Origin of the sequence: Solibacillus sp. FSL W8-0474, assembly GCF_038004065.1 — a bacterium.
Classification (GTDB): domain Bacteria; phylum Bacillota; class Bacilli; order Bacillales_A; family Planococcaceae; genus Solibacillus; species Solibacillus faecavium.
The window spans coordinates 2,072,988-2,129,975 of sequence record NZ_JBBOQJ010000001.1 but is presented as its reverse complement, the minus strand read 5'-3'; the positions used below and the strand labels follow the sequence as shown (position 1 = coordinate 2,129,975).

The following is a 56,988-nucleotide window of genomic DNA, read 5'->3' as shown; positions in this document are numbered from 1 at the left end:
TACGTGGAATGCTACTTTATCTTTTGTCGCGATTATTATTATTTCGTTAATACTCGATGAGATTGGCTTATTTGAATGGGCAGCACTACATATGGCGCGGGCTGCAAAGGGCAATGGCATCAAAATGTTCGTTTATGTAAGTATTTTAGGGGCTATTGTCGCGGCATTATTTGCGAATGATGGGGCTGCTTTAATCCTGACGCCAATTGTGCTGGCAATGGTTCGTCATCTGCAATTTAGCGAAAAAATGATCTTTCCATTTATAATGGCGAGTGGATTTATTGCGGATACAACATCTCTTCCATTCGTAGTCAGTAACTTAGTCAACATTGTATCGGCGGATTTCTTCAATATAGGATTTGTGGAGTATGCATCAAGAATGATTATTCCTAACCTTTTTTCATTAATCGCAACGATTACAGTCCTATTATTATACTTTAGAAAAAGTATTCCAGGTACGTATGAATTATCTAAATTAAGAACGCCTAAAGAAGCGATTAAAGACATAAAAATGTTCCGACTTTCGTGGTATGTACTAGGGGTATTGCTAATTGGATATTTTTCAAGTGAATTCACACAAATCCCCGTTTCCATTATTGCAGGGGGCATCGCTATTTTCTTTTTATTAATGGCGGGAAGAAGCCATGCAGTACGGACGAAATCAGTTGTTAAAGGTGCTCCATGGAATGTGGTGTTTTTCTCGATCGGGATGTACGTAGTTGTCTATGGTTTAGGAAATGCATGGTTGACGCATTCTTTGTCTAGTGTTATTCAGGCAACAGCTGATCAGGGATTATTTGTTGCAACGATTGGAATGGGCTTTATTGCCGCGTTTCTTTCTTCCATTATGAATAACATGCCAACCGTTATGATCGATGCATTAGCGATTGCTGAAACGAATACTTCTGGTGTTATCCGGGAAGCGTTAATCTACGCGAATGTTATTGGATCTGATTTAGGACCGAAAATCACACCAATCGGTTCTCTTGCAACATTAGTATGGCTCCATGTTCTTTCTCAAAAGGGCGTCAAAATTTCATGGGGAACGTATTTTAAAACAGGTATTATTTTAACTATCCCAATTCTATTTATTACGCTACTTGGGCTATATATCACATTATTAATTTTTTAAAAGGAGTGGGATTTAGGTTGAAACAAACAATTTATTTCTTATGTACAGGTAATTCTTGCAGAAGCCAAATGGCGGAAGGTTGGGCAAAAAAATATCTCGGTAAAAAGTGGGATGTTAAAAGTGCAGGAATCGAAGCTCACGGTTTAAATCCGAATGCAGTGAAGGCAATGAAAGAAGTTGGCATTGATATTTCCAGTCAAACATCCGATATCATTGATCCTGAAATTTTAAATAATGCTGATTTGATCGTGACATTGTGTGGGGACGCGGTAGATAAGTGTCCTGTGACACCACCGCATGTTAAAAGAGAACATTGGGGATTTGATGATCCAGCCGGTAAAGAATGGTCCGAATTTCAGCGGGTCCGTGACGAAATTGGCGAGCGCATTAAGCAATTTAGTGAAACTGGAAAATAAGAAGATAAAACATTTGGCGCAATTCTATAGCAGGAATTTGCGCTTTTTTCTATAAAAAATATAGGTGGGAGGGGGACTCAACATTGAATATAAGAAAACTCGAAAAACAAGATAAAATCCCGATGGAGTTGCTGTTATTGGCGGATCCTTCAGAAACTATAGTGGAAGAATATATTACAAGAGGTGATTGTTTTATTGCCGAAAATGAAAAACAAGTTGTAGGTGTATATGTGCTATTACCTACAAGACCTAAAACTGTGGAATTAGTCAATGTCGCAGTAGCCGAAGTCCATCAGGGAGAGGGCGTTGGGAAATTATTAGTAACTGATGCCATCCGGAATGCTAAGGCAAAAGGGTATAAAACAATCGAGATCGGTACGGGGAATTCCAGTATTGGTCAATTAGCTTTATATCAAAAATGTGGTTTCCGAATAATCGCTATTGATTTTGACTTTTTCATTAAGCATTATGAGGAAGAGATTTTTGAGAATGGAATACAATGCAGAGATATGATTCGCTTATCAAAAGATTTATAAATTCTAGCTTCATTTTACACTCCTACTATATAATGGTATATAATTTGTGGTAGGGAGTGGTAGAAATGGATGGATTAGACACAAGTAAAGAAGCAATCAAAATGGATTTAGCCCTGATTAAATCTTGTTTGAGGTTAATTAATCAAACGATGATTTTAAATATACAAAGAGGCGAAAACTTTACCGCTTCAGAAAATGAAGAGATACATATGCTTATTTCCAAAATAGAAAAGGATCTAAACAAAATTAAAAAAAATATCGATTATGATCCTAATCGTATTGCGAAACGTTAAGCACATGCAGTATTTCAAAAAAGTATTAGCATTTATTCTTTTATCTTTTGCTATGTACCTGTCATGTTCACAGTTTTTAGTGAGGGAACAAACTGTATCCAAATTTTTTGCGCTAGTATTTTTTGTGTTTACATTATGTATAGCATTTGAAATGATTAAAAGCCTTTCTAAGTCTAAGTAAACTGAAATCTCTATTTGGCCCGATTGGATTGATTACTAAAAATGCTTAATGCCAATGTCATTCCTGCAACTATGCCTACTACGTTTGGGGAAGTCATAGCTACTTTAAACACCCAAGCTGCAATAAAACTAAACGCAAAGCTTTCCGGTATAAGTTCATATACTGCCAACGTTGTTAGCGTTGGATAGATTAATAGAAGTACTAAACAAGGGGTCGCTACACACCATAGTAAAGCATGATTAATTTTTACTGACCATTTTTGCACAAGCAGAATAGAGATGTAACCTCCAAGTAATAGTGCACTGACCACATCAAACCAAAGAACAGGTACAATATTGTACTCCATTTGGGCGGTTTTTTGCAGTTGGACTTTTAAATCAAAACTTAATTTTGCTAGTATAGTTAATCCTATAACCCAAATTATTTTTTTAAAATAGTTAGAACTGTTGCTCATTCAGACACCCCTTATAAATATTATATTGATTTTAACAGATAATACCAATAAAGTAATGGGAATAACTATAAAATTGTCAAAAGTATTTGCACGATAAACCCAGAAAAATTATCTTTCCTCTATTTTTTAGAGGGGAGATATTTTTTTATTACAAATTATATTAAAATCACTTTATAGATTGCTAAATAATGTAATTAAATATAATTTATCGAAAAAATTGAACCTAATATGAATTGACAATCGTCTAATAGCAGAATTTGAAGTAGGTTGAAAGGGAGGGGGAGTCAATTGGACAGGGAGGAAAAAGACTTTCTATTGGAAAAAATAATGATTGAATATGGCAATGAGCTAGTGCGGTTGGCATTTTCTTATGTAAAGGATGTAGAAACTGCGAAGGATCTTGTACAAAATACGTTTATCAAATGCTATAAAAACATTGATTCGTTTCGATTCGACGCACAAATCAAAACATGGCTCTATCGTATAACAATTAACGAATGTAAAGATTATTTGAAAAGCTGGAATTACAAAATGGTGCAGGTAAAAAGCTTTATCAATGAAACAGCGAAGTCTATATTACCATCCACTGAGAAAAAGGTGATCGATAAATACAATAATGAAGAAATAAAAGATACGATTTATTCTCTTCCAAAGGTGTATCGGGAAGTAGTGTATCTTTATTATTATGATTCTTTATCGACAGAGGAAATTGCCAATGTATTGGATATTTCGGTTAATACCGTAAAGACCAGGTTAAGAAGAGCGAAGCAACGATTAGAATCAATGTTAAAGGAGGCAGAACTTCATGGAAGATAAACGATTACGAGAAAAAATTCATAATTCGTCTCATCAACACCTGTCATTTACGAAGGAAGACCGTAATGCAGTATTTGAAGAAATCCGTAAACAGGATGAGAATCATCATACCCAAAAGAATGTTTCTTTTAATAAATTCATTCCCATAACAGTATCTTTATTGGTAGTAGGTTTATGTATGATTCTGTTTCTTCCATCGATGCTTTCCGGGGATTTAATTGAAAGATCTAACAGTAGCAATTTGAGTCAAGAATCGAACAAAGGTGTTGCAACAAATGCCTTGGAAGCTGAGTTTTCTACTTCGTTGATTACGGTAAAGTCTGAAGTTATGGATAATCGAATATACCTTAATCTTTTACTTACTTATAATAAAGATAAAAAGTTGATGAAAGTTGTCTCGCTTCCTAATGATACTTATGCCCCGATATCGGAGAATGAGGATGGAACATTTTTTTATGATAAATTGTTGTTTGCCTATTCTTTTGGCGATGCTGAAAATGTAAAAAAGACGGTTTCAAAGTTTTTAGATATACCTATTGACTATTATGCAGTGCTTGATTTAAAAACCGTTTCAGAGTTAATTGAATCGATGAATGGGATTGAGTATGAAATACAAAAAGATATTCGATTAAGAGGAGTAACACAGGCAGCTTTTGATTTCGAAAAGGGTACGCATTATTTTAACGGGGAACAGGTTATATCATTAATGATGGCTGCGACAGATGGGTTCTATCTAGATCATGAAAACCTAATAAATCTAATGAACGTTGTAATGAATAAGGCAGAAGACGAAATTCCAAAAGCAAAATTAAAAGAGTTATTTTCTCAAATAGAGACCAATACGCCCTTGGATCACTTAGTAGATAATCCTAGAGAGATAAATTCTATAAACTCATTACCTTTAAATGAAGGAATGATTTCGGACGTCATACCATTAGGAAAGACAGTAGGTAAACACATTTATAGATTTGAGGAAGACTTTTTGCAAGCTGTTAAACAAGAGTTAACTACATTTAACTGAATAGGGATTGCGTAGGATAAGCTGTAATAGTGGGCTTATCCTTTTTTTGGCTCTTCCTACTTCAAAAATTCATTATTTTACCGCTTCTTTATCATTATACTTAGTGATATTAAATGGTATAATTTGTAATAAAGATCTATGAAAATAAACTTGAATTATTCTCTTAGTTTGTTGCCGATAATAAACCCTAGTTTGAATTACATTTATGTGGAGGTATGAAGATGTCAGGTAGTGGGAAGTTTCCTTCTATTAAAGTAAATAAAGTAATATCAATGATTGATTCATCTATAGACATAAGAATTATTGATTTAAATCCTCATCAGGAAATTGAAATTAGAGCGAAAAGAATTTCCTATGGTATAAAGCAATACTATTTAGGCTCATATGCAAAGTTCAGGGCAAATGCAGAAGGAATGGTTAATTTAGCAGAACAAGAACCTTTATCCGGTACATATTCAGGCGTAGACGGAATGGGATTATTTTGGTCTCTTGAAGTTATGGGCGAAATTTATGATATTGGTCCAAACGAAATTAATCATCCCTTAAGTCCTCAAACAGTTACTTTAACTCTTTTAATTGATAATAAAGTAGTTGATGAGATTACTATTACAAGACAATGGCAAGCGGAGCATATAACGCGTAAGCCAGTAAGAGAAGATGGTTTAGTTGGCACATTTTTTTATGAGGAAAATACGAATCCAAAACTAGGAATTATTGTATTAGGAGGGTCAGAAGGTGGAATATATGAATATCCTGCAACCTTACTCGCAGCTCATGGATATTCTGTATTAGCTTTAGCGTATTTTGGGGTAGAAAATCTGCCGGTAAATTGCGTAAATATCCCACTTGAATATATAGAAATAGCTATAAATTGGATGAAAAATCAAGATAAAGTTGCAAATGGTTGGTTAGGAATTCATGGGACATCCAAAGGGGCTGAACTGGCCCTTTTATCTGCAAGTTTATTTTCTGAAATTCGGTCGGTCGTTGCATTAAATGGATTCGCTGTAGCGTTTAGCGGTATTGTCCCATGGTCTGATAAAGATGAATTGCCACCTGCATGGTTATATAATAATGAACCACTTCCTTATTTAAGCCCTAAAAATCCTATTGATGTCGCACTTAAATGTATGAAAATGTGGAACGAAAGAAAAGGAAATCCTTTTGGGGAGTGGTATGCAGCATTAGCATCCAATCCTGTTGAGGTTAAAAAAGCAGAGATTCCGGTTGAAAAGATAAATGGTTCGATATTACTCATTACTGGCAAAGAAGATGATGTAGATACTACAGGATTATCAAAAATCGCAATAGATAGGTTAAAAAAGTTCAATTGCACAAATGAGTATGAGCACATCGTTTATCCAGGTGCCGGACATTCAATAGGGATTCCCAATATCATACAAAGTTATAATCAAGGAAATAAATATGATACAAATAATGCTAGTAAGGATTCTTGGTTAAAGACAATTGATTTCTATAAACAAAGCTATAAAAATGCCAATCTGTACAAATGATAAGTATAAAACCAGAGAGGAGATAATTTTGTGAAAATCTATGATATTGCAAACCCGTTTTTAAGTTCATATGAACCTACCGAGAATTATTACGAAAATTATTTCAGTGAAAATTTAGATATTTACAGTTATTATTTTGAACATCATTGTCTTAATAAAGAGATGAAACTTGAAAAAGCTTTAGTTCATCATCCGGGAATGATTCAAGAAATGAAATGGATTGCCCGGAAAATTGCTTCCTTAACTCCGGAAGTTACGATAAAATATGAAGACTTATATCCAATAAAATTTACAAAAGATGTTTATATTTTTGTCGGTTTAGGTGGGTCAAATGCCTATACGTATCGTTCGATGGACCCTCAGATTGCATTTTGCGTTGAAAAATTGGAAGCTGATGAAGATGCACTTAAGGTGATTATCGCTCATGAGTTAGGACATGCAACGCACCACTTATTCACTACCTATAGTGGAATCGATGCTGCCAATATATCATGGACAAGTCCTTTAACATGGCTCTTGCAAGAGGGAGTTGCCACTTATTTATCAACGGAGGTTGTAAAAGTTGAACAGGATATTTACTTTGCTTATAAAAGAGATGTAGAATGGCTATCATTCTGTGAGGAAAATAAAACAAAGATTATAGGAGCTTTTCAAAAAGACCTAATGCATAAATCATCAAAAGAAATATTTAAGGAGTGGTTTTCAATTAATGGCGGTCAGACATTTGGTTATACTCGCCTTGGTTATTATATCGGTTATGTGTTAGTTCATCATTTAGCTGCAGAGGAAGGTATCGAAAATGCCATGCTGTTTTGGGGTCATGTTAATTTTGAAGAGCGAATGAAAGAATTACTACATACTATCTTGTAAATTTAGTTTAAAATGATTTCATCGAGAATATTACTCATTTCTGAGTACAGAATCAGCCTCTTCCTAATCTTAAGGATTAGGAGGAGGCTGAGCATTTAGTATTCACTTGATGGTTTTTGGCACGGTCACTGTCACGGTTGTCCCAACTCCTGGTTTACTTGTAAAATGAATGGTTCCATTATGCAGTGTTAATACACTCTTTACTATTGATAACCCTAATCCTATACCTTCAATCGTGCGTGTACGTGATGAATCAGCCCGATAAAAGCGGTCAAAAATTTGCTGTTGGTCGTGTTCACTAATCCCAATGCCATTATCTTCAAATGTAATAGTTACAGTATCTGGCTGTTCTATAAGTTCAATATCAATGGACCCGAACTCATTTGTATATTTTATCGCATTTGATAGTAAATTATCCCACACCGCATATAACAATCCAGCATCTGCATAGATCTGTACTTCAGGTAGAGAATAGCTAAGCATTAAATTTTTTTGTTGAATTTGCCATTCATAATGCTGCAGAAGCTGTTTGATTTGTTTGCTTACTGAAAATAATTTAGCCTTTAAAGGCAGGTCTTGCTGATCGAGCGTTGTGAGCTGTAAAAGTTGATTCGTCATAGTCGACAGTCGAGTAATTTCATGATGGATTGTATTAATATATTTTTGATTTATTGGATGCTCTTTTTCAATTAATGTGACATAGCCTTTAATATTTGAGAGAGGTGATTGGAAATCGTGTGAAATATTAGCGATGAATTCTTTACGTTTCTCATCAACTTGTGAAAGCTGTTTTGACATTTGCATAAAGCTTTGTGACAATCGTCCGAGTTCATCAAGTCTTCTAATATCGAGCTTAATATCGTATTGTCCCTTTGCAATAGAAGTGGTAGCTTCAGTTAACTTTGTAATCGGTTTAACAATTAACTTCGTACATAATAAAACAAGTAATATGCTAAGGATAATCATTAATAATAATATTGTGGCAAATAAAAAGTGCATTTCATTAAATAACAACTTTATATTCGTTCTTACAAATAATGCGTAAGTCTCACCCTGATACTGAAGTGGCACACCGATTGAGTTTTTTAATTCATTTGCAAAAAAACCAGTCACAAATGTTTGATGGGGAAATTGTAAAATCCCATGATAAATAGTACCGTCTAGAACCTTCTGAATTGTTGCATCTTCAATAGATGTGTCACGAAATGGATCCTGAAATGTAGTAGATTGCAATTCACGGTTAAAAACCATAATATGGTACCCGAGTAATGCCGAGTGCTGTAAATACTCGTGTAACTCAAGTTCTGGATGAGTTTCAATATAATTTGCCAATTCTACAGCAAGTAGTGTTGTCTTCTCATCATTTTGAGGCTTTAAGGACTGTTGATAATACAGATTGGATAAAAAGAAGGCCACTATGCTGCTGAATACCATAATGACAACCGTTGTTATGACAAATTTTGCATATAATGATCTCATTGAATTTCCTCTATGGAGTAGCCAATACCACGAACGGTTTTAATTTGGATTCGCGGTGTTAATTTTAAGAGTCGTGCACGTAATCGCTTAATATGTACATCAACCGTCCGTTCATCACCACTATAATCAATACCCCATACTTCCTCAATTATTTGTTCGCGTGTTAGCACTTGTGTAGCATGTTTGACTAAAAAGGCCAATAACTCAAATTCCTTTAAAGGTAGCAATAATGTACGTTCATTAATAATGACTTCATAGCTTTTATATAAAATTGTAAGTGGACCTAAATGGGAAGTCGCTGAAGGTGTAGTTGCTTCGTAACGACGAAGGAGCGCTTCTACACGAAACTGTAATTCTTTTGGATCTACAGGCTTTACGACATAATCATCCGTTCCAGCTACATACCCTTTTTCCTTATCTTCAAGTTGTCCCTTGGCCGTTAATAAAATGACAGGGAGATTATAATAGTTGCGAATAGCTTTAGTAAGCTCATATCCGTCTAAATAGGGCATCATCACATCAACAATTGCAATTGTAATCGTATGCATCTTCAACTGCTGAAGAGCCTCCATACCATTCTTTGCATTCAGGACTTGATAACCTATCTTAGAAAAGTAAATTGTAATGACATCGCGTACATGCGGATCATCATCAACAACTAAAATGGTAGTCATCGCTTAAACTCCTAACTTCTATTTAAAATAGCCCAGCATAAGCTGCGCTATTTTAAATAATTATTTTTGAAATCTATTTTATGCTAGCTGTTCAACCAGAATTTTACCATCTCTCATGTGTACAGTTTTATCAACATAACGAAGCATTTCTTCATCATGTGTTACAAGTAAGGTTGTTAAGTTTAATGTTTTTGTTAAACTTTGAAGAAGCATCATAACTTCACTGGAACGTTTTGAATCAAGACTAGCTGTCGGTTCATCTGCAAATAATATTTTTGGTTCATGAATGATGGCACGAGCAATTGCAATTCTTTGTTTTTCACCACCAGAAAGTGAAGAAGGATACGCTGTTTTTCGATGTGTCATGCCTACAAGTTCTAATACACGAGCGACATCCTTTTTATTTTTTTTCTTATTTGCAACATCTAACATTAATAATAACTGCTCTTCTGCTGTGAGAAACGGTACTAAGTGTGCAAACTGAAATACGAAGCCAAATTGTTCGGCCCGCATTTGGCGAAGCTGTTCCTGAGAAAGGCTTGTTAGGTCTTGCTCATTAAAATAAATATGTCCATTTGACGCAGATTGTAACCCAGCGGCAATTGTTAATAAAGTACTTTTTCCTGAACCAGAAGCCCCGACAAGTGCTGTGATTTCACCTTTATGAAGTGACAGGTCAATGCCTTTTAAAATCATTTCATTTGTTTCTCCGATAGGGAATGATTTTTCTAGTTGCTGTATAGTAAAAAAACTCATATTATATCTCTCCTTGCTGTATTGCTTGTAAAGGTTGAACTTTTTTAATTTGAAGCCCTGATAATGTTGCTCCGAAAAAGCCAATGATTAAAAATATTGCAGCAAATAATAAGGTCGTATTCAGTGTTAAATGGAAGGGCATACCTTGTGGAGCAAAGTTTTGAAATAATTGGCTTAACAAAAGGGAAATGCTTAAAGCAATTGCTGAAATAAGGAGCATTTGCGTCCACATCATGATAAATAATGTGCTTGTTTTTACTCCAATTGCTTTCAAAATTCCAAATAAACCAATTTTTTGTACGTTCATCATATAAAAGAAAATTGCAAATAGCATGCCACTAATCACAACTAAAAACCAAATAATCATGTTAAGTGAAAGCTGTTCAGCAGAATAACTAGGAATCGTATTTAAAAAATCTTTGTTCGAATACATAGTTAAGCCATCCATTGTTTCTACCTCTTCATTTGCTAAAAACAGTAGTTGAAGATCAGTTGTCCGGTACATTTCTGTGAAATCCTCTTGATGAATAAAGGCTACAGCTGCGTGATTAAATTTGGTTTGTTCGGAGAAACCAACAATTTCCCACTGACCACTAAATTGATTACTTGTTAAAATATCACCAATTTTAAACCCTTCTTCTTTTAAAGAACTATCTACAATCATTTCACCTGCAGCGACCTTAGGGAAGATATCGGATTCGGTTGTTGTTACAAAAGCCACACTCTGCTGGTTACCTTCAGCATTGTGGAACATACCCATTTGTATTGAAAGGGCCGTAGCATTTGGATACTTTTTAAGAAGCTCCTTTTGCTGTGTACTTGATATTCTTGATAGGGCGTAGTTATCTTCTGCCTCGGTTGTCATATAAAACTGTCCATCTGGTAGCTCTTTAATTAGTGCTGCATTATCTTGAGATAATCCGTTTGCTAACCCTGCAATCATAAATGTCAGTAAGCTAATTAAAAGGACAATTAGTCCGAAGATGAAGAATTTGCTTTTATTTTTCTTTATTTCTTTCCATGCTAAATTCATAAAATTGCCTCCTAATATTGTTGATAGCGTTAGTATATAGGCTAATTATGAACACACGATGAACGGTATATTAAATACTGTCATCAGCATAGTTTGCACTTTATAATTATTTGATTTAGTTAATAACTCTATTTCGAATAATTAGCACCTGCATGTGGAATAATGCCAATTAAATAATAATGTTGTTCAGCCTGCCCAATATTATTAGAGCATTTTGTGTGAGGAGATAAAGTAAATGAAGGATAAAACGAAAAGGTGGTACTCATTAGCACCGAATTCTTTAGTTATGGGTATGATACTGGCTCTAGTCGGGGGATATTTGGATGCTTATACGTATATCACCAGAGACGGTGTATTTGCGACAGCACAAACCGGAAATACAGTCTTGTTTGCAGTGCGAGCAGCGAGTCCGGAATATAACGGAGCACTTCAAAATATCCCACCATTCGTGGCTTTTATAGCGGGTGTATTAGTTGCCGAACATATGAAAGACCGACTGGATATGCATAGACGATCTGTTCTGGCGTTGGAATGTGTGATTTTATTTATCGTCGGTTGGTTACCGGGAAGTGTTCCTAATATGATCATTACAATAAGCGTGGCATTTGTGTCTTCATTACAGATTGCTACCTTTAATAAACTTGGGAAATGGAGCTATAACTCAACAATTACGACAGGTAATTTACGAACAGCATCTTCAGCTTCCTATGAGGCGTTTGCCAATCAGAATAAAGAAGCTATGAAAAAATTTATAAGTTTTTCAGCTATCATCCTTTCTTTTATCGGTGGAGCCTTAATTGGAACCTACTTCAGTACGACATTAGAATACAAAGCAATATGGATTGCCTCGGGAATTATCCTCGTTATAACAATCCTTTATCATAAAACGAGAGAACAGGAAGGCACAAATGAACCAATTGAGGTAAAAGAAAGCCCGTAATTTACAGCGCTCACTTGATCAACAGGTGAGCGTTTTTTTTGCGTTAAGAAGTGATTACACTGGTTTTAGTATTAAAAACATTATGCTACAATTGTAAAATATTACATAGCAATTTGGAGGTCACAATGTTTTTTATTTTCATGGCTGTATATGGTACACCAGTTTTAGCGATTATTTTTTGCTTGAACTTGGCCCTAATAATTGATAAATCCCGTAACGATAAGGATTTTCACGTAAATGTCTACTTAATGACAGGAGCATTTACAATAATGATATCTTGTATAACAATTGCACTGTTAACTGTTTTAGATGGCGTTTGATCAAAAGATGCTTAGGAAACCATAATATTTAAAATAAGGGAAGATTTTACCGTTATTTGAATGATGTAGCTCATTTTAGGATAAATAAGGGAACATTTTACCGCTATTGTAAATAAAATCATGAAATTTCATGTTTTTTAGGTCAATAACGGAATTTTCTTCCCTTATTTTTACTGTTTTTTATGTTTTTTTTAAAATAACGGAAATTCATTCCTCTATTTATCTCATTACGCAATTCAATTGTCTTCCCCCAACAAACTAACCACTCCAATTCAAAGTAATCCAATACTTTATAATCTATAATTACTTTCACAGTAAAAACATCCCATCAAGCCGCTTGTGCTATCTCTAGACGGCAGAGAGCGGAACTAATATATTTTATAGCTTCATTTCTAAAGCAAAGCAGACTTTATTAAAAAATCTTATTTTCCTAATTTTGCCATTCCCAGTTTTGGACCAAGAAAGGAAAATAAATGGTATAATGTGGAATGTAGTAGGACTTCTCTTCAATTCATAAGTGGAAGAACAAATTTATAAGAAAAGAGGAAATGTAACTTGTATAAAGATCAAAACTTAATCATTCGACCGATAGAAGAAATGGATTTACCTCGTATTTGGGAATTGGAATACAATGAAGAAAAGCCAGAATGGAAAAAATGGAATGCTCCTTATTATCCTCACGAAACAAAATCATTCGATGAATTTTTACCCATCGGTAGCGGTTGGGTGAATCAATCAAACGTTTGGGTAATTGAGGTTGATGGTATATTGTGTGGAACTGTTTCTTACTACTGGGAACATGAACCATCAAAATGGTTAGAGATGGGTATCCTTTTTTACGAAGGTGGAGACTGGGGAAAAGGGCTTGGTACCCGTACTTTAAAACTGTGGATTGATCATTTATTTAATTCGATGCCTTTAGTTCGCGTTGGCTTCACTACATGGTCTGGAAATGAACGGATGATTCGTGTAGGTGAAAAATTAGGTATGCAATTAGAAGCTCGTATTCGTAAAGTTCGTTATTATGATGGGGAATATTATGATTCTATTAGAATGGGCATCTTGCGAGAAGAATGGGAAGCACAGAAACTTAATCATGAAAATAAAATAACGTCCCCAAATTAAACATTAGTAGTTGTAATTACATAGAGAGCAACATCGCTTGCTTGTTTTCATTTAAGGATAGGGATTTTTTAGAATTGAATGAAAAGAGGTTACGGATATGCGGAATAGAGGTTCAGTAGTAATAATAGAAAAAGATAAGGTTGGGTTAATTAAAAGAATTAGAGATGGCTCTGTTTATTATGTTTTTCCCGGTGGAGGAATAGAAAAGGGCGAAACACCAGAAGAAGCAGCTAAAAGAGAAGCATTTGAAGAATTGGGCGTAGAAGTAAAGGTCAATGAGTGTCTAGCAAAAATCGAATATAATGGAACGCAATACTTTTTCTTATCTGAAATCATTAATGGAACATTTGGAACGGGACAAGGGGAGGAATATACAGACAAAGAGAGAACCAGAGGAATATATTTACCTATTTGGATAGATATAAACATGTTATCGTCTTTTAATGTAAAACCGAGAGAAGTTGCTTTTAAAGTTCAATCTTTTTTCAAATCATGATGTCAAAGTTGAAATATAATATCCATCGTAATATTTCACAAGCTTAATTTTAGAAACATCTATTCGTGTTAAGGAGGAAACTTATTTATGGATTTGTTGCACCCTATATTCGGAGAGTTAGAGATAAATGAATTTGAGGAATACGAAGCAATTGGACTGATAAAGTTTTCAGGATTAGAAAAAAAGGTGAAAATAACTTTTGATGATGAAATCAACGAGCAACATTGTCAAGCATATCAGTTTTTCCTATCGAATTTAGATAGAATAACCCCAGATATAATACAGTCTATTATTGAATATCAGAATGAATGTCATGACGACACTGACTATACAGCGAGTTTTAAATATTTCGAAAATACTAAAGATGTCATAGAAAATACCGCGCTTTTTGAAATTGCTCTACAAACAGAACTTCATGGAGTAGTTACGGATTCAAATCTCTATCATAAAGTAATGAAAGAAGAACTAGGTGGCACGGAAGAAAAAAGATACGTAGTACTATTGTTTGAAGCGAATTGGGTAAATGATGATTATCGTATCTTAAGTGTCGCTTTGGCGAATGAAAAAGTGATTTACGTCACAGATGAAAATATTACAATTTAATTACTAAATGACTATTGTTTGGAGCTGAATGAGCCAATACTAAAGTTATTTAATATTAATTAGGAGGCAGTTTATGAAACTTGTTCATATATTTGGACCACAGGCGGTTGGTAAAATGACAGTTGGGCAGGAGCTGGCTAAAATTACAGATTTGAAGCTGTTTCATAACCATATGACGATTGATTTAGTTACTCATTTTTTTGATTATAGTACAAAAGAAGGGAAAAGATTAGTAAATTTATTTCGTCAGGAGATTTTTGAAGAGTTTTCAAAAAGTGATCTATATGGAATGATCTTTACTTACGTCTGGCTGTTTGATCAGGAGTCGGATTGGGAATATGTTAAGCAACTTTCCCAGCTTTTCGAGTCCAGAGGAGGCACTATTTACTATGTAGAATTGGAAGCTGACTTAGACGAGAGACTTGATCGCAATAAAACCCCAAATAGGCTGGAGCACAAACCTAAAAAAAGAGACCTTGAATGGTCTGAGAATGACTTGAAAAGCACCATGGAGAAACATAGACTAAATTCTTTAGAAGGTGAAATTCCATTCCAAAATTATATCAAGATTAACAATACAAATTTAAGTGCAGAAGAAGTTGCCGAGATAGTAAAGTTGAAATTCGATTTATAGAAGAAGGACAGTCTCGAACGAATTCCGTTGAGTCTTATTACATACGATTCTTTTAATACATACAATGATATTTGGTGGGACGGTTTCATTGTAACGCTTGAGTTGCATGTCGCACACTGAATCTAATGGTCAATAATCATGCACTTTCCTTGAAATAAGGAAAGTGTTTTTCATTGCCCGATATCTCTCTCCTTTTCAGTTTTTTATAAATAAATAATTTAGAATAATGAGAATTATTTTAGTTTTATACGATGTATTAAGTGTAGGGCCCTTACAAAGACAAAGGAGTTAATTGTATGAAGATTACGAGTGAGAACTTTATCAAGTATTTTAAGAAGGGAAGAGAAGATGCACTTGAATTTGTAATTGACCATTATATCGGGATTGTGAAAGCGATTATATATAATGCGTTAATATCCTTCCAGGACCCGCAGCTTATTGAAGAATGTATAAGCGATACGTTTCTAGGAGCATTTGAAAATGCAAAGCAGTTTAAAGGTGACCAAGAGGATTTTAGTAAGTGGATTTGTACGATTGCCAAATTTAAAGCGATTGATATACAAAGGAGATCATTAAATTCACCAAAGGTTGTCGAATTAACCGTGAATGGTTCGGAAGTGAAATCGGCAGAGGATGAATTTTTCTCTAAGTACATGCTGGATGAATTATTAATACTTATGGAAAAATTGGATCAGGTAGATCATGACATTTTCATTATGAAATATTTTTTAAATATGAAAAATGAAGAAATTGCTCATCAGCTTGGCTTAACAAAGGCAGCCGTTGATAATCGCTTATATCGTGGTAAAAAAAGACTTCAACAATTACGTTTAGGGGGCGTTTTCTCTTGAAAAAATTTTATCGTAAATTAAACGATTTAAAAATCGAAATGGACATTGAACCTATGGATGTAGATGAATTGGAAAAGGCTAGAATTAAAAGAAATGTTTTGAAAGGCAAAAAGAAAAATTACTTATTCAGAAATATAGCCGTTGCTGCATCCCTCTTGTTAGCTTCTAGTTTCACTTTAAGTATTGCATTTCCAACCTATGCTGCCAAGTTACCAATTATCGGTAGTGTTTTTGAATTGTTTAATGAAGATGATCGTTATGTTTTTGAAGAGTTTAGCAATTATTCGACTGATATAGGTGTTTCAAAAGAAAGTAAGGGTATAAATATAACCTTAACAGATGCAGTTTATGACGGTGAAAATGTAACGATAGCATATACAATTGAAAGTGAAAAGGATCTAGGAGAAAGACCAATTTTAGAAGGAGATTTCATAGTAGAAGAATTTAACGGAGCGTATGAACATAATGGTTACTCTGAAAACTATTTAACTAAAAAAATTGGTGAGAATGAGTATGCCGTTCTTTATGTATATGAGTTAATCAAAGGTCCTAAGCCAAGTAAAATAAATGTTTCTTGGAAAGGGAACGCAGTTAGAAATTTGAATAATGGGAAACAACTACATTCTGGAGAATGGTCTTATCAATTCGCTTTACAAGCCTTAGAAAGCGAAACGGAAAATTTAATCGGAGCCGGTTACAACACAGAAGACACTGGGGTGGCAATTACACTTCTAAAAATGACTGAAACGCCTATCTCGAGTACATTTTATTTATCGGAATTGGTAGATGAACGTCTGGTTTCGAAGGAAGATGATGAATTCCGAGGTGTACTTATTGAATATAATGTAACAGATGATTTAGGAAATAAACAAAACTTCATTCACTATCGAGATTCTGGTCATAGTACTGATTTTCCCGGTAATGTAAGCTTTCCTAGATTAACTCTGGGTGATTTTGATAATAGAGCAAAGTCCATCACAATTACACCAACCGTTCATGTTTTAACAGTTGGTAAATCAGACAGCGATGGAAATAGACCACTGATACCTGTAATGGCACCATACGAAATTGACCCAATTGTATTTCCTATAAATAAGTAGCTTTTGCCTGAAATTTAAGGTTCCAGAATGAAAATTCTTATCCAATATGCGGGTGCGATTCTGTAACAAGAAATCGCGCTCGTTTTTATTAATGATCGATAAAGTGGAATAAAAGAAGGAATTATTCGTCAGTGAATCGAAACAACTAAAGATTATTGATTAACATTTTGGAGGGTTACTATGAAAAAAGAGATAATACGAGCACTGGTTATTTGTATATTTCAAAAAGACGATTCCATTCTTGTTGCAGAGGGCTATGATCTAGTAAAAGGTGAGTATTTTTACCGTCCTATAGGAGGCGGAATTGAATACGGAGAAAAAAGCGCAGAAGCATTAATAAGAGAGGTACGAGAAGAAATTGACACCGAAATTTTTAATCTTAACTATTTGGGGACAGTTGAGAATATATTTACTTTTAACGGAGAAGTAGGTCATGAAATTGTCCAAGTATATGATGCCTACTTTGTTGATTCAACTTTTTATACCGAAGCGTTATTTGAAGGAAAGGAAGATGATGGGAACATCTTCAAAATTATGCGATTGCCTATAAGTAGGTTTCAAAACGGTGAACTACGACTTGTTCCTGAAGGCCTTTTAGATTTAATTAAAGAACAACAAAATTGTTAAGCCCCCTATTGGCGCGATACTTGAAGAGGATTTACGTATTTTTATAGCAATAGGGCTAGATCAACTATTCATAAGGGTTGCCTATTTTCTGCAAAAACTGGGTATGTATATAGAAACTGTTTATAATTGCTCGATAAAATCAACAATGCAATAGCATCAAATTTTGAAAGGTATTGCAAAGCTATTAAAGGCATATGATATTCCGCAACGTAATTCTATTTAAGAATCCGTTTTCGCTGATAGACGATTTGCGAAGACACCTAGATTGTGGAAATTGAACAAGGAATGGGGGAACTAGGCATGTTGGTACTAAATATGTTGCAAGTAAATGATTTTGTAGATGGTCGACTGTTGAATAAGTTAGGGTATCACTTAGATATTTATAAAAATGCCTATATTAGTAAGTGTGGTTCTACATTCGTATATCTGTATCGAAAACCGTATTTCGGAGAAGTGGTAATAGCGAAAGAAGGAAATGCAGAAATGCACCAAGAGAATTTAAATGCCCTATACGCGGCTGGTTATTTGGTCGAGGGGTGAAGCTGAAAAACAAGGGCACGTAATAGCTAATGCCTTTCCGACTATATTTATGCGCTTTCCTTTTACAAGGAAGGTGCTATTTTTATTTAAGAGAGAAAAGCATATCCTTGAAAATCGACTCGTAAAGTGTATAATTACACTAAAAATATAAAAAGTTTTAAAAAGGGTTATTACCGACAGAAAAATTATAGGATTCGTAGGTGTATTTTATTGAAAATAAGTGTGAATAAACAAATATTGTATACGTTCATGTCATTGGTATGTGCGATTGGAGTATTCTATCTCAGCATTAAATTTCAGGAGATGGCGTATTGGGGTAATGGATTAACTTGGTATTGGGTGGGTGTTACATTTACATATTTAATTGGAGTATTAGGGTGTGTGTTCTTTGCGCTTTCTTTTAAAAAAAGAGAAGGAGATCAAAAATATTTTTCTTCTTTACTTATTTCACTTAGAATATCATCGATTTTGGCGTTAGGAATTGGATTCTTATGGACTACTTTTATAATTATAGCCGGAATGTCAGGTATGTAATTAAATAATTTACAAAGTGAGGGCATTTATGCAGAAAAAAACAAAGCGAATATTTATCCTACTATTCATCAGCATAGTATTAAATTTATATTTGGGGATTACTAGTTTTATCACAAGTACATATACAGCGAACTTGGATGACCAAGTGATTTTAGGAGAAATGACTAAAATGGTACTTCAAACTGAGCAGTATCAGGAAATTGCTTCTAGGGAAACTATTTATGCAATCAAACAAGGAGTAAGCCGATTTAATGTATCTGAACCTTCTTCTATTTACCATTATGAAATATCTGTCCAGACTGAAAAGCAAACTTATATTTTTAACTGTAAGGATAAGTTATGTACGAAAGTTTCGAATGATGGTTGGTCTTACTCAAGATATAGTGATAATGAGCCAGTATTGCCGTTGGATAGTTTTTAATTTAGCTAATAAATTTTTACATTTAGATAAATAATTCTTTTAAAAAATAAACTATCTAGCAAAATCTCCCAATTTTATTAGTGTATGTTTTGGGAAAATCTGATAAAATTTGAATAATTATTAGTAGAGGGAGGCGGTATATTATGAAAATCATGAACAAATTTAATGGGGTTAATCTATTTTAAGGGATGGGCGTATAATTCCCCTATAAACTACGTGGTTCCAAAAATCCGGAGGTCAAAGTGATTATTAGAGACTATAGAGTTAACGATGAAACTGGATGGGTGAGATGCCGAACACTTGCATTTTTACAGACAGCCTATTTTGATAATGTTCTAAACAAGAAAGAATACTATAAAAATCCTGCCATTGAGCTAGTCGCAGAGTTAGATGGTCAAATCGTTGGACTTATCGATGTGGAGTATGAAAAAGAAGAACGAACAGTTTGCTCAAGAGGAGAAGGATTAGGTGGAATGATTTGGCACATTGCTGTTCATCCGGATTACTCTCGACAAGGAATAGGGCAACAACTACTTCATGCTGCTGAAACTAAAGCTAAAAGAATGAATTTAAATCGTTTTGAAGCATGGACAAGAGATGATTTGTGGGTTCAAAACTGGTATGGAAAAATGGAATTTAAAATCGTGGATTCTTATTACCACGTTTACTTTGAGGGAAACGAAATGAATCATAAAATTCAAAGTAACACGCCCAATCTATATTTAGTTAATGCTTTTACCCATTATGTTGGGAGAGATATTGACCAATTTAAAAATAATAAACGTGTTCACCAATGTGTTTGTTTTGAAAAGTCATTTTAATTAATAACTAAGTTTATCAATATATTATTCCACAATCGGACGCATTTCTGAAGAAAGAAATGCGTCTTCGTATTGTATCGTGTGATTTGTTTAGCACGAGAAGATGAACATGCACAATTAAAAGTTCTTTCACCTTTCGGAATCTGTCAAGAACGTTTATTTTCCTGGGGTCCACAAATTCAATGTGCCATCTCTAACAATACACAAGCAATTATTTTTAAAACACTAAATCAATTACAACCTTACCATTGGACAGAAACATATTACGATGAAATAACTGAATATTTGAAAAGTTATAGTTTATTATGAAATAATATCATGTTTAAAAAGATTAATTATCCTTTTATAGAATAACTATATAATCAAAGGAGAGATGGTATGTATCAATATTTTAATGGCTTAGTAATTAGAGAAGGTACTGAAGGAGTTCCTGCTGACGATGTTGAATTCTTGTTTAAAGATGCTGGATGGGCAAAAAATATTCCTTCATGGCAAAAAGAAAAATACTCGCTCATCTTTAAAAATTCAACTTGGGCATTTACTGTATGGGATAATGATCGGATGATTGGAATGGTTAGAGTAATATCCGATCAAATAATGGCAGCTAATATTATGGATTTAGTCGTTTTGTCAGAATACCGTGGTAAAGGCATTGGCAAAAATGATTGGAAGTGAAGGATTTATCCACGCATGGTACTTGCGTATATAATGGTTATATACAAGCAAGGAAAGATGGACACCGTTAAGTTATAAGGGCGGTGCATTTTATAAATAATGAGCTGCTTATAGTAATTTTGAAAAATCTGACCTATAGGAGAGTAGCCAGAATGGGAAAAAAGAAAAAAACTTTACCGAAAAATTTTGATGAACTAATTAAAGTGGGCGATATTTCAGCATTAAAAGAAGTATTTGTGCATTGCGAATTGGATGCCCGTGGCGGTTACAGTAAATCAACTGCTTTGAGCTTTTTCAATATACCCGATGAATTGGTTCGCTGGCTTGTAGAACAGGGGGCGGATATCAATGCTAGTGACAGTTACGGTAGAACAGCTCTACATAACCATGCAAAAAGTTGGCGCGGTAATACAGAATTGCTTCTTGAGTTAGGTGCACATATAGAAGCAAATGATTATCAAAACGAAACACCTATATTTGCTGCAGCTAGTTCATTTAATCCAAATGCAGTTTCCACATTAGTTGCAAAAGGAGCAAATATCAATGCAGAAAATAAGATGAGACAGACGCCTTTAGAAAAAGCTTTGTCGGTATGTAGAAACATAGATATCGTCAATATGGCGAAAGTTGCTGACATCTTGCTTAAAGCTGGAGCAATTAAAACGCAGAAAATGAAAGACTCTATTAAGCGAATTGGAAATGACTTTGAATTTTACAGAGAAGGCTTTAATCCGGAATTTTTGAATCAAACAGATGAGGCACTTTTACATCTTTATGAACTATTTGATGTTCTACCGGTAGAGAAACGGATAACTCACGATGGCTCCTCTCCAATAACCGTTACAGCAAAAGGATGGCAGGCGCAGCATAATGAACTCTGGGATTTATTAATTCCTTCCGAGGGGCATGCGAAAACTGTACAGGGTGAGGTGATACGTATTACCGGTAAAGTATCTTATGAAATATTGGATAATGGTGGGGTCAACTGGGATAATCAATTTCGTAAAATGCTTAACCATTTAGATCATTACTTTAGCTTAGGCACGCCATTACCCCCGGCTAAACTTTTGGAGGCTAAAGCGTTAGTAAAAGACCTTCCTAAAGGAAATGGGAGTAATGAAGTTGAAAGACTATGCGAACTGGCGGTGCAATGGGTACTCAGTAATCCGAATCCTATTAAGTTGGAACAGCCCGACTACAAGCGTTAACCATAGTTTCATCGTCAACTAATGAAAAATTTAATTATTCATAACGAAAGGAGACAGAAATTTGAAGATTTATTTCTTTTAGTACCTATTGTATTTTCGGTATTATGGTTTCTTAACATAGTTCAGCTCTTGGAAAAATTAAAGGCCGGGAGAAATATACATAATCAAAAGGTTTTAGGATGTGTATGGAGCGCGGCATTTACACTTTCTTTAATTATGATTTAATTTTAATATCTGGAATTCAATAAGTACGAATACTCTTTAGTGCGTTGGTCCGAGAAGGATTCAGCGCTTTTTTTGTGGAAGTATTATACGTACAGAAGATTAATAAGGGGGATTTCAATGGAAACTGAATTAAAGTTTAGACTGGCTACTGAAAAGGATTTAGAAAGAATCGTGGGCTTGCTTGCGGATGATTTATTAGGCAGTAAACGAGAGCGCTATGAAGATCCACTTCCTCTTAGTTACAGAAAAGCATTTGATGCGATTTCAATAGATCCGAATAATGAATTAGTTGTGGCTTGTGATGGCGATGAGGTGATTGGCGTCCTACAAATTACTTTTACTCCGTATATAACTCATCAAGGTGGATGGAGAGCGACAATTGAAGGAGTCAGAACAGCAGCTTCTGTACGAGGGCAAGGTGTTGGGTCTAAGCTAATTAATTGGGCAATCCAACGTGCAGAACAACGAGAATGTCACTTGGTCCAGCTGACGACAGATAAAAGAAGACCGGATGCGTTAAGGTTTTATGAACAGTTGGGCTTTAATGCAACACATGAAGGATTAAAATTAAGTCTGAAGTAAAACAACGGAGGAAAGTAAATTTATTGAAAAAGTGACTTTCATTCATATTGGCGTTATGAAGGGGGGATTATAGTGGGGATTGATTTTCATAATGAAAAAAATAGATATTCTTATTCAACTCGAAAGGCAGATAGTTCATGGATTCATGCTTTGGGGGAGTTAGTAAATTTTAATAATATTCCTAAAGCATTGGATATAGGTTGCGGTGGGGGGATTTACTCGAAAGCGTTATCTGACATGGGCGTAATGTCTGTTACAGGGGTCGACTATTCAGAGGAAATACTGAAAGCTGCTAGAGAAAATTGTGCCGAGTATCCAAACATTTCATTCAGACTAGGGAATGCACTACAAACTGATTTAGAAAGTAACGAATACAATTTAATTTTGGAAAGAGCGTTAATCCATCATATACAGGATTTACAAATGTGCTTCAAAGAGGCCTATAGACTGTTGCTTGAAAAAGGAAATTATATCGTCCAGGACCGGACACCGGAAGATTGTTTATTAAAGGGAGATCCGAGTCATATAAGGGGATATTTTTTTGAACGGTTTCCGCAATTAATTGAGAGCGAGATAAAACGGAGATACAGCAGTGAATTTGTCATAAAAACACTTACGGATGTTGGATTTACAGAGGTTCAGGAAATTAAGTTATGGGAAACTAGAAAGGAATATACAAATAAAGCGCAATTACTAAAAGACTTAAGTGAGAGAACAGGAAGAAGTATATTACATGAACTAACAGATGAGGAATTAAAATTATTAATTGAGTATATAGATGAGGCAATCTCGTCTGATCAAAACATCGTGGAAAAAGACAGATGGACAATTTGGATAGCAGTTAAATAATTTACATTTCCATTAAGGCTGGGCAAGTAACTGATGAAATAGACGGAGAAATTCCCCTTATTCAGAAAATAAATTAAGAAAAGGCCAAAATAACGGTAGAAATTCCGCTTATTCGTTCAAAAAATAGAAAAATGAAAGTTTTTAATTCAAATAAACGGAAAACCTCCCCTTATTTTCGCTCTATAACGGCTCCAGACAACAAATAACAGGAGAATCTCCGCTTATTTTCTTTACTAAAATATTTCAACAAGCGACTACGGGAAGGGATGCACTGACCCAGATATGCATGTACATTAAGAGGCGCTGTTCATACCGGCTGGGGTGGTAGCTGATGAAATAGAGGGAGAAATTTCCCTTATTCAGAAAATAAAATAAAAAACGGTCAAAATAACGGTAGGAATTTCCCTTATTCAATCAAAATACAAAAAAATGAGCGCTTTTAATTCAAATAAAGGTAAAACGTTCCCTTATTTCCGCACGATAACGGCTCCAATCAACAAATAACGGAAAAATCTCCGCTTATTTTGCTTCACTAAAACATTTCAACAAGCGACTACGGGGGAGTAGCCGTTGTTGAAATGTAAAAATCCGCGTAAAACTTATGAATGCCCCGTTATACTGCTTCTTACGATCTCCTTACATTGATTAAACCGTTTATTTCGATCTACTTCATCGACAATTTTCAGTGTAATGCCATACATTTCATATATCGATTTTAGGAGATGATTACGCTTCTGTCGCTCTACATCCGTAACCGGTCTGCGTGTGCCGTCCAGCTCATGGAAGTTGTGGGGTTCAATAAAGATATATTCATCGATTTTCTCTACTTTCAATTTTAGCATCGTATCAACCAATTTGTGATACTCACCGGTCTCCATGAAATGGAAAAATTGTGTATAAACTAAATCGGTATCCACCATCAACACTTTATTAGACTTTTTGCTGGCCTCATTCATCAGATGGACATGACCTGCTGCAATGTCAGCATAGTCCGATGGCTCAGATATATCGGCGTACCCATTGATTTCGTCATAATATAAACGACCATACTCTTCCAAATGATTAGTTTCGAAGTGCTTTGCCAACATTTTAGTAAGATGCGACTTACCGACTGATTCAATGCCGCAAATAGCAATACGTTTTACATAATGTTCACGAACAGCGGGCGGTAAGAAATTCCAAGAATTAAAAATACCGTTTTTTCTAATTTCCGTTGCAGAAATGTTGAATGCTGATCTTTCAGTATCAATAATGTGATGCCTTGCTTGAGGTAAGTATTTTGCAAAATACTCCTCGTATTCGTGCTCACTGCTGAACACTACATCCACTTTGCCGCCAATTTTAGATAGCAGCTCTTTGTGCGAATCAAAAATGGAATCATCATTCATGTAATCATCCGAGCGCTTTTCATATTGCGAAATCACACGTATATTCTTAAAATTCTTCAATTCTTTCGTAATCCAGCGTTCACGGACACGACTCGATACCCATTCAAAGCCTGTATTCTCACATAAGCTTTTATCATAGACATCATCATAACCAACGACAACGAACAAAATATCTACGAGAGACTGCGCTTCAAAAATACAGTTTAAATGTCCTTTGTGGAATGGTAGAAACTTACCGCCATATAAACCGATTTTTTTATTTTTATATTCGCTGATTGGTACACCGAAGTTCAATTTTATACAGCTCCTTGCGCCTTGCTAATTTTAATCCAGTTAATATACCCGTAAATTGAGTTAACTAAAAATGCACACCACATGACAAATACTGTCCAATCATTACCGCCCTGTTGTACTAAAATAATCGCCCACAAAGCAATCGTAATGACATTGACGACAATCCATAAAATCCATTGTTCAGCGTAGCGCATAATCATTAAAATTTGAGCTACTACCGATAAGACAACGGCCAAACCATCAAGACCCGCCAAGTTTGCGCCAATTCTTGATAAAAATAGCGAGTAGGAAATATAGGCAACAATTATTCCCGCTCCTGTATAAAGCCATTGTTTCGTTGTTAACCGTTTCGCATAAATTTCTTCCCCGTATGCAGCTTCATCAGGGGATTTCTTATTTTTAAACCATAAGTAAAATCCGATAAATTGAATAGGTAAATAGAATAACAGATTCAGCATGGATTCTCCATATAATCCATAGCCGTAAGCAATGTAACCGTATGTCGAACATTGAACAACACCGACTACATATGTTCCAATTTTCCCTTTCGCTGCTAATACAACACAAATAATGCCGGCTATAGATGAAATCGTTCCTAGAAGCGTATCATCCCATAAAATACTAAGAATGAGGATGATGACTGTTGAAACGACTAACCAAGCCTTTTCGAATAACGTCCAATTTTTGAACATAACTACTGTACCTTCTTTCTCCATGATGAATGGCTAAAACGAATATTTATAAGGGCACCCTATTGATGGGTAATATTGGCTTTACCCGCTAATATTTTAACATTAATTGGAATTAAATGAACTAATTATTCTATTATATAAACGAGAAATTTTTATATTTTAAGAGAATTATTTGTACACGATATATGAATTATATGTAATTGTGGAATGGGATTAATGCTCATTGGTATGGGAAGATGCTGTTTGAAAGAGAATGGTCTCAAGTTAATATAAATTCGAGGTTAGCTGCATATGTTATGAATGAATAATAGCAGGGGATGTGGTTCCATTTATTGAAAAGGCGCTTCTTATTATCATTATTTTAAGACTTATTTCAGGAAGTATTGAATTGACGGCTGCTGCTTTAATGTTTAAATTCAATGATTTGGAAAAGGCCTTTTATATCAATACAATGTTAGCCTTAGTAGGTCCGGTTGTTCTAATCGTTACGACTGGACTAGCTCTACTAGGTCTGGCAGAGAAAATTTCATTGACTAGGATAATATGCCTTTTTGCCGGCATTTCCCTTATTCTGTTCAGTTTGAAATCTCAATAATTTTAAGGACCGTTCCAGCCGCAAAAGCTGTCAGGTCCTTATTTTTTTATGTTGCTTTTTTGGATTTCTCGATTTCCTCGACATTGATGCATTTGAAGACAACAAATAACAGTATGAATCCTAATACACCTGCCACAATATAGCTGACATTGAGATAGTCTTTCATGACGAGTGACATAATAGGGGGGCCGGCTGCAACACCGATAAATCTCGCTGAGCTATAAAAAGAAGAAACTGTGCCTCTTAATTCTTTGTTGATGTTATCTGTAATAATTGTGTCAAGTGCAGGCAAGAGGGCACCAATGGCGATTCCGACTATACTTGTTACTATAAGCAAAAGAATGAGTTTTTTGCTTGTATAACCTACGAAAACAATGCTTGTAGACATGGCAATTAACGAAATAACAATTATTTTTTTCATTCTTTTCAAGTCGCCTTTAATTTTACGACCAGAAACATAAGAAGAAATACACAATAGTAAAAGTGGAATGGCTAAAACAAAACCTTTCTTAACACCTTTTATATCATGAACTTTTTCGAGGTTGTCGGATAAGAAAAATAACATACTGAATAATATCAGCATAACGAGTACACCATTTAAAAATATGGTATACAACCATTTTCCTTTCTCTTTGAAAACTTCCTTTGTATTACTTAAAAATTCCTTGAACTTTAAAGGTTCATCTTTTTCTTTAGGGACTTTTACAAAGAAAAAGATAAGTAAAATAGAAATTAAACTAAGCGCTGAAATTGAGAAGAAGGGCAGAAACCATAAAACAGCTGCAAATATTGAACCTAAAATGGGGCTCAACACTTTACCGAAAGTATTAGACGTTTCAATTATTCCTAACGTCGAACTTATTTTTTCATCATCATCCTGATATAGGTCACCTACAAGGGGCATAACGATCGGCATTGCTCCTGCCGCACCGATTCCTTGAATAACCCTACCAATAATGATCATCATGTACGGGTCATCCATTTTCCAGGAAGCAAACCCGGCAATAAGACCACCGATTAAAGCGAGGATTAAACTAGGCAATATTACCATTTTCCTTCCAAATCGGTCTGATAAATAACCTGCTACAGGTATAAGGAAAATTGCTGCAATAGAATAGCTTGTAATAATCATGCTTGACTGAAATGATGTGATCCCGACCTTGTCTTCGAGTATCGGGAGCACCGGTATAAGCATGGAATTTCCCAGTGTCATGATAAGAGGAATTGAAGTTAAACTGACAATACACCAGACACTTACTTGAGCCTTACTTTTGTCCATTACCACACCTCGACTAATTTGTTTATTTATAAGGTATGGTTTCATTTCGGGTATTTTATGCGCCTTAATTATTTGACAAGTTTTTCATATAACAATTTAAGTGTTGTCCGCATGCATTAAAATAACATTTGGAAAGCCATTTTGCCGAAGTATAGTCCGAATCCGATCATTAATATGGCTGAAACGAAGGAAACGATTTTCAAAAGCCTCGTGGATAATAATTTTCGTGCGACACTTGAGAAAAAGGACATAAGAAAATCCACTAAAATAATACCAACTAAAATGGCGATACTAAGTATTATGATTTGATAGATTGTAGTTGAACCCGCATTTTTTGCAAGGATGGAGCCATATATCCCAAGCCAAAAAAGAATCGTTAGCGGATTTAGCAGCGACATGAAGAAACCGGACATAATTGATTGTCTAAGACGTGTTCTTTTTTTGGTATTTGAATCCATCTCAATTTTATGTAGCGATAGAAGATTTTCTATACCTGTATACAAAAGGACAAAACAGCCGAAAGACCAAAGTATCGTTTTCAATAATTCCGATTCAATAAATTGTCCAATCCCAAAATAAACAACAAACATATAGATGATATCGGTTACTATGGCACCGAGACTAAAAAACCAGGCATGAAAAAACCCATTCTTCAAACCCGTATTTAATAAAACGGTCTTAACAGGTCCGATTGTTGCAGCCATAGATACGCCTAAAAAGACATACGTCAAGATAGAATTCATGAATAGCCCCCCAAGAAAATGATTTCCTTGCATTTTATTCCGAGCCAATGACTTCTAGGACTAGTTAAAGGGAAAATCAAATAGAAAATGTCATGAATAAATAAAATAGCTTAGATTAATTGAGTTTTGATTTTAGAAGGATGGACAATGAGTAGTTATGGTTATGGTGGAGGAGATTGAAGTGTGTAATGAGATAAATAGCGGAAGGAATTTCCCTTATTTCGAAAATAAAATAAAAAGTAATCAAAATAAGGGAAGTAATTTCCGCTATTGACCTAAAAAACATGTAATTTCATGATTTTATTTGAAATAACGGTAAAACATTCCTTTATTTAACCTAGAAATGAGCTACATCATTCAAATAACGGTAAAGCCTTCCCTTATTTTAGAGAGGGCATTCACACTTTATAAGAAATAGTTATGGATTTTCATAAATAACCCATAATTTTATTTATATACCATATTACATATAATAAAATTAGTCTTAATACTTAGGGGGATATATATATGATTATAGGATTACATCATGCTCAAATTACGATACCAAAAGGTGCCGAAGAAGAAGGAAAAAATTTTTATTGCCATGTTTTACAGTTAGAAGAAATTCAAAAGCCAGATTCGCTTCAAGGAAGAGGGGGCTTTTGGTTACAAGTTGGTAGTACACAAGTTCATGTAGGAACAGAAGATGGTTTTGACAGATTATCAACGAAAGCCCATTTAGCATATGAGGTAGAAGATGTATCCTATTGGAAAGAAGTATTGATTGAAAATGATATAAAAATATTAGATTCAGTGCCTATTCCCAATTTTGAACGTTTTGAGTTTAGAGATCCTTTTGGAAACAGAGTCGAGATGATAAGTAACACTAAAAAATAGCTTAAGTAATACACCTATTTAAACGGATTTCTCCACTCCATTAGCACACCGTAATGACAGGATTCTTCGTCCTCCAAATAATTGGTTATGACCTGGACAGGGATTCGTCCACAGCGCAGTAAAAAGGAAATGACAGAATCCTGTATATCGCCGTTTACTACGGACTGAACGTATAGTTCCGGTGTCATGTCATTTTCATAACGATGGTAGCCGGGCATGCGACTTCCTCCTAATAATCTTTCCAGCTTGAGATGGACGACTATGTCATACATCGATAACATGAGCCATTTTCCTAAGCCTAACTTACGATAAACAGGACTTACACAAATATCAACTACATAAAGTGTATTGCCGTTTTGATTGTGATTTCTAATATAACCGTTGTCTGTTATTTCCTCCCATGTATGGTGCGGTGCATTCATATCAAAGTCGACAAGCAAGGCTGTCATAGAGCCAGCAAGTTTACCTTCCACTTCAATACACAATGCACCTTCTGGAAATAGCGCAGTATGATTTTTTAATTGCTCCGTATTCCACCATAATTCTTCGGGGAATGGAGGGGGGAAACATTCTTTTTGAATGCGGATTAATTCAGCGAAATCCTCTTCCCGATAATTTCGAATCGTCGCAGGGAACGGTTTACTTTCATTGGATACATATAACTCTTTATAATACATTGCTCCGCCTCATTTCCGGTTTGGATTAAGATGTTTGCGCAAGTATTTCTAAGTTGTAGCACTCCGCTTTTATAAGTTTCTTCTTATTAATTACTGCATAAATTTATTTACCTAAAAAAATTATCGCAAAAAAATACTTCATTAAAATAAAATATAAAAGAATAATTCAACCCGAAAAATCACAGAATATCTCTTAAAATACATAAAAATAAAAGTTTTTAATCGGTTCAAATTACAGAATATTCGATTATTTTATTTTTCCTAATTTTATTTCATTTTTCTAATTGTAACAAGTGATTCTTTGTGCTATCGTTGCTTAATGAATGGGTATGTGAAAGGAATTACAAATAAGTATGAACTTTCGTTAGAAAAAATATTGGTGTTGGCAAAGGAGAGTTATTATGTCAGAAATGAATAATCAGCAGGTAGAAAAAGTGTCTGTTACACAAGAACAATTAGACGTATTAGACCAACTATTAAAGCCAGAGGTGCAGGCTTCATTGACTACTTTGGTAGATAATTTACCGAAATTAGCTGAAATGACAACTTTATTAACAAAAGCGTATGATTTCGCATCAAGTGTTGCAACAGATGAAACGCTAAAAAATGATACAGTAGCTGCAGTTACTGAAATGGCAAGCCCAGTAGTAGGAACAGCAAAATCTATTGCTCAAACTGCAATTGAAGCGAAAGACCGTGCTGAAGTAAGCAATGAAACAGTAGGCGTATTTGGCTTATTAAAAATGTTGAAAGACCCTCAAGTACAAGGGGCATTACGTTTTGCAAATGCATTTTTACAAGTAGCAGCTGAACGTAAAGAAACGAAATAATTGCATAATCTATTTATTGGAGGATATTGATCATGGTAACTAAAGAAATCGTTATTTTAGGTGCTGGGTTTGCCGGTGTATTAGCTGCTCAAACAGCTCGCAAATTTTTAACTACGAATGAAGCGCGTATTACAGTCGTAAACCAATTCCCAACACATCAAATTATTACAGAATTACACCGTCTTGCAGGTGGAACAATTAAAGAAGGCGCTGTATCTTTATCACTTGAAAAAATCTTCAAAGGCTTAGATATTAACCTTGAAATCGCTAAAGTGAACAGCTTTAATGTAAATAATAAAGAAGTAGCACTTTCAAACGGCAAAACTTTACAATATGATACGTTAGTAGTTGCTTTAGGAAGCCAAACTGGATTCTTCGGTATCCCAGGCTTAGAGGAAAACTCTTTCGTATTAAAATCTGTTGATGAAGCAAACGCTATTCGCGAGCATATTGAAGCTCGTATTAAAGAATACGCTAAAACTAAAGATGAAGCAGACGCGACAATCGTTATCGGCGGTGGCGGTTTAACAGGTGTTGAGCTTGTAGGTGAAATCGTTGACCACTTCCCGAAAGTAGCGGAAAAATACGGTGTACAATTCGAAGACCTAAAAATCAAGCTAGTTGAAGCAGGTCCAAAAATTTTACCAGTATTCCCGGATAACTTAATCGACCGTGCGACAACTTCATTACAAAAACGTGGTGTTGAATTTATCACGTCAACTCCTGTTACAGGTGTAGAAGGAAATGTAATTCAGTTAAAAGACCGTGAGCCAATCGTAGCTAATACATTAGTATGGACTGGTGGGGTTGCACCACTTCCAATCGTAGGTGAATCTGGTTTAGCAGCAGATCGCGGTAAAGCGACAATCAACGATTTCCTACAATCAACTTCTCACCCAGAAGTATTTGTAATCGGTGATGCTTCAGCACATATTCCTAACCCGGGCGACCGTCCAACTTATGCACCAACAGCACAAGTTGCATGGCAGCAAGGTGAAGTAGCAGGCTATAACATCTTCGCTCAAATTAAAGGCGCAGATTTAAAAGAATTCAAATTCACAAACTCAGGTACTTTAGGTTCTTTAGGACGTAAAGACGGTATCGCTACAATTGGTGCTAACAATACGCAACTAGTAGGATTACCAGCTTCACTGATGAAAGAAGCTTCAAATGTTCGTTATATGACACATATTAAAGCGCTATTCGGTTTAGCGTATTAATTATATGGCATACTAGAAAGTTTATTACTTTCTGGTATGTCTTTTTTTTAGGAATAAATTTCACTTTTTTAGTAAAAACCTATTATAATGGAATAAAATGATTGATGAGGTGATATATAGTTGAAATATTTTGAAGCATCCAACTCTTTATTTCTTTTAAATGAGCAACAGCGGAACCAATTTTCAAGACTTGAATACTATGATTACTTTTATCACTTAATTCATCCAGACTTCCATTCCTTATCATTCGCTAATTTTAGTTTAAGTGATTTATGGGTTTACTATTATTTCGAGGAAGTTCCTATTATAAATTCCGAGCATGCGCTCCACTATTTATTAAGAAATTTTATGCTAAATGAAGTCCTGATCAGTTCGAAATTTAAACGTTTAAAGAAAACGACAATCGGTTCCTATACCAATGCTTTAATGGCAGCTGTTCTCACAGTAAATCTGTTTATGGATATTTTAAGCGAGCTTCTCAGTTCCATACCGAAAGAAGAAAGCGATTTTTACATGAAATTTGAAAACAGCTCGAAGCAACTATTTAATGATCGCTTTGCAACTTATGAGCATTACCCGAAAAAACTTGTCCTCATTGAGACTATGATTATTAAAAGCATGCGGGGATACCTAGAACAGCATGAAGCGACCTATACTGATCGGAAATTAAACGTAATACGTTTTATGGATCAATTTACAATTACAAAAAGAGAGCTATTTGAGCTGCCGGTAGTTTAAAAGAATAGGAGGTCCGCAAATCTATGGTAGAACGTGTGAAAACAATACATGAGCTAGAAATTTATCGATCACAGCCATTCCCATCGCAGGAAGCACAATATGAGGGTTTTGAATCGATTTTTACATACATTATTCAAAAAGGCGATGCTGAAACAATCAATGACTTTATACTCTTGGAGAGTAAGCCATTTATATTGTCTCACGACTACAACATGAAGCTGTTGCAATACTTAATGAATCAAGAACCTTATTTCAAGGACAACTTAAAAGAGTGTCTAGCTGTACTCTATTTAGTAATTGGGCATTGCTATTATTTTAGTCTGGATTTTGAAAAGGCAAAAAACTACTATAAAATTGCGAGTAGCTATGCACTTCAATTCGAAAATTATTCCGTCCTGTCAATCGCAATGAACAACTATACTGCAGCACAGAAGGATGTTTTGCCGAGTGATGTATTATGGCAATTGAGTAAACTCCCAGCAGTCTTTTTTAAGATGGGGTCAGAATATGATGAGCGATACTTCATAACTCGATTTATTGCGCATATTGAAATATCACTACAACTTAATAAAGTTCAGTATGCTGAAAGTTTATATAATAACTATTTTACTGGATGTGAAGTGGAAAAGGATTCCCGCATTGATTTACATATCCGTGTACTACGGGGGAAGATACATTATCAAAAAGGTGAATATGAAACAGCGATAGAGTTGCTGCATGAAGTGCTCATCGTCTGCATGAATTTAAAAAGAAATAAAGATTTAGTTCAGGAATGTTATACGTTCATTACCGACTCATATAAAATGTTGAATGAGGATAGCATCTCTCGGGAAATGGAACAATTTCATGCGCTGTTTTACCGGAAAATTGAAACAGACAAGCGCTATATGGAAAAGTATATTAAAGCTGCCTATGACAATGAGTATGAACAGGATGAGCATTTCCTATCTCCTTTATCACGATTTAAACTTGCAGGAAAGTGTTTATTGAGTAATGTAGAAAATGATGGGCATACACTAGTTCTAGTGGATTGCAAAATATTAACATGTGAAGAAGAAAGCATTAGTGAAATCCTTCATTTAATCAATGACGAAATGATGAAGGCAATGAAGCAAGAGATTATTACGAGCACACGAATCGACGCGTCGACAATCGGCTATATCATCCAATTATCGGAACAGGAGACCGATGAGCTGTGCGCAAAGGTGTTTGCAAAAATCCGCGAGCAATACCCAAGGAACGGCAGTGTGTTGGAGGCCATCTATTTTGCCTCGGTTAATAATAAGGAAAATAATCTGGCAAACTATCAAAAATGTCTCGATTTAGCGTATGCCTATATTTATTATGAACTTTACAAATAGTTTTATTTGATTCATCACCATAAGTTGGGGATGACAAAATTACCGCCTCGCGATAGCACAAGCGGCTTGATTAGGTGTTTTTTACTTCACTATATAACGAGGGCAAAATTTTGGGATTGGTGGGCCTCGCAAACGACAATAAAGGCAGTGTTAGCGCTGTCTTGCCGCAGCCCACCAATCAATCAAATGAAATTTTATTAGAAAAACAACCCCATGTTCTGGTGATTAGCTTTTTATTTTACAAAATATTCAAAAAATAACTTCCGTAATTGTGATTCTACTATTAAAATAATAGATAGAACACCAAAGGAGGTAACACAATGCTTGTAAAACAAAAGTATGTTAAAAAGAAAGACGTAAGTTATGCGAAAGAAACGGACCTGATTTCAGATGTACTCGGTCAATTGAATGACAATGGCTATCGATGCATTCCTGTGTTGGACGAAGCCGGCGAAAAATTTATCGGCAATATTTATAAGGTAGAATTACTCGAACATAAATTAAAAGAGGGCGATATGAAAGTACCGGTAAAAATTCTAACAGAAGAGCCCGATGCCTTCATTCATGAAAACAGTTCTTTTTTTGAAGTGTTCCATTCTATTAAACAGCTCCCATATCTAGCAGTAGTTGATACAAAAGGGAACTTTTCAGGCATTTTACCCCATTCAAAAGTGTTCGAGCTTTTGGAAGAAGCATGGGGCTACCGAACAGGCAGCTGTGCGATTACCGTTGCACTGCCGGATACGGACGGTATATTAATTAAAGTGCTGACGGCAGTTAAAAAGGTATGGCCATTACATTGTGTGTTCTCGTTAGATGACGATACTACCTATTTGCGCCGTGTTGTCATGACTTTGACTAAAGGTGCTAAACAGTCTACAGTAGATGAGCTGGAAGCGGCTATTACAAAACAAGGTGCGCGTATTATCGACCTTGAAATATTTGATAAAGAGAATTTTTAATGGGAAAGCGATTCGTTCAAATAGAGCGAGTCGCTTTTTTTATTGTACTAATACAGATGCAACCAAAAATTTTAGAGGATTTTGTCAGTTTATAGCGAATTTTAAGTAAATGGGGATTTATTTGAAAGGGGAGTTACTATGCTAATTCAAGTAAAAGGGGAAAAGATTAAATTTACAAAAATGGAATTAATTGTACTAGAACAGAGGGTTGAGAATTTATTCGAAAGTTTCGATAAAAAAACGTTGCATGAACTTACATTGCAAAAGAAATACGACCATCTGCAGGAGGAAGTAAGCCGCCATGCACAGCATGTAATGAATTTACCAGCTGGAAAGGCGTTAAAACGATTAAAAGATGAGGGGAACCTCTTTTACAAGCAGTTTCTAAACAACTACGGAGATCTTACATATACACGCTTTATCGTCAGTGGGGAAGAGGAATTACTAAAGCAAAAAGGGATATATACGATTATCGTCAATGATGAGCTGAAATTTTGTGGGGTTTGCGCACGAACATTTAAAGAACGCTTTAATCAGCATATCGGGAACATTTATGCGAAAGGCTGCTTCAGAGACGGCACAGCGACACATTGTCATGTGAATGCGAATATTACGTTAATGCTACCAGATAATGCTGTCCATTTTGCTATTTATCCTATGGACAACGAAAAGGAAATGAATAGCCTAAAAAACGCTATAATTAACCGATTTGAACCGGAATGGAATTTACGTTCGAACAGAGATTTGTACGAATTAACGTCCGCATTTTAGTTTTTTTCAACTTTCACACCAATGTAAGAAGGTAATTTTTCACATCATTAAAAAAATCAATCACTTTTCTCGTTTCATTTGCCTATATTAGTGGGAATAGTAAATGAAAAAGAACAGGACAGGTGATGATTGTGGAAGCAGCATTAAAATATTACAAGCAAGTCCATAGTGAATATTTATGGCTTCATTTAGTGGTAGCTATCGTATTATTATTTACATCCGTTTTTTGGTTTGTCCTTCCATATTTCGTAATTAGTTACGGAAAATATACGACGACACCTTTTCAGCAAGTGATGATCTTGATTGGTTTATATACTTTACCTTCGTTGGTAGTGACATTACATTGCTGGTTTATCAATTTTAAAGCGGCACTTCGTTGGAAAAAGGTCTATCCAAAAGAATGCGTCTGGCGCTGGTCGATTAAATTTCAGACGATTACGATCTTCATTGTAGTACTATTTACATCGGTTATTTATTCTAGCTTACTGATTATAGATATGATTCGGTAGAAGGTAAATTACTTCGTTTCTTCGTTTCACATATACCTCACACGGCTGTCAAAAAAAATTCACATTAAAAAAGTGAGTAATGTATTGAAAAATTTGGTACGATTGAGGCATCAATATGAAGGAGATTGAATGCAGCATGAATACAGATTTAAATATCTTCTTAGCGTTTGGTGCTGGATTTCTAAGTTTTATCTCACCATGCACCTTACCGCTTTACCCGGCGTTTTTGTCATACATTACCGGCATGACACTCGATGAGCTCAAAACCGAAAAGGGAATGATGCAAAGACGCGCCATTTTACATACTTTATTTTTCCTGCTCGGATTTTCCATCATATTCATTGCAATAGGGTTTGGAACGTCTCTTGCAAGAGACTTCTTCTTCCAGTATCAGGATTTATTACGTCAAGTCGGAGCGATTTTAATTGTTGCGTTCGGTTTAATGATTGTCGGCTTATTACAGGTCAATTTTTTAATGAAGGACCGTAAATTCCAATTTAAAAATCGTCCTTCAGGATATTTAGGTTCGTTGTTAATCGGGTTGGCATTTGCAGCTGGATGGACACCATGTACAGGACCAATATTAATGGCGATCATCACACTTGGTGGGACGAACCCAGACTCTGCTATTTGGTATATGATTGCCTATTACCTAGGTTTTGCCATTCCGTTCTTTACATTATCGTTCTTCATCACAAGAATGAACTGGATACGTACTCATAGCCAAAAAATTATTAAAGTTGGCGGTTATATTATGATTGCTGTCGGAATTCTATTGTTCTTCGATGGTATGACATATATTATTACAATTTTCTCGCCAATTTTCGGCGGATTTACAGGGTTCTAATAGTTCCATGCTTTTTAATACCATGCTATACTATTGAAAGTGATGTGATCGTTAAATGCCGACTGTATTAGTTGTAGATGATGCGCTTTTCATGCGTGTTACAATCGGAAATATATTTAAGGATTTCGGCTTTGAAGTGGTGGGAGAGGCTGCCAACGGAAAAGAAGCAGTTCTATTATATGATCAGCTATTGCCTGACCTCGTAACGATGGATATTACAATGCCGGTTATGACAGGCATTGAAGCGGTGCAACGGATAAAGGCTAAACATTCAGATGCCAATATCATTATGATTACGGCACTTGGTCAGCAAACTAAAATTAAAACCGCCATTGAAAGTGGTGCCAAAGATTTTATTACAAAGCCTTTTCAGCCTGAGCAATTAAAAGAGGTCGCATCAAATGTTCTCAACTTAACGTAATACTTATTTGTCAACATAAGAGGAGGAATATGATGTTTGACAGTATACCTTCTCACTATTTATTAATTGGTTCGACGATTATGGCCGTCATCATGGGTTCGTTTGTCATGGTAATACGACTGCGCGCACAAAAAAAGCCGGTATCCACTAAAAAAATACTCATCCCTCCATTTGCCATGTCAACAGGAGCATTGATGTTTATTTTTGAGGAATTTCGAGTAGCACCTCTTCAAATAGCAGAAGCGGCTGCACTGGGCTTACTGTTTTCGGTAGTGTTAATACTAACGTCGAAATTTGAAATCCGGGATAACGCAGTCTATATGAAGCAATCAAAGGCGTTTCCATTTATATTAGTGGGATTATTGGTTTTACGGATTATTTTAAAATTAATATTTGCAGAAAGCTTTGATGTAGGCGAGCTTGCGGGAATGTTCTTCATTTTAGCGTTCTCCATGATTTTACCGTGGCGTATCGGTATGCTCATCAAGTATAAAAAGCTTGAAAAATCTCAAATCATCGCATAAATAAAGGCTGTCCATGAAAGTTATTTACTTTCATGAGCAGCCTTTTTACGCATTATGCCTCAAATAAATGGTCATAGTGCGTTGTATCAATTTCCATTTCCTTCAGTTTTTTACGCAGAAATTTATGGTCGCGTTTAGGGGAGGCGATAATATAACCACGGATAATTAAATCCAAATCAATTTTCGTAGCATGTTCCTCTATAGCAATTTCCCCGATTTTCCCAGCAATTTTTTCCTTAGCTACTTGACGAAACAGCTCAGGTACAGGACTTACAAGTTCAGAGAGCAATTCCTTTTCTTCATTTCCCCATAAATGGATCGTTTTATCTAAATAAATGGCTTGCCAGTCCAAATCTGATTTCCCATCCTGTTTTGGGAGTGCCTTTAAAAATTTGCGGAACATAAAGAAGCCGCCGATCCCCATAAGCGAAACTAACACAACAACCCAAAATAATATAAACCATAAAAACCAGCCTTCTAAGCCCACAATATTCACCTCAATTTTTACTCAATATGTCTATTATATAAGGTTTTGTAAATTTTTTCATCGTCATTGTCCCTTTTTTCAATAAATCGTGACATATATAGGGCAAGGAGGTGATAAACATGAACGAATTCGGATTCCTTTCTGCAACATTGACGGTATTCTACCAAACGGGCCTAGATGAATTTAATGAGCCGGTTATTAAAAGCTCAACTTTCCGCAATGTGGGGGTGAATGCAACAGCACAGCAGCTTCATACTGTGGCAACAACAATCGTCGGATTAACAGATTATGATTATATCGAATCTGTGAAGACGCAAAAAGAAAGTGTAACGGCCTAACGAACCAAAAATAATGGACAGGAGGTGAGCGTATGGCACAAGTATTACAATTAACATTTGCAAATGCTGCTGGAAGTACAATGACGATTAATATCAATGATCCAAAACCAAATTTAACGGAAGCTGAAGTAAATGCAGCAATGCAAACAATTATTGATCAGGCAGCCTTCTCAAAAGAAGGGTTTTTATTCAACGTGAAAAAGTCTGCAAGAATTGTTGAGCGTCATGTGACAGCGATTGACTTGATTAACTAAAAGGAAGGCCGGTGAAGTGCAATGCTTTACCGGCTTTTTATATAGTCGAAGGAGGGATTAGGATGGACCAGTGGATAGCAATCATTCAGGAAGTAACGTTTCCAATCTTTATTTCATTTTATTTGTTATATCGAATTGAAACGAAGCTTGAAGCGATTCATACAGCACTCGTCTCACTTAGTAACCCGGTAGAACGCCATTAGTTGTGAAGCGAGGTTTCACAATTTTGACACATAACCTTTTGCACGATAACTATTGAGAATGTGGACAACATTCGATAAGATGAAGGTAATGTTTGGGAAGTGGAGAGAGATAAATGAAAAAGAAAAACATAGTACTCGCATTTGTACTCGTAATCGCTACAGTACTTTCTGCTTGCAGTAATTATCAATTTAAGCCAACAACAAGTTTCGAAATTTCCGATTTTACAATGACCGATCACCGCAATGAAGAAGTGACACTTGATAGTTTAAAAGGGGAACCATGGCTTGCAATGTTTATCTTTACAAGCTGTACGACGATTTGTTCTCCAATGACGCAAAATATGAAACTAGTACAGGATGAAATCGAAAAGAAGGGGCTTGATCAATATAAAATTGTCGCCTTCTCCGTAGACCCTGACTACGATACACCAGAGCGCTTAAAGGAATACTTAAGCCGACACAATCCATCAAATGAATCGAAATGGCATATGCTTACAGGATATGATCAGAAATTTATTGAACAGCTCGCAATCAATTCATTCAAAACCCCAGTTAGAGCAAGCGTAACCGATAATCAAGTCATCCACGCCGATACATTTTTCCTAGTCGATGAAAAAGGAGTAGCCGTTAAAAACTATTCCGGTACAGGTCAGGGAGCAGGCGGTGTTCAATACGAAACAATTGCCAGTGATATGGAAGCATTAATTAATGAACGATTAAAATAATAACAGGTTTAAGTTTGAGCTCACTAAAAGGGGAAATGCTTTTAGTGAGTTTTTTTGTGGTTTTGAAGCGGGTGTGAGGTTGGGCCGGGGTTATTAGCAGATTTTTTATTTTATTAGAAAAACAGGGAGATATATTCGAAATAGCCGAGCCCATTTCAGTGGTAATCTGAGATATTAGCAGATTTTTCATTTTATTAGCAAATCGGAGCAACTTATTAGCAAATCAGGTTACTTTATTAGCAAATTTCGCAGGATATTAGAAGAACTTAAGAATATATTAGAAAACCCCAGTTTTATTAGAACATTTTAAAATTTATTAGAACATTTCGGTATGATATTAGAAAAAATTTTCGGTCGCGGATGAATGAAAAGTATCAAGCAGTTGAATTATTTATTTAACTCCTCGGTAAGATTGCGGATTGCTTCCATAACTTTTTCAACATTTCCTTTATCATTCATTTTGTTTCTAGCGTGAAGTAATACAGGTCGTACTGACTCTACTGAACGTCCGAATTCATACATCCATTCATATCTCGGAACCATCCAAGTATGAAAATGGTGGGTAGTGTCTTCGTTATAAAAATAATAGACATATTCGATTCCTAAAACGTCTCTTTGTGCTTTTCTTATTCTTGATAAAATATTTATGTAATCTAATCTTTCCACCTCGGTTAATTCATCTAAACATTTAATATGTCTTTTAGAAGCTAAAATTATTAATCCTCTAATTGGATAAGCTACATCTTGATGTGCATGAAAATACGGTGTTTCAACAACTACACCGCCTTCAGGTTCAACTAACCCGCTTGTTATTGCACAACTAAGACATTCAACTTCTACGGTTTCCCCATTTGATAAGGTGATTTTTCTCAAGTGTTTTTCCCCCGAACTAATTTTAATTACCAGCTTGATCCATTATAAAAGTAAATCCAATTTTTCCACAAATAAATTACGAAAATTTTAAAAATATAATCCCAATATAAGGTAAAATAAATGTATTCAGGAGGGGTTTTGTATGCAAATTAGGCAAGCACAGTTGTAGGATGCTGCGGGAATCGCCAAAGTACATGTCGATAGCTGGCGGACGACGTATAAAGGAATTATTCCGGATGAATATTTGGATGGGTTATCCTACGAACAAAGAGAAGAACTGTGGAAGAAAAATATGGCAGCTCCCAATAATTACATTGTTGTTGCCGAAAATAGTGATGGGCACATTGTCGGCTTTGCTACTGCAGGGAAAAGGGAAGAAAATAAAAATGAGAATGCAGCTGATTTAACTTCTATTTACCTGTTTGCTGATATGCAAGGTTACGGCATTGGGAAAATGCTCATGAAAGAGCTGTTTATCTATTTCACTCAAAACGGTTATGAAAAAATATTTGTGGAAGTGCTAAAGGATAATAAAACCCGCCATTTTTATGAACATTACGGCGCTCACCTAGTAAAGGAAGTCCAAATCAAAATAGGTGGCAAAGTAATTGATGAGCTAGTTTATGAGTGGGGAAGTGCTGAGAGGGTACTAGAAAAACTATCGATCTCCTAACCCCAGATTTATCAGGAAATGAAGTGATAAAATATGTGGCAAATCAGACAAGTACAGGATATTGATCTATCTACAATAATGGATGAATTAAGACTTCAATTAGAAGAGGTAAAGCCTCGTATTGAAAAAAAGGCATTTCATCAGTTATTTATTCTTGAAAAAGATAACGAAATCATAGGGCTCTCGCTAAGTTGGTTAAACAGCTTTCATCCTGAAGGCAAATATGTAAGAGTCTATACAACTTCAGCCTGTACAGAGGCAAAGTGGCCGACAGCTCTATATGAGCAATTAATCAAAGATACATATCCGCAGAAGCAGCTTATCTTTTCATGTTGGGATGAGAAAAAAGATGCTATTTCTTTTATGGAAAAGCAAGGTTTTAAGCTATTTAGGAAAACGTATATGCCTGATTTAGAAGTACGGGCTTTATTACAGCAAATGTCGACTGTTCAAACCTTTAAACAATATGAATCTCTAAATAATGTCCTGCAAACCGAGGAGAAGAAACGAGCCTTTCTTACACAACTAAAGGAAAACTATGAGAACACACATTTACATAATCCTGTACAAACATATACGTGGCAACAGTGGGGAGAAATATTGCTCGATGATGAACCTGATCTAGAGTATAGCTATGTTGTATTTGAAGGAGCTCAAGTAGAGGCGTATATTTTGTTGCATAAATTAGGCAATTATTATGAAGTCGGATGGATTGGGTTTCAAGGAAACACCGATGATGAATGGAAACTGACAGCTCTTTTCAAAACACAAATGGAACTGTTACAGCGTGAAGGAATGAAGAAGGTCTCTATTGAAATAGATACAACAGATAACAGAGCCTTTTCATTATTCAGCTTTCTGGATTTTAAACAATTTCCTAGCTGGAACAGTTATTCACGCCAAATCGATAGGGGGAATGTAAATGATCAAAGCAGTGATATTTGATTTGGACGGTACACTATTAAACAGAGATGCATCGGTTAAGCAATTCATAGCGAATCAATATGACCGTTTCTATCACCAACTACATTCTATTAATCGGCTGGATTTTTTAAACCGATTTATTGAACTGGAACAAAGAGGTTATGTATGGAAGGATAAAGTGTATCAGCAGCTCGTACAAGAATTCAGTATTGAAATCTCATGGGAAGTACTGCTTCAAGATTATATAGCCTATTTCCATTCCCACTGTATCCCTTTTGCCCTTTTGCATGAAATGCTTAATGAACTGAAACAGAGAAACCTCCGATTAGCAATCATTACAAATGGTTTCGGACAATTCCAAATGGATAATATCAATGCACTCGGTATTGCACACTATTTTGATACCATTTTAGTGTCAGAGTGGGAGCAAATGAAAAAGCCGCAGCCTGAAATATTTTATAGGGCACTGAAGCAACTTAATGTTCAGCCTGAAGAAAGTATATATGTAGGGGACCATCCAGTAAACGATATAGAAGGGGCGCAGCGTGTGGGCATGAAAACTATTTGGAAAAGAGATCCGTATTTTGGTTCAGTAACAACACCTTATATAATTGATGATTTAGATGAAATTATACGTATTGTAGATACGATCAATGAATCCCAATCTAGTCTGCTATGATAAGGAGGTATTTTATATGCATTTGGACGAGGTTGTACAAGTACTGCTTGCAAGTTTAAAGGGAAACCCTTTAGTGATGGCTGTGTTTTTAAAAGGATCGATAGCGCGTAATGAACATGATTTTTTCTCAGACATCGACTTATATTGCCTAGTAGAGGAAGACGATGTAACGAGTTTTTTGCCAGATCGCCTGGAGCATTTAAAAGCTTATAAAGAACTTATTTTTTGGGATGATATTTTTATAGTAGCGCCACAAATATTAGGGGTGTATGGGGACTTCATCCACATCGACTTGTATACGGTTACTCCAAAAACGCTTAATGAAAAGGATCATATTAAAATACTTTATGACCCCCAGCATTATTTGAGTGATTACGAGCCATCTCTTCAAGTTTCACCTGCTCAGTTTATCGAAGCAGTGGATGATGCGATTTGGTTTTTATATCAGTATAACCTAAGCGCTAAGCGCGGAAATGATTTATGGTGTTGTCACCTGCTTCACCTGTCGTTCGACAACATCGGTACCATTTTGTTGCATCACTACTGTCCTGAAAAAGCTATATTAGGCTTGAAAACATTGGAGTCTGCCATACCGGGGGACAAGGTAGAAAAGATGCACAACATTATGAACCATATTGGCATCAATACTCATAAAGAAGCGGCACGCTATATGTGCCATCTACTTGAACAGGAAAAGGAATGGATCTTTTCTGAACTAGAGGAGCCGGAACGAATTTTGAGGTTTTGGGAAAGAGTTTTGCAAATTATATAGCGAAATAATGAACATTTTTTTCGTTAAAGTCCAATCATATAAGCCTCTTTCCTAGATACATACCATATATGTTTGTTAGTATGAAACAGAGATGAATTTAAAAGGGTGAATTTGATGTATAAAAAAATGTTAATCGTATTTAGTGCAGCTACTATTTTATCTGCATGTGGAAATAGCGCCGATGCTGAAAAGGAAGTAATTGAAGCGCAATTTGAGCTGCATGGGAATTATGCAAATTTACCAGAATACCAGTATATCCTTGAAGAAATTGAAGCCGACCAATATAATTTCAATACAGTAAGTGACAATGATGATAAGCGTGTCATTACGATTCAAGCGGATAGTGAAAATTACCGATCTATTTATGTTCATAAAACATCTCGCTTAATCATCCAGCATGAAGGGGATCAAGGCGAAATATTTAATGAAGAAATTGATTGAAGTCATATATAACTAATTCAAAGTCCTCCTACTAGTAGCGGGGATTTTTTACTCTATGCTAAGGGGGAAGTACTATATTTATAGTTAATACAGTCATTTTATGGATCGTTATATCCACACTTATTAATACATATTTAATGACATTTCCTATTCCCGTTTTACGTAAAACAGCTTATCCCGCCAACTATCTGATTCAACAAAATAATCGGATAGATTTCCAAAACAATACGGAATGTGCGGCTTTTTCAACAGCGTATATTCTGCGCCATTTTGGTATGGAGGCAGATGGGGAAGCGTTATACACACTTTTTCCTAGTAAAACGATGGCCGGCAATGTATATCCTAAGGGAATTCGTACGGTGTTAAGAAAAAAGGGCTTTAAAACAAATTATTATAAAGGGAATATCGACACATTAAAATACGAAGTTAGTAAAGGTACTCCTGTAATAGCTTTTATTAAAGTACATAAAGATTTCAATAACTTGCATTTTGTCCCGGTTGTAGGCTACGACAAGGAGTATATTTACCTTTCAGAGTCTTTAAAGCATCTTGTGAATAGTGAAGGTGAACACAAGAGCTATAATCGAAAAGTTCCAATCGAAGAATTTAAAAAACAATGGAATATAAAGAGAATGCATATGATTTTTTATAGCAATACTTATTTAGCTGCTCAAAGGAGGGATGAAAGTGTTTAAATTTATCGATGATATGGCTGGAGCTATATTTGATATTTTTAAATATATTTGTTATTTTTTTGCCGGCGCAATAATCGTTGGTGCACCACTATACTTGATTGCTAAATTATTTGAGTGGGTTTTTGATTGAATTGAAAATGTATAACCCCGTCCTAAACTAGACCGAGGTTATACATTTTGAGCTTATCAGACTGATTATAGATTAATACGTGTCCTTAAACCGCTCCGGCTTTTTCACATAGCCTTCAATTATAAATCCGCACTCTGTACAAATAATGTATTCAATAATGGACCCAAACCCTAATTTATTGATGGGGGACATGACACTATGACCACTGTGCTGGCCCTTTCCTAATTCCGTCGAACTGCATTTTGGACATTCATTTACCTTTGTAGAATGACTCAATTTCTTCACTCCTCGTTTTGCTATACTGATTCCGTTACTACTTCCGAACTTTTTGTCTCTGGTTGATTATTTTCCTGAGATTGTTTTGTATGTTTTTGTATAACGTTATTAATATTAAAGAAAAGTCCCATTACGATAATGGAAAATATCCAGCCCGCTACTTTTTTATAGATGAGCATGTCCCCATATCCATCAATACCATATTTATTTAGCAAAAATGCCGTTAACCCTGCCATAACAAGACCCCGAATAATAAACACCGCTTGGATGATTTGGAACCATTGGAAAATACCCTTTTGAAAAAATAAAGTTTTGCTGTCTTTTCGGTCATAGCCCTGCAAATATGCAAAATCTATCGCAATATATAATGAAAAAGGCTGCTTTATGATGAATAGAATACAGTATATAAAAGTATAAAAAAGACTTAAATAAATGCCATTTATAATCATTTGCTGCGCTGAACCTGATAATAAATCCACAGTTGTACCAATTAGCATCGAGCTTAAAATAAATAATCCCGTTATATTAAATTGTCTATCCACAATAAAGCGGTAAAGGGTATAAAGAATTCCAGGAACGGTGGAAAGCAGCATCGCAACATAATCCCCTAAAGGTTCCCTACCAAAATTCCAAATAATATAGGGTAAAGCCGCATAAAACAGCAGCTCAAGTAGAATAGAATTTTTATTCGACTGTGGTTTTTTTGCCATAGAATCCTCCATATATATCAAATGTAATTACAATTATAAGGCCCATCACCATAACATGGGGTTGCTTTTCTAATAAAATTTCACTTGATTGATTGGTGGGCTACGGCAAGACAGCGCTAAAACCACGTGATACGTGTCTTTATCACTGCCTTTATTGCCGTTTGCGAGGCCCACCAATCCCAAAATTTTGCCCTCTTTATAAAGTGAAGTAAAAAACACCCAATCAAGCCGCTTGCGCTATCGCGAGGCGGCGGAGAGCGGTAATGCTATGTTTTATCTCTTCATTTTTGCAGAAATTCACTTTATGCCAAGTAGAGTGACGCGGAGCGGAGGGTGAGCCGTCAAAACACTTGCTTCAACGCGTTTTCCCCGTAGCGTAGCAGAACGGACTTAATTAGAAAATATTATTTTTCGATTTTGTCATCCCCAACTTATACTGATGAACCAATTATAAACCTAATTGTAATAAAATGGATTATTTTATTTCCTGAGAAATTGAATGAAAATTAAGAAAATAGGTAGGTGAGTTATTTGCAATCCTGCAATTAAACTAACTTTGATAAATTAGCGACTAAAGGCAATAAAAAGTACAGTGCAACAACCGTGTAAAATAAGGCTCTTTCTCTTCTGGCTATAAATGAAATACATATAACAATAACCGAACCAGCTGTTAATGCAGAAAAGAAAGGACTGCTTAACAGAAAGCTAAATATAATAGAAATAAAGAAAACGAAATAGGAAAAGCTTTTTAATTTTGAAAAGAACCCTAGAGCGCCGGTTTCTGTAATTTTCCATTGACCTAAATAATTATGCTGATTTTTATTAGGTTTTATCGATAAATTCTCCTGGTCAAACCGCACGTAGATCGGCTGCATGTATGGTACACATCCTTCTACTGCCTCGTAGCCCCAATAAAAAGGCTGACCGTCAATTTGAAAAGGCACAATGGGAGGATATTTCGAATCGACTATAGTTTGTTTATCCAGATCATTATATTTAGGGGAAAGATACAGCTCTGCATCATAGGAAAAAACAACTCGCTGCTGTTCTAATTGCCCGAAATATGCGGTCCATTTTAATGTTCGGACATTACTGAATAAAAATTGGGTTTTTTTCTTCTTTTGAATATAGGCCATGCTGCAATCGACTGGAATCCAGCCCGTTTGTTCATCAAAAAATTCGTTCCACACATGTGCATTCATCTTGCTGTTTGCCCAACTGCCTACAAGGGATCTGCACGGGATACCAATAGAACGGCAAAGGGAAGAAAACATAAAAGCATACTCGCCACAATCACCTTGCTTCGCCTCTAAAAAAGACTTGATGCCTCTCCCCTTAGGCGGGTACATATATTTAAAATGATTGACTACATAATGGAAAATGGCCTTTGCTTTTTCCATTGTCGTTACAGCGCCAGCCGTTATTTCATGTGCTAAATTTCTCATCTGTTCATCCACAACAACAAGTGTGCCGCTGCGCAAATAAAATGCCTTTTCTTTATCCGTAAGCATTTTTTGTTCACTTTGTTTATACGTATCGACGGAATAGTTCATTTGAAATTGTTCATTTTCCTTTAAAGTAAAATAAAAGAGTTCATTGTTTCCGTCATCAATTACTTTTTCTTCAGGGGAATGAGTACAAGTCACGCCAGGGTGATCCATCGGTAAAGTAGTCCATATCCTTGTTATGCCTTTATTTGAGTTATGATACGAATATGCTATGTTGACAATATTTTTCATTATAGACACCTTTTCTTTTCCTAGTTTTTAAAATATTCTGGATATTTTTATATACGGATGCCCACCTTAAAAGTTTCATTTTTATTAACGGAATAACAAGTTAGTAGAGGTATATGGAATGAGGCTTATGGAAGCAAGAAGGTCCGAAATGACTATTAGTATTCTAAATAATCTATGTTACAATAATTTTCAAATAAAATAATTTCCTTCGGGGTCGGGTGAAATTCCCAATCGACGGTGATGAGTTTATCTCTAAGCCCGTGAGCCGCTTTTTGCGTGCAGGATTTGGTGCAAGTCCAAAGCCGACAGTATAGTCTGGATGGGAGAAGGAATAGCAACGCATTTTTAAAAATTTGATTTGAAATGTGATTTTTTGCTATACACTTTTCCCGTCGCGCCAAGTGATGGGATTTTTTTATTGAAAATTTTATATGAATTTCCTTCGGGGTCGGGTGAAATTCCCAATCGACGGTGATGAGTTTATCTCTAAGCCCGTGAGCCGCTTTTTGTGTGCAGGATTTGGTGCAAGTCCAAAGCCGACAGTATAGTCTGGATGGGAGAAGGAAGCAATGTCATGCGTTTTTTGAAATTTGTGTTCAAAAGGCTTATTTGATGCTGCTAAATTTCCCTCTCATCGAACTCCGAATTCAATCGGGGTTCTTTTTTTACTTTTAAAAGAGGTGAGTAGGATGTTTACAGGAATTATTGAAGAGTTAGGAACTGTGGAGCAGATTATTCAGTCCACACAAACGATGGAATTAGCCATTCGTGCAAGTAAAATTTTAGAAGATGTAAAGCTTGGAGACAGCATTGCGGTGAATGGAGTTTGTTTAACGGTGAAAAAATTTACGTCCAATTCATTTTTTGCAGATGTGATGCCTGAAACTGTTAAAGCAACAAGCCTGCAACAATTGACTGTAGGTATGCATGTCAATTTGGAACGGGCAATGCTGGCGAACGGCCGTTTTGGCGGACATATTGTATCTGGTCATGTTGATGGTATCGCAATCATACAGCGGAAAAGACCTGTTGCAAACGCGGTTTATGTAGATTTAGCGATGGACCGTACTTTAGTTGCACAGTGTATCGAAAAAGGTTCTATAACAGTTGATGGCATAAGCTTAACGATTTTTAATATGACAGATACACTCGTTACCATTTCCTTAATCCCTCATACGTACGAACAGACTGTGTTGGGCTATAAAAAGGCCGGGGATGTTGTGAATATTGAAACAGATTTGATCGGGAAATATGTGAAAAAGCATTTACAAAATCAAACGGCAAGTACGATTACAAAGGATTTACTGCAACGTACAGGGTTTTAAAGGAGTGGGAAAGATGAATACGATAGACGAAGCAATTCAAGCATTAAAAAATGGTGAAATTATTATTGTAGCCGACGATGAAGATCGAGAAAACGAGGGTGACTTTCTCGTTTTGGGCGAATTTGCAACACCGGAAAATATTAACTTTATGGCCCTTCATGGCAGAGGATTAATATGTACACCTATATCTCCAGCCATCGCTGAAAAACTATGTCTTCATCCAATGGTCCAAAGTAATACAGATACATATCAAACGGCTTTTACGATTAGTATCGATCATATTCAAACAACGACAGGAATTAGTGCATTTGAACGTTCAGCAACGATCTTGGCATTACTTGATCCAGCAGCGAAGCCAGAACATTTCCATCGTCCTGGACATGTTTTTCCACTCATTGCAAAACAAGGAGGCGTCATAGAGCGCCGTGGTCATACAGAGGCAGGGGTAGATCTTGCCAAATTATGCGGGTCGATGGAAGCGGCGGTCATCTGTGAAATTATGAATGAAGATGGTTCAATGGCGCGGATGCCACAGCTTGAAAAACTCGCACTAAAACATCAGCTGAAATTTATTACGATAGAAGATTTAGTTCAATATATAAAAATAAACACAATGTTGGTATAAGAAGGAGCATATGAAATGGGTAAAACATTTGAAGCGCAATTAGTAGGTACAGATTTAAAAATCGGAATCGTTGTCGGCCGGTTCAATGAATTTATTAATGATAAATTATTAAGCGGTGCAATTGATGGATTAAAAAGACACGGTGTAAATGAAGATAATATTGATACTGCATGGGTACCGGGTGCATTTGAAGTACCGTTTGTAGCGAAAAAAATGGCTGAAACCAATAGTTATGATGCAGTTATCGGATTAGGAACTGTCATTCGCGGATCTACAACACATTATGATTATGTATGCAATGAAGCAGCTAAAGGAATTGCAAAAGCGGGCTTGGATACAGGGGTACCGGTTATTTTCGGCATTGTCACAACTGAAAATATTGAGCAGGCGATTGAGCGCGCAGGGACAAAAGCGGGGAATAAAGGCTATGACAGTGCGATGTCTGCTATAGAAATGGCGAATTTAAATAAGATGTTTTAATTTCATAAATAAAGGGCTTTTCGGAAAAGATTCATTCAAATTTTCGAAAAGCCCTTTTTCCTTTTATGCATTTCTTACATAGCTTCATCAATCCATTGTGATTATTTTTTTGCCAGTTGGGTAAATAACTGTGAACACTTATGGAAGAGGAGGTATTATAATGGCCGCTAAAAAGGAACTAGCTTTACATGAGCAACTTGAAGTCCATGAAGTACTGATTTTTAAAACGAATTGTGTGACAAAAGGGAAAATGTTTGTTGATTTTGTGCAGGATGCAAAATTAAAGGAAATTCTTGAAGAAGACTTAGAACTTTCGGTTAAGGCGATTAAGGATTTAAAAAAAGTGCTTGCTGACGCAAGTAAATAATACGTGAGGTGAAAAAAATGGCGACAAAAAAATCAGAAACTCAAACTGAAGAGCTAAATGTATCAATCATTGATGATATGGCAATTGCGACAGATTTACTACTTACATCGAAAGCTGCTGTCAGAAGTTTAGCAGTAGCTATTACAGAAACTGCGACACCTTCTGTAAAAAAACTATTACGCCGTGAGCTTGATAATGCGATTGACACACATGATAAAATTGCGCAGTATATGATTAAAAATGAAATGTATCATGCCTATGATTTACAAGAGCAGATGGAGCATGATCTGGAAAAAGCGGATATTGCTTTAAAATTAGCGAAATAATAGTTCAAAGCGGCTGAAGTTTAATCAGCCGTTTTCTTCAACGTAATATTACCGTATCGATTAACATTCCTGCCGTATACGCAAATTTGATTTGTAAACGTTATTTAGAATGATTCTGTATGCTTTATCAATCTTTTATTGGAAGCTTAGACAACAATAAATTGATTAGGAAACCACTGATAGTAAATATAATCGTCCCGATCAACACCTTTACTAATGACACCTCGATATCCACAATATGATCAGTCTCCTGTGTTATTTCAAGTACTGTCCACCAGTTATCGATTGAGGATTCATATATGGCAAAGTATAACCATATTAAAAAACAGAAGGATACAAATATAAAAATCCCCATTTTTTTATTCATAACACACCTCCTATACAACTTTTCGCAAAATCAGAATGTTATACCCATTTAATCTTTCTGATATTTTTTATTCTGAATAGCAAAGAAAATCCAAATCATTACTAAGAAACTAGCAATTCCATTTATCGAAGAAAAATTTATTTTAAATATCCACCTAATTATGTCTTGGCTAATTATAGATATTAGTGTCAAAACGCTGACTAATAGCAAGGAGTGTAATATTAATTTTGGGAAACGTATTTGAGAAAGTCGTGGGAAATTCATTATATTATCACCTAGTATTGAAGAATTCTAATAATTCAATTATACACTTTATTAGTAAGGGCGCCTCTATTATTGTGAGTTATTTTATTCCGAGCAGGTGACATATTGCATGAATTTTAGTGTGGTCTTTAATAAAGATTGATAATTAATCTGTAAGGATTACAATTTTCTTATTCCACAAACGGGCCATTATCTTGAATAACGCCTAATAAGAAAAACTGGATATTTATGTTAATATATAGAGGGTCTTGTGAATAAGTGAACTTAAACTAAGCAGGTTAGGTTGAAAAAGCGTCCAATTGATAGGGGGATTTAGTATCAGTGAAGAAGTTAAAATATCTGAGTTTGATTCCATTATTCTATTTTGTCTTAATCCTTTCAGGTTGTAATGAGCGTGTAGACAATTATTACTTGTCGTTAATGGGTGAAAGTGATAATTGGAGTTTAACAAACTATGAAATTGTTCTAACTCAAGAGGACTTTAAAGCAGGTAACGGAACATTAAGAATCAAAGATGAGAATGAATATATGACAGATTGGTTTGAGTTTATTACCCATGTAGTTATTAACAATAAAGATACAGTAGTTCATCACAATATGGAAAGTGGCCCAGGTACAGATTTAACAGAAAAATCGACTGGAGCAATTGAAGGGCCAGCGTACTTTAATGAAAATAAAGCCCCGATAACAATTGAGCAAGTTGATAGCATCTATATGATTGTTAAATGGAAGGATAATAATAACAAAGTTGAAGAGAGAATCGATTTATATAACAAGATAAATAAAGAACATTCTTTCTTAAACTAACGAGAGATTTTAGTTGAATAACAAACTTCCACAATCGGGCGCAATTCTTTAATAAGGATCACACCACTTTTCATTAAAGGGCCATATTGTTGAATAACATTTATATAGGGTAGTGTCTGAATAGATTAAAATTTCGCCGATAAGAAATATGTTAATAAGCAAGATGGCACCATGGTAAGCTATTTTTAAAGGGGGAGTTTAATTAAGTGAAAAGAAAATTATTTTTCAGACTTTCAATAGGTTTGAACATATTACTCGTGGCAATTGTAGCTTGGGGAATTATAAAGATGAACTTCGTAAAGGAGCAAGTTGTTGTTACAGAAGTCCAAAGTAATTTAGTAGAGTTGGAAGGCTTGATCGCTAACCAGATGGAAGATAATTGGTCTGAACCTAATTTGGTTACAACTGAATTAGGCGATGTATTAAACGGTATTTGGCTTGGAATGACAACTGGCAAGCAATTGGGAACGCTTTCTAAAAGTGAAAAGGAAATTCTTGAACATTTATATTTCAAGTTAAACCAATTTCCAACTGATGAATTATATAGATTTGCTGATTTAACCGTAGAAGATAAGCGGAACTTTGAAAACTTAAGGGAAGCACTTCGTGAAGTTGGATTAGGATTACGTATTACTAGAAGTGCCAATATGAATTCTTTTATGAGCCAAGCAGAAGCGTTAAATAATAAAATTGAATCCCCATTAGTTCCAAAATGACAGTTTGTTAACCAACACCCCCAAATAATTGAAAGTGGGGTGTTTGCGATAAACTCACTAACTCAACCCATGCTCCCCAGAATATTATTTTATAGGACCTATGTAGCATATATTTTAAAACCGTGTTATGTTATTTAAAGAAATACAATAATTACAAGCAGCGTGTTTTTCAAAAGCATTGACAAGATGAAAATTAGCAATTACTCAAAGGAGAACAACAATGTATAAACTCAATTCAAACACAGCTATTCATCCGACGTTACAAAACTATTTAGATGTCTTACCTTTATTCCATTCGATGTTACCAGACTTAGCTATCGGATTAACTGATACAGAAGAATGGATCGCTTACTTTCCAGGGCGAAAAATAGATATAGGAGCGAGACCAGGTACTAAAATAAATCCACAAGAACCTCTAGCAGATTGTATTAAAAACAACAAATTAATACAGGATGAAGTTCCACCGGAGTTCTTTGGACTTCCTTTTACCGGCATAGCTGCACCTATATTAGATAATGGTCAGGTAATTGGAGCACTAGCGATTCAATTACAAAAACAAAATGAAAAACAACTTAGAGCGATTTCAGATGAGATTGTACAATCACTTGAAAAAGCTAATAACCGTGTTGTATCAATCACAGATAGCTCAGAAGGTCTCTCAAAAATCAGTGATAAATTGTTAGAACAATCCACTCATGCAATGGAAGAAGTGAAAAATACAGATGAAGTATTAAATTTCATTAAGAGAGTTGCTGATCAAACAAACCTTTTAGGGTTAAATGCCGCTATTGAAGCAGCAAGGGCAGGGGATAAAGGTCTTGGCTTCACAGTAGTTGCTAATGAAATAAGAAAACTTTCTTTTGAAACCGTTTCTTCAACAGAAAAAATAAGACAAACACTAACGAACATCCAAAATTCCGTGAACGAGATTACAGCTTCTATTCAAGAGGTTGTCGTTGTTGGACGTGAACAAGCATCCTCTACTGACGAAATTTCAAACATTATGACTAAGATTGAATCTATGAGTAAAGAGTTAAACAAGTATGCTTCCGAATTATAAAAATTAGGAACGTTAAAAATATACATATAATATGGATTTCCATAAATATAAGCGAAGTAGTACCTTAAACAAGGGGCTACTTCGCTTTTAACTTAATTATTATGAATCCTCAATATTGGGGATATTTAACTATGGTAAGAGAGTGGATTTTTAATAAAGATTGATAATTAATAATTAAGTTCGATCATTTATAATAAAGTTCTTATTCAACAAACGGGCCATATTGTTGAATAACATTCTTAATATTTAATATTCCGCGTTTCACAAGGTATAAACCGTCACAGCGGTAGTAGTGTACCGCCTCCCATATAAGGAAGACCATTGTTGAGTCAACGTTTCTCCCTGTTTTCTCACTTGATATAAACAATATGTAATATATTTCCGATAAATCGTTATTCAACTTAAATTGTTTCAAATCCTGCTATATCTTTGTTATTCATCTCAAATTTAACTCTCTGGCTAGTACTTGGGGTCCCGTACTCCTCTACTTGTTACGTATATTTTAAAATTAAATGGCTAATAATGTGTATGAATATGGAATATTTAAGTACGACTAGAGTTTAGAAGGGTGGGATGTACGTGTTTTGGAAAAAAAAACAAATTGAAAGTAAGCTTGTTGCTCAATCAATAACTGAATCAGAATTATCGATAGAAGCTCTAAAAAAAAGCCTCGTTCAAATGGATGATGCAGAATTTTTGGAAATTGACATTTCCGATATTCGAAAAATTCATCTTGTTTACATACGAACTCTCATTGATCAAGAGAAATTAACTGAAAGCATTATAAAACCTTTAACTAATTGTTCTAAACCGTCTATTCAAGATTGCATTGTGAATTCTTCAATTATTCACATTCCTATTATTATAGAGGCAATAAAACAGTTATTTTCAGGGTCCATTTTGTTATTTGATTCTTCGCAAAACCTTTGGTTAGCTGTGCCATTAAAAAATCCTCTTGGACGTGCCATAGAAACTTCCGAAACAGAAACCATCCTGTTCGGAGCAAAGGACAGCTTTAGTGAACAAGTAGAACAAAATATTACGCTTATTCGAAGACGACTCCCCATACATGAGCTGAAAGCAGAGAAGTTTACTGTCGGTTCTATGAGTGAGACAAGTGTTGTTTTAATGTACATAGAGGGGCTGACTAACCCAGATTTTGTTTCAACAGTCAAAGAGAAGATTTCTGAAATTAATTTTGATCTCTTCTTTGACTCTTCTCAAATTGCGGCATTCATGGAGGAACATCAAAATAGTATTTTCCCTCAGTTTCAGCAAACTGACCGACCTGATGTAGTTGCTTATTCTCTGGGATTAGGAAAGATCACCCTTCTGGTAGACAATACACCATTTGCTCTTGTTGCACCTATTACTTTTTTCCATTTGTTCCAATCACCCGAGGACTATATTAATCGATGGGTAGTTGCCAGTTTTTTGCGCATCATCCGATATGTCAGTTTTGTTCTGTCAATTACATTGATTCCTTTCTATGTGGCATTGACAACTCATCACTATCAAATGATTCCTATACAAACCCTTCTGGTCTTGGTCGACTCAAGGAGCAAGCTTCCTTTCACTCCTTTTTGGGAAGCATTTATAATGTTAATTTTTATTGAAATCATAAGAGAAGCAAGTTTAAGGATGCCTACAAAAACAGGTCAAACACTAGGGGTTATTGGTGGTATTGTAGTTGGTCAAGCGGCTGTTGAGGCTGGTTTCGCTAGTAACGTATTAATTGTCATGGTTGGGATCTCGACGATAGCTTCCTTTCTTATTCCCAATTACCTTATGACAAAAGCAAATTCATTAATGCAATTGATGCTTCTTGTTTTTTCTTCTTTATTTGGGTTAATTGGGATTGCGCTGGGGATTATTGCTATTTTAGCCCATCTTAATAGCTTGTCTTCAATCAAGCAACCCTATTTTTCACCCGTTTCCCCTTTCTTTAGAAAGGATTGGATTGACTTATTCATTCGAGGACCCTTAGTCAAAATGTTGGAACGTCCAGAGCATCTTAAACCTCTAAAACTGAAGAGATATAAAAATAGGAGATGACTTGATGGAAACCCACCAATTATTTAAAAAGAATGTAACCTATAATGGGCTCTATGCCATGTTGTTGGTAAATCGCCTCCAAATGCTATACTTTTTTCTTATTATGCCAAATATCTTGATCCATCCATATATGATTTGGGTGCTTATAGCTGTCGGGATATTATCCCAACTAAACCTTCTTCTTTTATCTAAGTGGCTTTCATCCCGATTATCTAGCATTGGAT

Annotated in this window: 70 protein-coding genes, 3 pseudogenes and 2 riboswitches (2 of these 75 running past the window's edge); of the genes and pseudogenes, 58 read left to right on the top strand and 15 right to left on the bottom strand. The window is 35.4% G+C overall.

Annotated features, from left to right (window positions below; all coding sequences use genetic code 11):
* The 4 genes from NYE67_RS10515 to NYE67_RS10500 all read left to right on the top strand — a co-directional run.
* Positions 1-1,132, top strand: partial view of an arsenic transporter gene (locus NYE67_RS10515; protein WP_340730001.1) — the 3' portion only. The gene continues 164 nt to the left of window position 1, outside the view; the window shows 1,132 of its 1,296 coding nt (coding positions 165-1,296); its start codon lies beyond the left edge, outside the window; it ends in the stop codon at positions 1,130-1,132.
* A gap of 17 nt (positions 1,133-1,149) precedes the next feature.
* The gene (gene arsC, locus NYE67_RS10510; protein ID WP_340730000.1) at positions 1,150-1,548 is read left to right on the top strand and encodes an arsenate reductase (thioredoxin); all 399 of its coding nucleotides are present in this window, start codon (positions 1,150-1,152) and stop codon (positions 1,546-1,548) included.
* Positions 1,549-1,631: 83 nt separating this feature from the next.
* Positions 1,632-2,084: a GNAT family N-acetyltransferase gene (locus tag NYE67_RS10505; RefSeq protein ID WP_340729999.1), complete on the top strand. Its 453-nt coding sequence runs from the start codon at positions 1,632-1,634 to the stop codon at positions 2,082-2,084.
* Between the two features lie 65 nt (positions 2,085-2,149).
* Entirely contained in the window at positions 2,150-2,377 is a 228-nt protein-coding gene (locus tag NYE67_RS10500; RefSeq protein WP_340729998.1) for a phosphoglycerate mutase, read from the top strand.
* Between the two features lie 191 nt (positions 2,378-2,568).
* On the opposite strand, the gene NYE67_RS10495 is transcribed toward NYE67_RS10500, so the two are convergent.
* Positions 2,569-3,012, bottom strand: a complete 444-nt coding sequence (locus NYE67_RS10495) for a hypothetical protein (protein WP_340729997.1) — start codon at positions 3,010-3,012, stop codon at positions 2,569-2,571.
* Positions 3,013-3,300: 288 nt separating this feature from the next.
* Here NYE67_RS10495 and NYE67_RS10490 point away from each other — a divergent pair, with 288 nt between their 5' ends.
* From NYE67_RS10490 to NYE67_RS10475, 4 genes are all read left to right on the top strand, one after another.
* The gene (locus tag NYE67_RS10490; RefSeq protein ID WP_339212344.1) at positions 3,301-3,828 is read left to right on the top strand and encodes a sigma-70 family RNA polymerase sigma factor; all 528 of its coding nucleotides are present in this window, start codon (positions 3,301-3,303) and stop codon (positions 3,826-3,828) included.
* Positions 3,818-4,849, top strand: coding sequence for an LCP family protein (locus NYE67_RS10485; protein WP_340729996.1), 1,032 nt, complete (start codon positions 3,818-3,820; stop codon positions 4,847-4,849). The genes NYE67_RS10490 and NYE67_RS10485 overlap by 11 nt, the downstream gene beginning before the upstream one ends.
* A gap of 221 nt (positions 4,850-5,070) precedes the next feature.
* Positions 5,071-6,363 carry an acyl-CoA thioesterase/bile acid-CoA:amino acid N-acyltransferase family protein gene (locus tag NYE67_RS10480; protein WP_340729995.1) on the top strand — a complete coding sequence of 431 codons (1,293 nt, stop codon included), beginning with the start codon at positions 5,071-5,073 and terminating at the stop codon, positions 6,361-6,363.
* Positions 6,364-6,393: 30 nt separating this feature from the next.
* Complete coding sequence (locus tag NYE67_RS10475) at positions 6,394-7,233, top strand: DUF5700 domain-containing putative Zn-dependent protease (protein ID WP_340729994.1); 840 nt, start codon at positions 6,394-6,396, stop codon at positions 7,231-7,233.
* Positions 7,234-7,335: 102 nt separating this feature from the next.
* Here NYE67_RS10475 and NYE67_RS10470 read toward each other — a convergent pair whose 3' ends face one another.
* The 4 genes from NYE67_RS10470 to NYE67_RS10455 all read right to left on the bottom strand — a co-directional run bounded on the left by NYE67_RS10470 (position 7,336) and on the right by NYE67_RS10455 (position 11,175).
* A complete protein-coding gene (locus tag NYE67_RS10470; RefSeq protein ID WP_340729993.1) occupies positions 7,336-8,712 on the bottom strand; it encodes a HAMP domain-containing sensor histidine kinase in 1,377 nt (458 codons plus the stop codon).
* Complete coding sequence (locus NYE67_RS10465) at positions 8,709-9,386, bottom strand: response regulator transcription factor (RefSeq protein ID WP_191698784.1); 678 nt, start codon at positions 9,384-9,386, stop codon at positions 8,709-8,711. Before NYE67_RS10465 ends, NYE67_RS10470 begins: the two co-directional genes overlap by 4 nt.
* 78 nt (positions 9,387-9,464) lie before the next feature.
* On the bottom strand, positions 9,465-10,142 hold the full coding sequence (locus tag NYE67_RS10460) for an ABC transporter ATP-binding protein (protein WP_191698785.1): 678 nt from the start codon (positions 10,140-10,142) through the stop codon (positions 9,465-9,467).
* Position 10,143: 1 nt separating this feature from the next.
* The gene (locus NYE67_RS10455; RefSeq protein WP_340729992.1) at positions 10,144-11,175 is read right to left on the bottom strand and encodes an FtsX-like permease family protein; all 1,032 of its coding nucleotides are present in this window, start codon (positions 11,173-11,175) and stop codon (positions 10,144-10,146) included.
* Between the two features lie 235 nt (positions 11,176-11,410).
* Between NYE67_RS10455 and NYE67_RS10450 the strand changes: the two genes are divergently transcribed.
* The 17 genes and pseudogenes from NYE67_RS10450 (at position 11,411) to NYE67_RS10370 (ending at position 23,726) form a co-directional block, all read left to right on the top strand.
* A complete protein-coding gene (locus NYE67_RS10450) occupies positions 11,411-12,115 on the top strand; it encodes a YoaK family protein (RefSeq protein ID WP_340729991.1) in 705 nt (234 codons plus the stop codon).
* Between the two features lie 875 nt (positions 12,116-12,990).
* On the top strand, positions 12,991-13,560 hold the full coding sequence (locus tag NYE67_RS10445) for a GNAT family N-acetyltransferase (protein ID WP_340729990.1): 570 nt from the start codon (positions 12,991-12,993) through the stop codon (positions 13,558-13,560).
* 97 nt (positions 13,561-13,657) lie between these two features.
* Positions 13,658-14,056, top strand: coding sequence for an NUDIX hydrolase (locus NYE67_RS10440; protein WP_340729989.1), 399 nt, complete (start codon positions 13,658-13,660; stop codon positions 14,054-14,056).
* An 87-nt stretch (positions 14,057-14,143) separates the two neighbouring features.
* Positions 14,144-14,659, top strand: a complete 516-nt coding sequence (locus tag NYE67_RS10435) for a DUF6985 domain-containing protein (protein ID WP_340729988.1) — start codon at positions 14,144-14,146, stop codon at positions 14,657-14,659.
* A 73-nt stretch (positions 14,660-14,732) separates the two neighbouring features.
* Positions 14,733-15,293 carry an AAA family ATPase gene (locus NYE67_RS10430; RefSeq protein ID WP_340729987.1) on the top strand — a complete coding sequence of 187 codons (561 nt, stop codon included), beginning with the start codon at positions 14,733-14,735 and terminating at the stop codon, positions 15,291-15,293.
* Between the two features lie 296 nt (positions 15,294-15,589).
* Positions 15,590-16,144 (top strand): sigma-70 family RNA polymerase sigma factor, encoded by a 555-nt coding sequence (locus NYE67_RS10425; RefSeq protein ID WP_340729986.1) that lies wholly within the window; start codon positions 15,590-15,592, stop codon positions 16,142-16,144.
* Complete coding sequence (locus tag NYE67_RS10420; protein ID WP_340729985.1) at positions 16,141-17,244, top strand: DUF4179 domain-containing protein; 1,104 nt, start codon at positions 16,141-16,143, stop codon at positions 17,242-17,244. Before NYE67_RS10425 ends, NYE67_RS10420 begins: the two co-directional genes overlap by 4 nt.
* Positions 17,245-17,424: 180 nt before the next feature.
* The gene (locus NYE67_RS10415; protein ID WP_340729984.1) at positions 17,425-17,871 is read left to right on the top strand and encodes an NUDIX hydrolase; all 447 of its coding nucleotides are present in this window, start codon (positions 17,425-17,427) and stop codon (positions 17,869-17,871) included.
* Between the two features lie 300 nt (positions 17,872-18,171).
* A complete protein-coding gene (locus NYE67_RS10410) occupies positions 18,172-18,411 on the top strand; it encodes a hypothetical protein (RefSeq protein ID WP_340729983.1) in 240 nt (79 codons plus the stop codon).
* A gap of 222 nt (positions 18,412-18,633) precedes the next feature.
* On the top strand, positions 18,634-18,945 hold the full coding sequence (locus NYE67_RS10405) for a hypothetical protein (RefSeq protein ID WP_340729982.1): 312 nt from the start codon (positions 18,634-18,636) through the stop codon (positions 18,943-18,945).
* A gap of 169 nt (positions 18,946-19,114) precedes the next feature.
* Positions 19,115-19,366, top strand: coding sequence for a hypothetical protein (locus NYE67_RS10400; protein ID WP_340729981.1), 252 nt, complete (start codon positions 19,115-19,117; stop codon positions 19,364-19,366).
* Between the two features lie 242 nt (positions 19,367-19,608).
* On the top strand, positions 19,609-20,187 hold the full coding sequence (locus tag NYE67_RS10395) for a GNAT family N-acetyltransferase (protein ID WP_340729980.1): 579 nt from the start codon (positions 19,609-19,611) through the stop codon (positions 20,185-20,187).
* Between the two features lie 84 nt (positions 20,188-20,271).
* Positions 20,272-20,496: pseudogene (locus tag NYE67_RS10390) on the top strand (cytidine deaminase); the annotation flags it as partial.
* Positions 20,497-20,565: 69 nt separating this feature from the next.
* Positions 20,566-20,933: pseudogene (locus NYE67_RS10385) on the top strand (GNAT family N-acetyltransferase).
* 81 nt (positions 20,934-21,014) lie between these two features.
* On the top strand, positions 21,015-22,070 hold the full coding sequence (locus NYE67_RS10380; RefSeq protein ID WP_340729979.1) for an ankyrin repeat domain-containing protein: 1,056 nt from the start codon (positions 21,015-21,017) through the stop codon (positions 22,068-22,070).
* Between the two features lie 342 nt (positions 22,071-22,412).
* Positions 22,413-22,877 carry a GNAT family N-acetyltransferase gene (locus NYE67_RS10375; protein ID WP_340728072.1) on the top strand — a complete coding sequence of 155 codons (465 nt, stop codon included), beginning with the start codon at positions 22,413-22,415 and terminating at the stop codon, positions 22,875-22,877.
* A gap of 72 nt (positions 22,878-22,949) precedes the next feature.
* A complete protein-coding gene (locus tag NYE67_RS10370) occupies positions 22,950-23,726 on the top strand; it encodes a class I SAM-dependent methyltransferase (protein WP_340729978.1) in 777 nt (258 codons plus the stop codon).
* A gap of 599 nt (positions 23,727-24,325) precedes the next feature.
* Here NYE67_RS10370 and nadR read toward each other — a convergent pair.
* Together nadR and pnuC are read right to left on the bottom strand one after the other, a co-directional pair.
* A complete protein-coding gene (gene nadR, locus NYE67_RS10365) occupies positions 24,326-25,408 on the bottom strand; it encodes a multifunctional transcriptional regulator/nicotinamide-nucleotide adenylyltransferase/ribosylnicotinamide kinase NadR (RefSeq protein ID WP_340728070.1) in 1,083 nt (360 codons plus the stop codon).
* A gap of 2 nt (positions 25,409-25,410) precedes the next feature.
* On the bottom strand, positions 25,411-26,124 hold the full coding sequence (gene pnuC, locus NYE67_RS10360) for a nicotinamide riboside transporter PnuC (RefSeq protein WP_340728069.1): 714 nt from the start codon (positions 26,122-26,124) through the stop codon (positions 25,411-25,413).
* Positions 26,125-26,419: 295 nt separating this feature from the next.
* On the opposite strand from pnuC, the gene NYE67_RS10355 reads away from it, so the two are divergent.
* Positions 26,420-26,695, top strand: coding sequence for a YqhV family protein (locus NYE67_RS10355; protein ID WP_340728068.1), 276 nt, complete (start codon positions 26,420-26,422; stop codon positions 26,693-26,695).
* 46 nt (positions 26,696-26,741) lie between these two features.
* Here NYE67_RS10355 and NYE67_RS10350 read toward each other — a convergent pair whose 3' ends face one another.
* Both NYE67_RS10350 and NYE67_RS10345 read right to left on the bottom strand, forming a co-directional pair.
* The gene (locus NYE67_RS10350) at positions 26,742-27,974 is read right to left on the bottom strand and encodes an MFS transporter (RefSeq protein ID WP_340729977.1); all 1,233 of its coding nucleotides are present in this window, start codon (positions 27,972-27,974) and stop codon (positions 26,742-26,744) included.
* Positions 27,975-28,090: 116 nt separating this feature from the next.
* A complete protein-coding gene (locus tag NYE67_RS10345; protein WP_340729976.1) occupies positions 28,091-28,717 on the bottom strand; it encodes a LysE family translocator in 627 nt (208 codons plus the stop codon).
* A gap of 507 nt (positions 28,718-29,224) precedes the next feature.
* Between NYE67_RS10345 and NYE67_RS10340 the strand changes: the two genes are divergently transcribed.
* A complete protein-coding gene (locus NYE67_RS10340) occupies positions 29,225-29,593 on the top strand; it encodes a VOC family protein (RefSeq protein WP_340729975.1) in 369 nt (122 codons plus the stop codon).
* A gap of 14 nt (positions 29,594-29,607) precedes the next feature.
* On the opposite strand, the gene NYE67_RS10335 is transcribed toward NYE67_RS10340, so the two are convergent.
* The gene (locus tag NYE67_RS10335; protein WP_340729974.1) at positions 29,608-30,270 is read right to left on the bottom strand and encodes a GNAT family N-acetyltransferase; all 663 of its coding nucleotides are present in this window, start codon (positions 30,268-30,270) and stop codon (positions 29,608-29,610) included.
* Positions 30,271-30,671: 401 nt separating this feature from the next.
* Between NYE67_RS10335 and NYE67_RS10330 the strand changes: the two genes are divergently transcribed.
* From NYE67_RS10330 to NYE67_RS10285, 10 genes are all read left to right on the top strand, one after another.
* Positions 30,672-31,100: a DUF1641 domain-containing protein gene (locus tag NYE67_RS10330; protein ID WP_191698805.1), complete on the top strand. Its 429-nt coding sequence runs from the start codon at positions 30,672-30,674 to the stop codon at positions 31,098-31,100.
* A gap of 32 nt (positions 31,101-31,132) precedes the next feature.
* Positions 31,133-32,320, top strand: coding sequence for an NAD(P)/FAD-dependent oxidoreductase (locus NYE67_RS10325; protein WP_339212301.1), 1,188 nt, complete (start codon positions 31,133-31,135; stop codon positions 32,318-32,320).
* A 120-nt stretch (positions 32,321-32,440) separates the two neighbouring features.
* The gene (locus NYE67_RS10320; protein ID WP_339212299.1) at positions 32,441-33,058 is read left to right on the top strand and encodes a serine protease; all 618 of its coding nucleotides are present in this window, start codon (positions 32,441-32,443) and stop codon (positions 33,056-33,058) included.
* Positions 33,059-33,081: 23 nt separating this feature from the next.
* Positions 33,082-34,419 carry a dehydrogenase gene (locus NYE67_RS10315; RefSeq protein ID WP_340729973.1) on the top strand — a complete coding sequence of 446 codons (1,338 nt, stop codon included), beginning with the start codon at positions 33,082-33,084 and terminating at the stop codon, positions 34,417-34,419.
* Between the two features lie 320 nt (positions 34,420-34,739).
* Complete coding sequence (cbpA, locus tag NYE67_RS10310; RefSeq protein ID WP_191698809.1) at positions 34,740-35,381, top strand: cyclic di-AMP binding protein CbpA; 642 nt, start codon at positions 34,740-34,742, stop codon at positions 35,379-35,381.
* Between the two features lie 138 nt (positions 35,382-35,519).
* Positions 35,520-36,152, top strand: a complete 633-nt coding sequence (locus NYE67_RS10305; protein WP_340729972.1) for a hypothetical protein — start codon at positions 35,520-35,522, stop codon at positions 36,150-36,152.
* Between the two features lie 131 nt (positions 36,153-36,283).
* A complete protein-coding gene (locus tag NYE67_RS10300) occupies positions 36,284-36,661 on the top strand; it encodes a hypothetical protein (protein ID WP_340729971.1) in 378 nt (125 codons plus the stop codon).
* 136 nt (positions 36,662-36,797) lie between these two features.
* Positions 36,798-37,508: a cytochrome c biogenesis CcdA family protein gene (locus tag NYE67_RS10295; protein WP_191698812.1), complete on the top strand. Its 711-nt coding sequence runs from the start codon at positions 36,798-36,800 to the stop codon at positions 37,506-37,508.
* 55 nt (positions 37,509-37,563) lie between these two features.
* The gene (locus tag NYE67_RS10290) at positions 37,564-37,929 is read left to right on the top strand and encodes a response regulator (protein WP_191698813.1); all 366 of its coding nucleotides are present in this window, start codon (positions 37,564-37,566) and stop codon (positions 37,927-37,929) included.
* A gap of 32 nt (positions 37,930-37,961) precedes the next feature.
* Positions 37,962-38,453, top strand: coding sequence for a CcdC family protein (locus NYE67_RS10285; RefSeq protein WP_191698814.1), 492 nt, complete (start codon positions 37,962-37,964; stop codon positions 38,451-38,453).
* 52 nt (positions 38,454-38,505) lie between these two features.
* Here NYE67_RS10285 and NYE67_RS10280 read toward each other — a convergent pair whose 3' ends face one another.
* On the bottom strand, positions 38,506-38,940 hold the full coding sequence (locus NYE67_RS10280; RefSeq protein ID WP_340729970.1) for a DUF2621 domain-containing protein: 435 nt from the start codon (positions 38,938-38,940) through the stop codon (positions 38,506-38,508).
* Between the two features lie 119 nt (positions 38,941-39,059).
* On the opposite strand from NYE67_RS10280, the gene NYE67_RS10275 reads away from it, so the two are divergent.
* From NYE67_RS10275 to NYE67_RS10260, 4 genes are all read left to right on the top strand, one after another.
* Positions 39,060-39,278 (top strand): DUF1659 domain-containing protein, encoded by a 219-nt coding sequence (locus NYE67_RS10275; protein ID WP_340729969.1) that lies wholly within the window; start codon positions 39,060-39,062, stop codon positions 39,276-39,278.
* A gap of 32 nt (positions 39,279-39,310) precedes the next feature.
* On the top strand, positions 39,311-39,532 hold the full coding sequence (locus NYE67_RS10270; RefSeq protein ID WP_340729968.1) for a DUF2922 domain-containing protein: 222 nt from the start codon (positions 39,311-39,313) through the stop codon (positions 39,530-39,532).
* 62 nt (positions 39,533-39,594) lie between these two features.
* On the top strand, positions 39,595-39,735 hold the full coding sequence (locus NYE67_RS10265) for a YvrJ family protein (protein ID WP_340729967.1): 141 nt from the start codon (positions 39,595-39,597) through the stop codon (positions 39,733-39,735).
* A gap of 113 nt (positions 39,736-39,848) precedes the next feature.
* Entirely contained in the window at positions 39,849-40,460 is a 612-nt protein-coding gene (locus NYE67_RS10260; protein WP_340729966.1) for an SCO family protein, read from the top strand.
* 387 nt (positions 40,461-40,847) lie between these two features.
* On the opposite strand, the gene NYE67_RS10255 is transcribed toward NYE67_RS10260, so the two are convergent.
* On the bottom strand, positions 40,848-41,333 hold the full coding sequence (locus NYE67_RS10255) for an HIT family protein (RefSeq protein ID WP_340729965.1): 486 nt from the start codon (positions 41,331-41,333) through the stop codon (positions 40,848-40,850).
* A gap of 244 nt (positions 41,334-41,577) precedes the next feature.
* Between NYE67_RS10255 and NYE67_RS10250 the strand changes: the two genes are divergently transcribed.
* The 7 genes from NYE67_RS10250 to NYE67_RS10220 all read left to right on the top strand — a co-directional run bounded on the left by NYE67_RS10250 (position 41,578) and on the right by NYE67_RS10220 (position 45,647).
* Positions 41,578-42,006 carry a GNAT family N-acetyltransferase gene (locus tag NYE67_RS10250; protein ID WP_340729964.1) on the top strand — a complete coding sequence of 143 codons (429 nt, stop codon included), beginning with the start codon at positions 41,578-41,580 and terminating at the stop codon, positions 42,004-42,006.
* Between the two features lie 33 nt (positions 42,007-42,039).
* Entirely contained in the window at positions 42,040-42,951 is a 912-nt protein-coding gene (locus tag NYE67_RS10245) for a hypothetical protein (protein WP_340729963.1), read from the top strand.
* A complete protein-coding gene (locus NYE67_RS10240; RefSeq protein ID WP_340729962.1) occupies positions 42,929-43,609 on the top strand; it encodes an HAD family hydrolase in 681 nt (226 codons plus the stop codon). Before NYE67_RS10245 ends, NYE67_RS10240 begins: the two co-directional genes overlap by 23 nt.
* Positions 43,610-43,625: 16 nt before the next feature.
* Positions 43,626-44,381 (top strand): nucleotidyltransferase domain-containing protein, encoded by a 756-nt coding sequence (locus tag NYE67_RS10235; protein WP_340729961.1) that lies wholly within the window; start codon positions 43,626-43,628, stop codon positions 44,379-44,381.
* 114 nt (positions 44,382-44,495) lie between these two features.
* Complete coding sequence (locus tag NYE67_RS10230; protein ID WP_340729960.1) at positions 44,496-44,822, top strand: hypothetical protein; 327 nt, start codon at positions 44,496-44,498, stop codon at positions 44,820-44,822.
* 137 nt (positions 44,823-44,959) lie between these two features.
* A complete protein-coding gene (locus NYE67_RS10225) occupies positions 44,960-45,517 on the top strand; it encodes a cysteine peptidase family C39 domain-containing protein (protein ID WP_340729959.1) in 558 nt (185 codons plus the stop codon).
* Complete coding sequence (locus NYE67_RS10220) at positions 45,510-45,647, top strand: hypothetical protein (RefSeq protein ID WP_340729958.1); 138 nt, start codon at positions 45,510-45,512, stop codon at positions 45,645-45,647. The genes NYE67_RS10225 and NYE67_RS10220 overlap by 8 nt, the downstream gene beginning before the upstream one ends.
* A gap of 72 nt (positions 45,648-45,719) precedes the next feature.
* Here the strand turns inward: NYE67_RS10220 and NYE67_RS10215 are convergent, their stop codons facing one another.
* The 3 genes from NYE67_RS10215 to NYE67_RS10205 all read right to left on the bottom strand — a co-directional run bounded on the left by NYE67_RS10215 (position 45,720) and on the right by NYE67_RS10205 (position 48,372).
* Positions 45,720-45,923 (bottom strand): transcription initiation factor TFIIIB, encoded by a 204-nt coding sequence (locus NYE67_RS10215; protein WP_445683369.1) that lies wholly within the window; start codon positions 45,921-45,923, stop codon positions 45,720-45,722.
* Between the two features lie 20 nt (positions 45,924-45,943).
* A complete protein-coding gene (locus tag NYE67_RS10210) occupies positions 45,944-46,633 on the bottom strand; it encodes a VC0807 family protein (RefSeq protein WP_340729956.1) in 690 nt (229 codons plus the stop codon).
* A gap of 545 nt (positions 46,634-47,178) precedes the next feature.
* Positions 47,179-48,372 (bottom strand): transglutaminase-like domain-containing protein, encoded by a 1,194-nt coding sequence (locus NYE67_RS10205; RefSeq protein WP_340729955.1) that lies wholly within the window; start codon positions 48,370-48,372, stop codon positions 47,179-47,181.
* A gap of 200 nt (positions 48,373-48,572) precedes the next feature.
* A riboswitch (FMN riboswitch) is annotated at positions 48,573-48,707 on the top strand.
* 99 nt (positions 48,708-48,806) lie between these two features.
* A riboswitch (FMN riboswitch) is annotated at positions 48,807-48,941 on the top strand.
* Between the two features lie 120 nt (positions 48,942-49,061).
* Between NYE67_RS10205 and ribE the strand changes: the two genes are divergently transcribed.
* From ribE to NYE67_RS10155, 10 genes and pseudogenes are all read left to right on the top strand, one after another.
* Positions 49,062-49,697, top strand: coding sequence for a riboflavin synthase (gene ribE, locus NYE67_RS10200; protein WP_340729954.1), 636 nt, complete (start codon positions 49,062-49,064; stop codon positions 49,695-49,697).
* Between the two features lie 13 nt (positions 49,698-49,710).
* Positions 49,711-50,319 (top strand): annotated as a pseudogene (gene ribB / locus NYE67_RS10195) (3,4-dihydroxy-2-butanone-4-phosphate synthase); the annotation flags it as partial.
* Positions 50,320-50,337: 18 nt separating this feature from the next.
* The gene (ribH, locus tag NYE67_RS10190) at positions 50,338-50,802 is read left to right on the top strand and encodes a 6,7-dimethyl-8-ribityllumazine synthase (protein WP_340729952.1); all 465 of its coding nucleotides are present in this window, start codon (positions 50,338-50,340) and stop codon (positions 50,800-50,802) included.
* Between the two features lie 160 nt (positions 50,803-50,962).
* Positions 50,963-51,169: a spore coat protein gene (locus NYE67_RS10185; RefSeq protein WP_340729951.1), complete on the top strand. Its 207-nt coding sequence runs from the start codon at positions 50,963-50,965 to the stop codon at positions 51,167-51,169.
* A 17-nt stretch (positions 51,170-51,186) separates the two neighbouring features.
* Positions 51,187-51,495, top strand: a complete 309-nt coding sequence (locus NYE67_RS10180) for a spore coat protein (protein ID WP_339212256.1) — start codon at positions 51,187-51,189, stop codon at positions 51,493-51,495.
* A gap of 976 nt (positions 51,496-52,471) precedes the next feature.
* Positions 52,472-52,933 carry a hypothetical protein gene (locus NYE67_RS10175; RefSeq protein ID WP_340728047.1) on the top strand — a complete coding sequence of 154 codons (462 nt, stop codon included), beginning with the start codon at positions 52,472-52,474 and terminating at the stop codon, positions 52,931-52,933.
* Positions 52,934-53,139: 206 nt separating this feature from the next.
* Positions 53,140-53,649, top strand: coding sequence for a hypothetical protein (locus NYE67_RS10170; protein WP_339212250.1), 510 nt, complete (start codon positions 53,140-53,142; stop codon positions 53,647-53,649).
* 220 nt (positions 53,650-53,869) lie between these two features.
* On the top strand, positions 53,870-54,709 hold the full coding sequence (locus NYE67_RS10165) for a methyl-accepting chemotaxis protein (protein WP_339212248.1): 840 nt from the start codon (positions 53,870-53,872) through the stop codon (positions 54,707-54,709).
* Positions 54,710-55,282: 573 nt separating this feature from the next.
* The gene (locus NYE67_RS10160) at positions 55,283-56,764 is read left to right on the top strand and encodes a spore germination protein (protein WP_340729950.1); all 1,482 of its coding nucleotides are present in this window, start codon (positions 55,283-55,285) and stop codon (positions 56,762-56,764) included.
* Between the two features lie 4 nt (positions 56,765-56,768).
* Positions 56,769-56,988 carry the 5' portion of a GerAB/ArcD/ProY family transporter gene (locus NYE67_RS10155; RefSeq protein ID WP_340729949.1) on the top strand. The gene runs 899 nt beyond the window's last position, so the window shows 220 of its 1,119 coding nt (coding positions 1-220); it begins with the start codon at positions 56,769-56,771; its stop codon lies beyond the right edge, outside the window.

Bases quoted from the DNA above. Each gene is read 5' to 3' on its own strand.
- NYE67_RS10500 (WP_340729998.1), top strand. From the start codon at position 2,150: ATGGATGGATTAGACACAAGTAAAGAAGCAATCAAAATGGATTTAGCC.
- NYE67_RS10495 (WP_340729997.1), bottom strand. From the start codon at position 3,012: ATGAGCAACAGTTCTAACTATTTTAAAAAAATAATTTGGGTTATAGGA.
- NYE67_RS10485 (WP_340729996.1), top strand. From the start codon at position 3,818: ATGGAAGATAAACGATTACGAGAAAAAATTCATAATTCGTCTCATCAA.
- NYE67_RS10480 (WP_340729995.1), top strand. From the start codon at position 5,071: ATGTCAGGTAGTGGGAAGTTTCCTTCTATTAAAGTAAATAAAGTAATA.
- NYE67_RS10470 (WP_340729993.1), bottom strand. From the start codon at position 8,712: ATGAGATCATTATATGCAAAATTTGTCATAACAACGGTTGTCATTATG.
- NYE67_RS10465 (WP_191698784.1), bottom strand. From the start codon at position 9,386: ATGACTACCATTTTAGTTGTTGATGATGATCCGCATGTACGCGATGTC.
- NYE67_RS10460 (WP_191698785.1), bottom strand. From the start codon at position 10,142: ATGAGTTTTTTTACTATACAGCAACTAGAAAAATCATTCCCTATCGGA.
- NYE67_RS10455 (WP_340729992.1), bottom strand. From the start codon at position 11,175: ATGAATTTAGCATGGAAAGAAATAAAGAAAAATAAAAGCAAATTCTTC.
- NYE67_RS10450 (WP_340729991.1), top strand. From the start codon at position 11,411: ATGAAGGATAAAACGAAAAGGTGGTACTCATTAGCACCGAATTCTTTA.
- NYE67_RS10440 (WP_340729989.1), top strand. From the start codon at position 13,658: ATGCGGAATAGAGGTTCAGTAGTAATAATAGAAAAAGATAAGGTTGGG.
- NYE67_RS10435 (WP_340729988.1), top strand. From the start codon at position 14,144: ATGGATTTGTTGCACCCTATATTCGGAGAGTTAGAGATAAATGAATTT.
- NYE67_RS10430 (WP_340729987.1), top strand. From the start codon at position 14,733: ATGAAACTTGTTCATATATTTGGACCACAGGCGGTTGGTAAAATGACA.
- NYE67_RS10425 (WP_340729986.1), top strand. From the start codon at position 15,590: ATGAAGATTACGAGTGAGAACTTTATCAAGTATTTTAAGAAGGGAAGA.
- NYE67_RS10415 (WP_340729984.1), top strand. From the start codon at position 17,425: ATGAAAAAAGAGATAATACGAGCACTGGTTATTTGTATATTTCAAAAA.
- NYE67_RS10410 (WP_340729983.1), top strand. From the start codon at position 18,172: ATGTTGGTACTAAATATGTTGCAAGTAAATGATTTTGTAGATGGTCGA.
- NYE67_RS10400 (WP_340729981.1), top strand. From the start codon at position 19,115: ATGGTACTTCAAACTGAGCAGTATCAGGAAATTGCTTCTAGGGAAACT.
- NYE67_RS10380 (WP_340729979.1), top strand. From the start codon at position 21,015: ATGGGAAAAAAGAAAAAAACTTTACCGAAAAATTTTGATGAACTAATT.
- NYE67_RS10375 (WP_340728072.1), top strand. From the start codon at position 22,413: ATGGAAACTGAATTAAAGTTTAGACTGGCTACTGAAAAGGATTTAGAA.
- pnuC (WP_340728069.1), bottom strand. From the start codon at position 26,124: ATGGAGAAAGAAGGTACAGTAGTTATGTTCAAAAATTGGACGTTATTC.
- NYE67_RS10350 (WP_340729977.1), bottom strand. From the start codon at position 27,974: ATGGACAAAAGTAAGGCTCAAGTAAGTGTCTGGTGTATTGTCAGTTTA.
- NYE67_RS10345 (WP_340729976.1), bottom strand. From the start codon at position 28,717: ATGAATTCTATCTTGACGTATGTCTTTTTAGGCGTATCTATGGCTGCA.
- NYE67_RS10340 (WP_340729975.1), top strand. From the start codon at position 29,225: ATGATTATAGGATTACATCATGCTCAAATTACGATACCAAAAGGTGCC.
- NYE67_RS10335 (WP_340729974.1), bottom strand. From the start codon at position 30,270: ATGTATTATAAAGAGTTATATGTATCCAATGAAAGTAAACCGTTCCCT.
- NYE67_RS10330 (WP_191698805.1), top strand. From the start codon at position 30,672: ATGTCAGAAATGAATAATCAGCAGGTAGAAAAAGTGTCTGTTACACAA.
- NYE67_RS10325 (WP_339212301.1), top strand. From the start codon at position 31,133: ATGGTAACTAAAGAAATCGTTATTTTAGGTGCTGGGTTTGCCGGTGTA.
- NYE67_RS10315 (WP_340729973.1), top strand. From the start codon at position 33,082: ATGGTAGAACGTGTGAAAACAATACATGAGCTAGAAATTTATCGATCA.
- cbpA (WP_191698809.1), top strand. From the start codon at position 34,740: ATGCTTGTAAAACAAAAGTATGTTAAAAAGAAAGACGTAAGTTATGCG.
- NYE67_RS10305 (WP_340729972.1), top strand. From the start codon at position 35,520: ATGCTAATTCAAGTAAAAGGGGAAAAGATTAAATTTACAAAAATGGAA.
- NYE67_RS10295 (WP_191698812.1), top strand. From the start codon at position 36,798: ATGAATACAGATTTAAATATCTTCTTAGCGTTTGGTGCTGGATTTCTA.
- NYE67_RS10290 (WP_191698813.1), top strand. From the start codon at position 37,564: ATGCCGACTGTATTAGTTGTAGATGATGCGCTTTTCATGCGTGTTACA.
- NYE67_RS10285 (WP_191698814.1), top strand. From the start codon at position 37,962: ATGTTTGACAGTATACCTTCTCACTATTTATTAATTGGTTCGACGATT.
- NYE67_RS10275 (WP_340729969.1), top strand. From the start codon at position 39,060: ATGAACGAATTCGGATTCCTTTCTGCAACATTGACGGTATTCTACCAA.
- NYE67_RS10270 (WP_340729968.1), top strand. From the start codon at position 39,311: ATGGCACAAGTATTACAATTAACATTTGCAAATGCTGCTGGAAGTACA.
- NYE67_RS10265 (WP_340729967.1), top strand. From the start codon at position 39,595: ATGGACCAGTGGATAGCAATCATTCAGGAAGTAACGTTTCCAATCTTT.
- NYE67_RS10260 (WP_340729966.1), top strand. From the start codon at position 39,849: ATGAAAAAGAAAAACATAGTACTCGCATTTGTACTCGTAATCGCTACA.
- NYE67_RS10245 (WP_340729963.1), top strand. From the start codon at position 42,040: ATGTGGCAAATCAGACAAGTACAGGATATTGATCTATCTACAATAATG.
- NYE67_RS10240 (WP_340729962.1), top strand. From the start codon at position 42,929: ATGATCAAAGCAGTGATATTTGATTTGGACGGTACACTATTAAACAGA.
- NYE67_RS10235 (WP_340729961.1), top strand. From the start codon at position 43,626: ATGCATTTGGACGAGGTTGTACAAGTACTGCTTGCAAGTTTAAAGGGA.
- NYE67_RS10230 (WP_340729960.1), top strand. From the start codon at position 44,496: ATGTATAAAAAAATGTTAATCGTATTTAGTGCAGCTACTATTTTATCT.
- NYE67_RS10225 (WP_340729959.1), top strand. From the start codon at position 44,960: ATGACATTTCCTATTCCCGTTTTACGTAAAACAGCTTATCCCGCCAAC.
- NYE67_RS10210 (WP_340729956.1), bottom strand. From the start codon at position 46,633: ATGGCAAAAAAACCACAGTCGAATAAAAATTCTATTCTACTTGAGCTG.
- NYE67_RS10205 (WP_340729955.1), bottom strand. From the start codon at position 48,372: ATGAAAAATATTGTCAACATAGCATATTCGTATCATAACTCAAATAAA.
- ribE (WP_340729954.1), top strand. From the start codon at position 49,062: ATGTTTACAGGAATTATTGAAGAGTTAGGAACTGTGGAGCAGATTATT.
- ribH (WP_340729952.1), top strand. From the start codon at position 50,338: ATGGGTAAAACATTTGAAGCGCAATTAGTAGGTACAGATTTAAAAATC.
- NYE67_RS10185 (WP_340729951.1), top strand. From the start codon at position 50,963: ATGGCCGCTAAAAAGGAACTAGCTTTACATGAGCAACTTGAAGTCCAT.
- NYE67_RS10180 (WP_339212256.1), top strand. From the start codon at position 51,187: ATGGCGACAAAAAAATCAGAAACTCAAACTGAAGAGCTAAATGTATCA.
- NYE67_RS10165 (WP_339212248.1), top strand. From the start codon at position 53,870: ATGTATAAACTCAATTCAAACACAGCTATTCATCCGACGTTACAAAAC.
- NYE67_RS10160 (WP_340729950.1), top strand. From the start codon at position 55,283: ATGTACGTGTTTTGGAAAAAAAAACAAATTGAAAGTAAGCTTGTTGCT.